This window comes from Acinetobacter sp. F16 (genome assembly GCF_052712855.1).
Genome location: NZ_JBRATK010000017.1, coordinates 1 through 57,671 on the forward strand (window position 1 = coordinate 1; position 57,671 = coordinate 57,671).

The window sequence follows — 57,671 nt, forward strand, 5'->3', positions numbered from 1 at the left end:
AGAATTGATCCACCCAATCGCAATGGACCCAGGTCTACGTTTTGCGATCCGTGAAGGTGGTCGTACAGTTGGTGCTGGTGTTGTTGCTAAAGTAACTGCATAAGTATTAATTGTGTGAAAAAGAGCGCTCCTTTGGAGCGCTTTTTTTATGCATGATGATTTTTATAGAGGATTTCTTGTGTCGTAAGATGATTTTAATCATTTTTCTTTTCTCTTGCGTCAAAATAAAGTAGTACTTTATTCCCTTGCGTCGAAAAAATAATTTCACTTATCATTATTTTTCCTCCTCATGTCCTTAACTGATATTTTCCTGACCTTATCTGCACTTATCGCAATTTTTTAAATACGTAATATAAGAATGAAGAAAAACAAACATAAGTGTATTAAGCAAAATCATTTTGCTAAATAGGAGTAAGCGTCATGAATGCAAAGGTCAATATTACTAACCGTGCGGGTGCAAGCTTTCCGGTACGACGTATGAATTTTGATTTTGATCACGTGCCTGAATATTGGATGAATGGTTCTGCAGGTCTAACTCATTTTATGACTGCATTATCTGCCTTGTTCCCAGCCGGTGAAAAATTCTTTATTGATAGCGTACGTGCCGTGCGTCAACATCCAGACATTAAAGACAATGAAGCTTTGCAAAAAGAGATCTCTGCATTTATTGGTCAAGAAGCCATGCATACGCATGAGCATGTCGGTTTTAATGCGTCTGCGCAAAAATATGGACATGATGTCGATACACTGGATCGTTATACCGATAAAGTCATTCAAACCACACGTAAGTTTATGGCAAAAGTAGCTAAGCCCGTCGGCATTACCCAAGAAATGGTCGATTTGACTGCAACAACTGCACTTGAACATTTCACTGCGACCATCGCTTCAGAATTACTACGGAATCCGCATATTCAGGCACTCATGACTGACCAGACGATGGCAACCATGTGGGCATGGCATGCGATTGAAGAAAATGAACATAAAGCGGTAGCTTATGATGTTTTTGAAGGTGTATTTGGTCGGGGTTATAAAGCTTATGCTTTGCGAACTGGTTCTTTAACCATGGCAATGGTGATCCTGTTTATTACCCAATCTTATTTTCTTGCACGTTTGCTCAAAGAGGACAAACAGTTAAATCTAGAGTCTTTAAAAGAAATTTATGCTTATGCCTATAGTCCATCGAAAGGCATTATTACGGGTATGGGCAAGGAAATGTTGGCTTATTTTAAACCCGGTTTTCATCCGAACGATTTGGATACCGTTGGTTTATTGACGACCTGGAAAGCTAAATTAGGTTTTTAAGACGTGTTAATGCTTGGGGCAATTGATATTGCCCTTTTTTTTACTCGATTTTTTATCTAAAGTTCCTATAATGCCAAGCTCCTGTTATTTAAAAGATGAACGAAGATGATTCGTTTAATGCAAAAAGCGGATGTCAGCCGCATTACACAAATTGAGCAATTGGTACAAAGCCATCCGTGGACCGCAAAACAGTTTGAAGAATCAATGGATTCTTATATTTGTACCGTGATTGAGCAGCAGGGGCAGGTGGTCGGTTTTTGTATCCTGCAACCAGTGCTGGATGAAGCCAATTTATTACTGATGGCTATTCATCCGAGTCAGCAAGGCAAAGGGTTAGGCTTTCAATTACTTGAAGCTTCAATTGCGCAGTTGAAAAATAATCCGCTGCAAATTTTTCTGGAAGTGCGGGAAAGTAATCAGGCAGCGATCGCACTGTATGAAAAAGCCGGTTTTCATCAAATTGATTTACGTAAAAACTATTATCCAAAACCAGACGGCTCTCGCGAGCATGCCATTATTATGGTGAAATCATGTAGTGATGATTTTTCCCAACTTTTTAAATCATAAATAATGTTATTTGATAATTGGGTTATTCCATCCAGAGGGCAAGGTGGTCATCAGGGAGTTTCCCAATTGTTGAATTTCTTCTGCATTGAGCAAGCGGTTTAAACGTCGCCATTGCCCATCAATCAATAGCTCTAAAGGCACATATTGAGATTTATAGTTCATTTTACTGGAGTGTGGCACCCAGTAGCCCAAATAAACATAGGGCAAGCCTAAAGCTTTGGCATGTTCAATTTGTTTAAGTACTGCAAATACGCCGAGTGAACGTCGATTTTCATCAGGATCAAAAAACGTATAGACCGCAGAAACCCCATCATCTAAGGGATCACAACTCGAAACACTAATCAGCTTGTCGTCTTTCCAGAATTCTAGGAAAAAACTGTCCGTGCAGCTATGCACTAAAAATTTTTCGAATTGATCTAAGCTGGGTGGGAACATATCGCCATCGGCATGACGTTCATTAATATAGCGTTCATACAAAGCATAGTGAATTTCAGATGCATCCGCAGTGCGCGTGATTTTAACCGTCAGGTCTTGATTGCGTTTCCATGCCTTTTTCTGCGTACTGTTCATGTGAAATTCAGTGACAGGAACACGACTGGACAGGCATTGGCGGCATAAGTGACATTCTGGACGATAGACAAAATCGCCACTACGGCGAAATCCCAAACGGGAAAGTTCAGATAGACTGACCACATCAATTCGATGTGCAGGATCTAAAAAGACCATCCGCGCTGATTTATTTTCCAGGTAGCTGCAGCTATGCGGTGGCGTAATATAATACTGTAAATCATTCAATAGGGATTTTGGGTGATACGAATTCATGGCAATCCCTCTGTTATTTTCATTCAATTAATCGCGCGTGTTGCGCTATTGTTTTACTTGAAAATACACCCTCTTGATATTTTTTCCAATCTATAGATGGCTTTTTAACAACATCTTGTAACGAATTAAGATACGCTTGGCGAGAAATTGTACAAGCACCCAGGCTTAAAAGATGATCATTGACCAGTTGGCAGTCAATCCAGGGCAGATGATTTTCCTGACCCAGCAGCATTAATGTATAAAAAGCCATTTTTGAAACATCAGTTTGGGTGCTAAACATCGACTCACCAAAACAGCCATGCCCAATGGTCACGCCATACAGACCACCGACAATTTTGCCTTCATCCCAAACTTCAATGCTATAGCCATAACCGGCATCAAATAGCTGGCAATATCCATCAATAATATCTTCAGAAATCCAGGTATCTTCTGCATAACTCCGAGGTAGGGAGCAGGAGCGAATCACCTGTTCAAAAGCATGATTAATCGTGATTTTATAATCAAACTTTTTCATGTTGCGGACTAAAGATTTACTCGGATGGTAATCGTTGGGGCGAATAATGCAACGTGGTTCAGGGCTCCACCAGCAAATCGGTTCACCCTCGCTAAACCATGGAAACAGACCATGGGTATAAGCTTCAAAAAGCGTAGCAGGGGAGAGGTCGGCACCTATGCAAATAAGTCCTTGATCATCGGGATCAGCTTCGATGGGATCGGGGAAAATGAATTCTGAGGGTGCTAATGGATGCATGGGATTTGGCCTGAACGAGAACAGTAACGTGCAATAAGCATTTATGATTTTTATCATACAAAAAAAACCGCCCAAAGAAGGACGGTTTTTTTTGTTTAGTGGAATTAATTTACTTGAATCATTCACCTAAAGCATCAAGATATTTTTCAGCATCAAGAGCTGCCATACAGCCTGAACCTGCTGAGGTAATCGCTTGGCGGTAAACGCTGTCTGCGATATCACCCGCAGCAAATACACCCGGAATAGATGCCGCAGTTGCATTGCCGGCAGTGCCACTTTGAACCTGAATATAGCCATCACGCAGGTTCAACTGACCTTCAAACATGCTGCTATTCGGTTTGTGGCCAATGGCAACAAATAAGCCGGTGACTTCTACATCTTGTTTAGAGCCATCTTGGGTTGATTGCAGACGAACTGCAGTGACACCTGACTTGCTGTCACCGAGGACTTCATCCACCTGATGATTCCAGATGATGCTGATTTTGCCTTCTTTCTCTTTTTCAAAAAGATGATCTTGAAGAATTTTTTCTGAACGCAAAGAGTCACGACGGTGAACCAAGGTCACGTGTGAAGCAATGTTTGAAAGATAAAGCGCTTCTTCAACCGCAGTATTACCACCACCCACAACCATCACTTTCTGGTTTTTGTAAAAGAAACCGTCACAGGTCGCACAGGCACTTACACCTTTACCCATAAATGCAGCTTCAGACTCAAGGCCTAAATATTGCGCTGTAGCACCCGTTGCAATAATCAGAGCATCACAAGTGAACTCTTCCATGTCGCCTTTTAAAACGAATGGACGAACGCTTAAATCAACTTCATTGATATGGTCATAGACAATGTCCGTACCAAAGCGTTCGGCATGCGCTTGCATACGTTCCATGAGTGCAGGACCTGTTAGACCTTCAGGGTCACCCGGCCAGTTGTCGACTTCAGTGGTCGTAGTCAATTGACCACCCAATTGTAAGCCTGCAATTAGCGTTGGCTTCAAGTTGGCACGTGCAGCATATACAGCTGCGCTATAACCAGCAGGGCCTGAACCTAGAATAATCAAACGTGAGTGACGAGCGCTCATTCGCGGCATCCTTTTTTTATTTAGAAATTTGTGAAATTATACGTGAAACTCGATAACAGTTGTGTGCGTTCGATGTCGATATTATTGATCATTGAAATCGATTTGAGCTATATACAACAGGAACGCTGTGCTAGATACTTAATTCATAGGATGTGTATCAACAGCCTCTACATAATATTGCATCTTTTTCCTTGGAACAGGTGCATAATATCGAGTTTAATTGCGAAACTATTTTGTCTTAGTTTCTTACAAAAAACATGAATGAAAAATTGGTTACAGGACAGTATATGACTGCGGTGTCGAGTGCTTATGCACAGCGCTTAATAATGACATTATTTTTGGTCTCTTTTGGAATTTATTTATTCCTTGCAACAGTGACTTATACGCCTTTTGATCCAGGCTGGATGCATATTTCCAGTGATACACAGCAGGTGTCGAATGCCAGCGGTGTGGCAGGTGCCTGGATCGCAGATTTACTGTTCGGTTTCTTGGGCTGGGCAAGTTTACTGATTCCGATCTTTTTATTCGTCGAGGCGATTCAGGTCTGGTGGCCGTATAGCTTTTTGAATAAACCTTTTCGGTATTCTGCACAGTTCTTTATTTTACTGGCGACCGCAAGTTTATTGTATTTGTATTGGCAAGTGCCTGCCGACACTTTAGACAATTCATCCGGCGGGATCATCGGTTATGAACTGGGTGAAAGCTTGTCGCAAATTTTAACCATATATGGTGCAACCATTTTTCTTGTGGTGTTTTGGGTGGTTTTATTTACCCTGTCATTTGGCGTGAAATGGAATAAAACCTGGGTCACGCTCAAAGCCACACCTGCTTATTTACAAGATCTGTTTTATAAGAATGTTCCGGAAACCGAGTCTGCATTTGACCGCACCACGCCTGAAGTTAAAAAATCAGTGGCGATTGCCAAGCAAAAAACTGCAGTAGAGAGTGTCACGCCTGCTCCAGAACATCGTGAAGTCCAGGAAACATCCCCTATGGTGCGTGATCAGGCTGCAGAGCGCCTGTTCAATGACATGGTGGAAAAAGAACACTATGCACAGCAACAGCTGATCGATGCCGAGGATGAAGCTGAACTTGAACAAGTTCTGGAAAAAGCCCATCGTCTGGAAGAAAATACACGACGAGTCGTTGCGACGGGCGAAGTTTGGCGTGCATTAAACTCAGATGAAAACCAAAAACATAAACAAGATATTGACGCTTTATTAAAGGCAGCTGAAGAATCTGAACTGCATACTCCGCATGAGCATTTTAAAGCCTTTGTTGATGAGCAACCTGTAGTAACGACACCCCAGACATCTAAACAAAATCTGGATTGGGATGATGACGAAATCTTTGATGAACTGCTTGCCGCAGTTCCAAATGGCAAAACAGCGACAGATGTGCATACACCGTTTAATCATGTAGAAACTGAACAAGCACCATCAGCTGTTGAAGAAAAAATTGTAATCACCTCATCTCCAGTGATAGCTTCACCTTCAATACATAAGACACCTAAGAATTCGGCTTTAAATGACGAGTTTGATGGACTCGATGATTTGCTGGTGGATGACTTGTTAATTGATGAGGTTGAAGAGCCTGCTCCCGTGCGTACAACCAGCAGCTATGCACAATCATCCGCATTTGTTAGTGGCGCAATAAAAACCCAGATTCAGCAACCGATCATTTCAGAAGATGAAAAAGCTTTAATTTCATCAAATAAAGATGTGTTTCGTGAAGTTTGGCAGGAAACTGCAGGCAAACCTGTCGAAGAAGACGAGTTTGATTTTGATGCTCCGTTAACCGATGCCTCAGGTCGTCCGATGTCCCTTGCAATGCAGGTAGCGGCACGCCGAAAAGATTTGTCCCCGCTACCGGGACTGGATTTACTGGATAAAGTCGATCCGAATAAAAAAGTCAATTTTACTGCTGAACAGTTAGCGCGTTTATCTGAGCTACTTGAAATTAAACTGCAAGAGTTTAATGTCAAAGCAAAAGTGGTTGAGGCACAGCCGGGGCCGGTGGTGACGCGTTTTGAATTGGATTTGGCACCGGGTGTGAAAGCGTCTAAAGTGACCAATATTTCACGTGACTTGGCGCGTTCCATGTCGATGGCATCGGTGCGTGTGGTCGAAGTCATTCCAGGTAAACCTTATATCGGCATTGAAGTACCGAATAGCACACGTGAAATGGTACGTCTGATCGAGTTGTTGACCATTCCTGCCTTTACCGATCCAAACAGCATTCTTTCGATGGCGATGGGTAAAGATATTTCAGGTAATCCAGTCATTGCCGATTTGGGTAAAGCGCCACATATGCTGGTCGCAGGGACAACTGGTTCAGGTAAATCGGTGGCAGTGAACTCGATGATTTTATCGATGCTGTTGAAATATACACCGGATCAATTGCGTTTAATCCTGATTGACCCGAAACAGCTGGAGCTTGCCAACTATAACGATATTCCACATCTGCTTACGCCAGTTGTGACTGACATGAAAGATGCAGTGAATGCATTGAACTGGTGTGTTAATGAAATGGAACGTCGCTATAAGCTGATGTCTTATTTGAAAATCCGTAAATTAAGTGACTATAACCGCAAGGTCGATGAAGCAATTGCCAATGGTGAAGACCTGATTGATCCAACATGGAAAGCGAGTGACTCGGTTGTAGGCGAGCGGGCGCCACGTTTAACGCCATTACCATCCATTGTGATCGTTGCCGACGAATTTGCCGACATGATTATGCAGGTGGGTAAAAAAGCTGAAGAAATGATTACCCGTTTGGCACAAAAATCACGTGCTGCGGGTATTCATTTACTGCTTGCGACACAACGTCCATCGGTTGACGTGATTACCGGTTTGATCAAAGCCAATATTCCAACCCGCGTGGCTTTACGTGTAAACAGTAAAATTGACTCGCGTACCATTTTGGATGCCGGTGGCGCAGAAGACCTGTTGGGTCATGGTGACATGCTGTTCCTTGGGCCAGGTAAAATTGAGCCGGAACGTGTGCATGGTGCTTTTATTTCCGATGATGAAGTGAACAATATTTGTGATGCATGGCGTGAACGTGCTGCTCCAAATTATGTCGATGAAATTCTAACGCCTTATGATGAAGAACCCACTTCGCGTGGTTTTGAAGATGGGGATGGGGCCTCGGATCGTGATGCCCTGTATGACCAATGTGTGTCCTTTGTTCTGGAAACACGTAAGGCTTCCACCTCGTCGTTACAGCGTAAGTTTAGTCTCGGTTATAACCGTGCAGCACGTATCATTGACCAAATGGAAGAAAACGGGATTGTCAGTGGCATGGGTGCCAACGGTAAACGTGACATTTTGGTCTAAATTTCCATACTGAGTTCAAGGCCTGCATAAGCAGGCCTTTTTCTGGACATTAAAAATGATCAAGATTATTCACGTCATAGAGCGGAAATATAATTTAGGGATGAAGGGTAGAGAATGAATGTTGTGATGGCGTTGTTTCCATTAATTATGTTAATTGCCATGGGTTATATATTTAAACGGACACAGTTTCTAACAGATGAATTTTGGCGTGGCGCTGAAAAACTGAATTATTTGATTTTATTTCCGGTATTACTTTTTAATAATCTCGCTTATATAAAACTGGAACTCGCAACGATTACTCAGGTGTTATTGGCCCTGTTTATCATCATCATAATTACTGCGCTCACGTTGTGGGTGGCAAAGGCATTTTTTCATATTCCGATCGCGCGTTTTGGCGTATATGTGCAAAGCCAGATTCGTTTCAATACCTATATTGGTTTATCCATTATGTCTTTGCTGTTTGGCGCTCAGGGCATGCAAATGTTTGCCATGATGATTGCACTGGCGATTCCTTTGGTAAATGTAATTTCAGTACTGGCTTTTTCACAAGGGCAGGGTTTAAAACCGGCTCAGATTCTATTTTCTCTGATCAAAAATCCCTTGATCTTGGGCTGTCTGGTTGGAATCATTTTTAATCTGCTACAGCTCTCGTTATTTTCCGGTTTGGAACAACTGTTTAAAATTTTAGCCAGTATGAGTCTGCCATTGGGATTGATTTGCGTCGGGGCGGCTTTGCAGTTTGCAGACCTGAAACATGACTATTCACGATTATTGTTGAATACTGTGGGGCGTTTAATTGTGGTGCCAGGTTTGGCTTATCTGATTTGTTATGCGCTGAATTTGAATCAGTTTGAAACGATTGTTTTAGTCGTGTTCTTTGCCTTACCTACGGCATCGGCATCCTATATTTTAACGCGTTATTTTAATGGTGATAGCCAACTCATGGCAGGGATAATTAGCTTGCAAACACTATGCTTTGCAGTGACTTTTCCTGTACTGATGTTGCTGCTGTCTTAATGTGATTGTTTAGCCTCAGCATAAAAAAAGCCTGCCCGTTTTATTTAAACGGGCAGGCTTTTTTATAGAAACTCGATTAAGCAAACTTAGCCAAAACTTCCAAGAACCCTTCGCTTTGACGAGGATATTCAGCAATCACATCATGAATGCGTTGGCCTTCAGGATTGGTTGCATTGACATCACGACCACCGGCAACGAATTGTGTCAACAAGCGTTCATAGTCATTTGGACGCATATGTTTGAATGCATGATAAAGCACGTGAAAATCGGCATTCACGCCTGCAGGAGGAAGCTGTGTTAAATAGGCAAATACACGCTCGTCTGACCATTCTTCATTGAACGTTGCTGGCTGAGATAATGCCATCGCAAACTCCTTGGTATACTGGATAAAATAAAAAAAGGCAAAATATGAAGGACAAGCGAAAGCAGTGCTTTGCTTGACCCCGCCAACTCAAAGCACTGCTTCTCATCTTGCGGCTGGGCAAAGCCTTAAAGCAGCGCTTTAAGTTTGCTGATCCAGCCAACTCAAAGCATAGCTTCTCATCTTGCGACTGGGCAAAGCAGTGCTTTGCTGATCCAGTCTCATATTTTGCCTTGATTCAATTTGCTTGACTAATCAGAATTCAGATTATCGCTCTTCAGGCAAATTGATATTCATTTCTAACATTTCAATGTTTGCTTCAGAACGAACCGACATTTGAATATGCTGCTCATCCACACCACGAACATAACGGTTGACCACCTGCATGATTTCTTTTTTCATTTGGTCAATTTTGTCTTGGCTTAAGCGTTTACCTAAACCTTGCTCAGAGGCAACAATTACTTTTAAGCGGTCTTTAGCAGTTTGTGCGCTTGAAGGTTTATCATCGTTGCTGAATAATTTACTCCAGAATCCTGCCATTTGTTAAGCTCCAAATAATCGTGCTAACCAACCTTTAGGTTTTACCGAGATATGACGGTAAGGACGTTCTTCACCCAAGAAGCGTGCTACAAGGTCATCATAAGCCTGACCTGCTGCATCTTCAGTAAAGAGAATTACCGGCTTCCCTTCGTTTGATGCTTGTAAAACACTTGGACACTCTGGAATTACACCGAGTGTAGGTACACGTAAAATATCTTTAGAAATGTCGTCAATCGTTAACATTTCCTGTTTATCAGCACGTTCTGGATTGAATCGTGTAATACACAGATGTTTACGGATACGACCTTCGTTTTGTTCTACTTTTTTGGTTTTGCTGTCAAGCATGCCAATAATACGGTCAGAGTCACGTACTGAAGAAATTTCAGGATTGGTCACAATAATCGCTTCATCAGCATGGTACATTGCCATAATTGCACCGCGCTCGATTCCCGCAGGCGAATCACAGATAATGTAATCGAATTCTTGCGAAAGTTCATCCATTACACGTGCTACGCCTTCATCGGTCAAGGCGTCTTTATCACGGGTTTGTGATGCAGGAAGGATATATAGGTTTTCAATATCTTTATCGCGAATAAGCGCTTGTTGAAGTCGAGCTTCGTTATTTAATACATTCACAAAATCATAAACAACGCGACGTTCACAGCCCATGATTAAATCTAGGTTACGTAAACCCACGTCAAAATCGATCACAACAGTTTTGTGACCGCGAAGGGCTAAACCTGTTGCAAAAGATGCACTAGTCGTAGTTTTACCTACGCCACCTTTGCCTGATGTTACGACAACAATTTTCGCCACCGAATCCACTCCTGTTATGGTTCAAATCCCCTTTTAGATATGGGGCTTTTGGTGTTTATTTATACATTAAAATTCGAGAACTTCAAAGACAAGTTCTTGTTGATCATTCAAGTAAATATGTACAGCTTTTTTGAGGACATGCTGTGGGATGTCATCTGCTACACAATATGTACCTGCAATCGAGACCAGTTCTGCTTCTAGGGAATGGCAGAAAATACGTGCTGCACCGTTCCCGCCTACGCCGGCGATGACTCTACCACGCGCGCTACCATAAATATGTATATTTCCTGAAGCAATGACTTCAGAACCACTGTTAATTCCGGCATTGAGAATAATATCGCCATGATTTTGTACCAGGCATTGACCGGTGCGCAAAATTTCATCGTGATAAGAAGTCACATGATGAATCACTGGTGCTGGAATGTCTTCCGCTACCGTTTCTGCTGCAGGGGCGGCTTGTTCTTTTGCAGGGGCAAGTTTGCTTTCAACAACCTGTTCTTTTGTCGGTTTGACTTGCTGCATTGGACGGTCTGCAGGAATCACCGGGAATTGAATTGCGCGAGCCTGATCCGCAAGTAGACCCTCAGTCACAGCCATAGGTTGTACTTCTAGGCTGATCAATAATTGAATTAAGGCAATAAGTTCTTGTTCAACTGAACTTTCAATCACAACTAATGTACCCGGTGGAAATGCTTTTTGGAGCATTGGCGCGAGTTGCTGGCGGATTGCATCATGATCATTGGTGTCTAAGCTAATGCGAATCGCATTGACCATTCTGCCTTTTATCCGTATATCAGCCATAATTATTCCTTAATACTTCTGACTCATTCATTTTATGTCGAAGTGATGTTGTAAATAGAGCAAATCCTAGAACAAATTGAATGATTTCTCTAGCGACGTTTTAAATATTTTTATCTGATGATCATTCTTTAACTTGATCATGTTGTTCCAGCATTTGTTGCCATTGTTTTACTTTGACCTGTTGGCGAATCGCTTCTAGGCTTTCAAAAACCGCAGACTCCACCAGTTTTTCAACATGGCTATTATTTTCAAATTGTATTTGACTGATTTTATTTGAAATTTCTAAATAAGCCAGATTTTCTTTATTTTTATTACTCTGAGCGAACGGTTCAATCAGACCTTGGGTAATATTTTCACCCAAACGTTGCCCAATACTTTGGATCTGTTGTTCGATACGTCCACCGACAATCGGAATTAAACGTAATAATTGAGTGAGTTCGGGCGTATCTTCAATCGCTTGATTGACAATACTTCCCACATTTTTTGCAATGGTGACTCTTTGTGCCTGCAACTCTTTGCCCAAAGATTCTTGCAATATATCGGCCAGGGCAGTGGCAAACATTTCACGGTGATGCGCAACTAAATCTTCAATCAGTTTTTTATGCGTGGTACTGGTGGAAAGTTCGTGCTTGATACTGTCTAAAACGGTAATCACAATACGGCTGGTGAGTTCTTCGAGCACCAGATGATAATAAAATTTGGCGCGCTTATACCAGCTGTCCGGAATCACTTTATAGCCATGTTCATGCAGGTTGTAGGCGATTGAACCGGCACGTAATAAACGCAAAAAACGCAGTTGCGGAATAATCGACAGAATTTCATACCAATGAATAAAAGGAAAGAAAAACCAGCGTTTATGATGTTGTCCGAGGATGGCAATTCCCCAGCGGATCAGCAGTTCAATCACTAAAAAACTGGTAAACCAGCTTTCTGTAATAATCACCCAAGGACGTAATTCTGTCCGATAAAACTGCAACAGTTCAGGAAGATGAATGAAGCCAAATAACCAGCCACCAAAATCACTCATCAGGATGGCATTGGCACTTAAGCACAACAGGTTAATGATGATCAGAACCATCATAAAAATGTCATAGCCCAGTGCAACTTTCCAACCCCAAGAGTCTTTCTTCACGAAATGAAAGGTGGGCTTGGCTATTGTGTCATCTTGCTTCATTGTCTTCCTTAAAGGTTATTTATGCTTTTGCAGCCAAGTCTTGTTTCATGCGCTCAATCAGTTGGTCTTTCTCAGTCCATAATTCATGAACCCATTGCTGAAAATGTTCACGATATTCAGCATCATCTTCATAATTACCGCCGAGTACCCAACTTGGAATCTCTATTTTACGCAGATTGACCGCAATACGATTAACATCACCCAACCAAAAATCACCATAACCCGGCGCGCCATCCGGATAAACGATGGTCATATCTACCAAGGCATCAATTTTATCCCCTAAAATATTCAGGGCCAAAGCTAAACCACCCGCTTTAGGTTTGAGCAGATTTTTATACGGTGATTGCTGTGCTGCATGTTTCTCTGGGGTGAAGCGCGTACCTTCCAAATAGTTTAGCAAGGTAAAAGGCTGGCTTAATAACTGTTCACAGGCTTTGCGTGATTCTTCCATATCACGTTTTTTAAGCTCTGGATTTTTAGCAATCTGTTCCTTGCTATGACGTTTCATCATGGGAAAGCCTAAAATTTTAAAGGCTTGTCCAACGAATGGAATAAAGATCAGTTCCCATTTGGTAAAGAAACGGGTCAGGGGCATACGGGTCAAGCCAAAATATTGATTTACAGTGGTATCGACCCAGCTTTGATGATTACAGGTCATCAGGTAACGACCCTGCATGCTCAAGTCTAAATCGTCATCAATACTGATATCCCATTTTAAATGGGGTAACACATGATCAATCAGCCAATTATTGACACTGAGCCAACTGTTGGTAATCTGAATATTCGTTTCATCAATTTTACGTGATTTTTTGACTAGTTTGGTCAACCCCAATGCCAGAACGGGTGGACCATGAAAAAAAGTACTTCCGGTAATGACCGAGCCTACAGTTAGTCCGCGAGATAATTTTTTTAATATAGGTTGCTTCTTGATTTGCGATGACATAGTTAAGAACAGTCCTAAGATGAAGTCGTCTAATGTTTTTTTTCAGCATTTAATATAATTGTAGAATTTGAAATAAAAAAGTCTATTCATGCAACTATGTAGAAATTGTGTCCAAGATAGCTTGCTCATCAGCATTAAGTATTACAAAATGTAACTAAAGCTTTAATTATTTACAAAAAATCAATGGTATGCCCATTTTTTTTAATCCATCATTCCACTATACAACAAAACACAAGAAGGAGGCATGCGATGCGTGCACTAGTAATTACAGCTGTAGTTGGGGCTTTGGCACTTTCGGGCTGTCAAAATATGGAATATGACAAAGCCGCAATTGGTACCGGTCTAGGTGCTTTATTGGGTGCTGGTATTGCATACTCTAACGCTGACAAAGATAAAATGGGTCAAGCTGCAGCAATTGGCGCGGTTGTTGGCGGTGGTGCAGGTCTACTTCTTGATAAGAAAGAAAAACGTCTTCGTCAAGAATTGGCAGGTACTGGTGTAGATGTAGGCCGTAATGCAGATGGTTCAATTAATCTTGTTATGCCAAGCGTAACATTTGCGACCAATTCTTCTACTATTCAATCACAGTTCCAATCAGCGTTAAATGACGTTGCTAAAGTTCTTCGTGAAGATGGTACTGCAAGCAAATTAGCCTTGGTTATTCATGGTCACACCGACAATACCGGTACTGATGCAATCAATAACCCATTGTCTCAAAACCGTGCGAACTCTGTGAAAAACTACTTGGCTTCACAAGGTATTTCAAGCTCGCGTATGACATCGAAAGGTTATGGTTCAACTTCTCCAATTGCTGACAATTCAACAGCTGCGGGTCGTGAACAAAACCGTCGTGTAGAAATTTCTGTTTACGAAACTAAATAAGTTTAGTTTTGTCATAAAAAAGCCACCTTCGGGTGGTTTTTTTATGAATGTCAAATCTGTATTTTAGGTTATGCAAGTTTGGCTTTGGCGACTATAATCTAGCTCGAATCAAAATGAGGAAATACTATGTCGTCGGCAAGTCAACTCAATGACAAGCAACTTGAAGCCATGAAATACACTCAAGGACCCTTGTTAGTACTTGCAGGGGCAGGTTCAGGTAAAACGTCCGTTATTACGCGAAAAGTCGCACATTTGGTGCAGAACTGCGGGATTCCTGCACATCGTATTACGGCCATGACCTTTACCAATAAAGCTGCACGTGAAATGAAAGAGCGTGTCGGAAAACTATTATCTCGTGAAGAGGCCAAAGGCCTTTCTGTTTCAACTTTCCATACCTTTGGTTTGAATTTACTTCGTTTAGAAATCAAACATACCCCATTAAAAAATAATTTTTCAATTTTAGATGCCGATGATTGTAAGCGCATTCTGATGGACTTAATGCATCGTGATAATTTGTCCGGTGCAGAAAGTAAAGAGCTGATTGCCAAAGCCATGAAAATGATTTCGGACTGGAAAAATGACCTGATTCCACCCGAGCAAGCACATACCACCTGTGAAACCGCAGAAGACGTGCAGTTTGCGCATTTGTATCAGTTGTATGAGCGCAACTTGCGTGCCTATAACGCCGTGGATTTCGATGACTTGATCGTGATGCCAACCCGTTTATTACAGGAAAATGCCGAAGTCCGCGATAAATGGCAGAACCGTGTCCGTTATCTATTGGTCGATGAATATCAGGATACCAATACTGCGCAGTATATTTTGGTGAAACTGCTGGTCGGGGTGATGGGACAATTCACCGCAGTGGGTGATGATGACCAGTCGATTTATGCATGGCGTGGTGCAAAGCCGGAAAATATGGCCTTGTTGAAAGAAGATTTTCCGAATTTAAAAGTGATTAAACTCGAGCAGAATTATCGTTCGACCAGTCGTATTTTGAAAGCGGCTAATACCGTGATTGGTAACAATCCGCATATTTTTGATAAAAAGCTCTGGTCAGATAAAGGTCATGGTGACGTGATTCGGGTCATTACCTGCCGTAATGATGATGACGAAGCTGAACGCGTGGTAAAAGACGTGATCACGCATAAACTGATGAACGGAAAAAACTGGAAAGATTATGCGATTTTATATCGCGGTAATTTCCAGGCACGGGTTTTAGAAACCCAGCTGCGTCAAATGCAAATTCCGTATAAATTGTCGGGTGGTCAGTCGTTCTTTGGACGTGCTGAAATCAAGGACATCATGAGTTATTTGCGTATCATCATTAATCCAGAAGATGACAGTGCATTCCTACGGATTATTAATACGCCTAAACGTGCGATTGGTCCGGTGACTTTGGAAAAGCTGGGACTGTTCGCACAAGAGAACCATCTGTCGTTATTAACCGCGGCCGGTGATCAGCGCTTGACCATGGTGATGCCGAAAAAGGCCACCACACAACTGGCAGAATTTGCCGATTTTATTGCTAACTTTACCCGTAACCTGCTTGAAGATGACGAGCCTGTGCCGATCATTCGTCAGATGATGCTTGAAGCCGGGTATATCGATTACATCAAAGAGCAAGCAGCAACACCTGCGCAAGAAAAAACCAAGATCGATAACATTGAAATCTTGTACAGCAGCATTCAAAGTCTGATTAACCGCGCTGAAGATGTCGATGAGAAAAATATTGAAAGCGTGATCCGTAAAATGGTGTTGCTGGATATGCTCGAGCAGCAGAAGGAAGAAGAAGATACTGACAAGGTCAATTTATTAACTTTGCATGCCTCAAAAGGTCTTGAATTTCCTTATGTTTATTTGATTGGCCTGGAAGAAGAATTATTGCCGCATAAAAACTCGATTGCGTCAGAAACCGTTGAGGAAGAGCGCCGTTTAATGTACGTAGGAATCACACGCGCACGTCAAGGTTTAACTATTACCTTGGCTGAGCAGCGTAAAAATGGCGGTCAAATGAAGCAAATGATCCCAAGTCGCTTCCTCGATGAATTGCCGCAAGATGATTTGGACTGGCTCGGTCGCAAGAAAAAATTGGCCGGCAATATTGATCCAAAATTGCAGGCGCAGCATTATCTCGAAAATTTACGTGCGCTGATTAAGCGTTAATCCACCATTTAAACCATGCAATTAGGAAAGAACAGATGAAAGTTCAAGTGAAAGTACTCGATACACGTTTAGGCACGCAATGGCCTATGCCAACCTATGCGACTTCAGGTTCAGCAGGTTTAGACTTACGTGCTTGTGTAGAAGAAGCGACTGTCATTGAACCCGGTCAAACTGTATTGGTTAAAACAGGTTTGGCGATTTATATTGAAGATACAAATTTTGCCGGTCTAATTTTACCGCGTTCTGGTCTAGGCCATAAACACGGGATTGTGCTTGGCAACCTTGTCGGTTTAATCGATTCAGATTACCAGGGCGAATTGATGGTATCGGTCTGGAACCGTAGCCAAACCGCATTTACTTTAGAGCCGGGTGAACGTTTGGCTCAATATGTACTTGTTCCTGTTGTGCATGCTGAATTTGAACAAGTGGAAGAGTTTGTGGCTACAGAACGTGGTGCAGGCGGTTTTGGCCATACTGGCAAAGGCTAAACTCTAGATTTAGTTTAAAGAATTTAAAACCTGATAAAGAAGCAGCAATCACTGTTTTTTGTCAGGTTTTATTTTTTATTTTACTGCCTTTTTAATTAAGATATTCATAAACAAGGATTTACAGCATTAGAATGAGCACCACTATTTTAAGGTATTCTTAAATCTCTGGGTGTTTTTTGTTTTTGTTTTGTAAATTATTGTTTTTTAGGTAAAAATCTTATTGCTAAGTTGGGTTGTTAAATGGAATAAATGCTCTGTTTTTCAATTGTGTATTGTATCTCTTAAAAAATACTTGTAAGACTTTTTACCATTGATTAAAAATATGAAATGCTTTTAAAATGCTCATCTTCTCCCTTAAGATGATATACGGCTTATGAAATCTAGCCTAATCAAGCATTCCCTAAAATTTTCACTTTATGGGTTACTTTAACTAGAAGAAATCATCATGAATTTTAAGAATAAAAAATTCCCGGCACAAATTTTTCGTGCTTATGATATTCGTGGGAAAATATCATTTTTAACTCCTGAAATTGTAAAAGCGATTGCCTATGGATTGGTTGCCCAATATCAGAAGGTTGGACAGACTCAACTTGCCATTGGTTATGATGCACGTTTAACCAGTCCAGAATATGCAGAAATTATTAGACAGGTATGTGAAGAGAAAGGCGTGAGTGCGGCCATTATCGGTTGCTGTTCAACCCCATTATTATATTTTATTGCCCGTCAGTTTGATGGTAACGGGATCATGCTCACGGCAAGTCATAATCCAAAAACCGATAATGGAATTAAATGGATTGTTCAGGGCGAGCCTCCTTGTCCAGACATGATTCAACAAGTTGGTATAAGTGCAAGTAGCACTTTTGATCCATCAGAAAAAGTCGTGATCAAACCCGTTCAGCATGAGGTTGTCGTTGAATATTGTCTCGAATATCAGCAAGCACTTTTAAAAGATATCCAGTTAAAGCGTCCTTTCAAAGTGGTTCTCGATGGTTTAAATGGTTCGGCAGGGCGCTGTGCTGCATTGGTGTTAAAAAAGTTAGGCTGTGAGATCACAACTATTCGCTGTGAGGCGAATGGCAATTTTCCCGATCATGCACCCGATCCTTCACAAGAAAAACATCTTGTTGAATTACGAAAAACTGTCCTTGAACAGCAAGCCGATATGGGGATTGCACTGGATGGCGATGGTGATCGACTGGTATTAATTGATGAAAATGGCACGACTATTTCAGCAGATCGATTACTGGCCTTATTTTCTGAGATGTGCTTGAAAACGCATCCCGGGCATGAAGTGGTTTACGATGTAAAATGTTCGACCATGGTGAGAAATACAGTTCATCACCTGGGTGGACAGGCGAAAATGATTCGTACAGGCAGTTCTTTTTTGCGCACGTATATGTTGCAGTCTAAAGGAAAAGCAGTCTTTGGCGGAGAATACGCAGGTCATTATGTGTTTAATGACGGGCGTGGTTTTGGCTATGATGATGGTTTGTATGCGGCCTTGCGTGTACTCGAATATTTGGATCAAAAACCGGGTTTAACCCTATCCAAAGCATTGCTGGCTTATCCTGAGCGCAGTTGTACTGAAGATCTTTACATTAGTACTCATAGTGAAGAACCGATAGCGGTATTACATGATGTTGAAATTAAAAGTCATGATTTAGGCGCACAATTAAGTAAAATTGATGGGGTACGACTTGATTTTAAAGATGGATTTGGCATTATTCGAGCATCGAATACCGGTGAATACTTTACAGTGCGCTTTGATGCAGACAATCCTGTAAGATTAAACGCGATTCGACACACATTTGTTTCCATGTTAAGTGAACGATATCCTAAAATCGCACAAGACATTTTAGATGCTCAATAAGGAGAGGCGAATGCCACATCAGCATACTGGCATCGACAAAGCACAAATTTTGACTGAAGCTTTGCCGTACATTCAACATTTTGCGGGTAAGACGCTAGTAGTGAAATATGGTGGCAACGCAATGACCGATCCAGAGCTGGAAAGCTCGTTCGCACGTGACATTGTATTGTTAAAAACTGTCGGTTTAAACCCAATTGTAGTGCATGGTGGCGGTCCTCAAGTAGACTCATTCCTGAAGCAACTCGGCCGTGAATCTGACCGTATTGATGGCATGCGTGTAACTGATCCTGCAACCATGGAAGTGGTTGAAATGGTTTTGGGCGGCAGCGTGAACAAATCTATCGTTAACCTCATTAACCAGCATGGCGGTCGTGCCATTGGTTTAACCGGTAAGGATGGCAATTTGCTGCGTGCACAAAAGCTGTTGATGGAAAAGACCGCTGAAGATGGCACAGTACAACAGATTGATCTTGGCTTGGTCGGTGAAGTTGTTGGTGTGAAGACTGACGTATTGGAAATGTTCACCAACAGTGATTTCATTCCTGTGATTGCACCGCTTGGCGTAGATGACGAAGGTAATACTTACAATATCAATGCTGATTTAGTCGCTGGTAAAGTGGCTGAAGCCTTGGGTGCAGAAAAGCTTATTCTGCTGACCAATATTTCTGGCGTTCTGGATGAAAATAAAAACTTGCTCACAGGTTTAACTACTCAAGAAGTCGACCGTTTGATTGAAACCGGCGTGATTTATGGTGGCATGATTCCTAAAGTGGGCTGTGCACTGGATGCAGTGAAAGGCGGTGTAGTGAGTGCGCATATCGTGGATGGTCGTGTTCCACATGCAACCTTGTTGGAAATCTTTACCGATCATGGGGTAGGGACTTTAATTACCAACCGTGCCAAGCATTAAATCAGTCATTTAAAAAAAGCCTCCTTGTGAGGCTTTTTTATTGCCTTGTTTGGATTGGCTTAACTGAATTTTTAATAAAATGAAGTATTTGACTGGCATTACTGAGCTAATGCATAAAATAGTGGACGCTATGCTAAATTGAGATTTGCAACGCTTTCCCCAGTCATGCAAAATAGAAAAATCCTGTATTTGCTGTTTGATCAAGACTATGTGCCAGTTGCTCGGAATGAATTGTGCTACGCCAACGGATGTGACTTTCTCATTTCGTGGTTTTTCTCAACGCGCGGGCATTACATCCGACCATTGTGACGGTTTTGGCATTGCTTTTTTTGAAGATAAAGCCTGCCGACTGTTTGTCGATAATCAATCTGCAGTTGAGTCTCCGATTGCCGAACTGGTTCGTAACTATCCCATCAAATCACGCAATGTGATTGCCCATATTCGTAAAGCGACCCAAGGTAAAATTACTCTGGAAAACTCGCATCCATTTAGTCGTGAACTTTGGGGACGGCAGTGGATTTTTGCCCATAATGGCGATTTACATGGTTTTAATCCCACCTTATCCGGTCGTTTTACCCCTGTGGGAAATACTGATAGTGAACGGGCATTTTGTTACTTGCTGGATCAGCTGGTGCTTAAGTTTGGTTATCATGAACCGAAGCTGGATCAAATTTTTGATCTGTTGGCTGAAGTCTCGCCCAAAATTGCCGAACATGGCACCTTTAATTTTTGCTTATCCAATGGGCAGGCTCTGTTTACTTATGCTATTACCAAACTGCATTGGCTGGTACGGGAATACCCATTTAAACCGGCGCAATTGATTGATCTTGATGTCGAAGTTGATTTCAGTCAGGTGACGACACCTGAAGATCGAGTTGCCGTGATTACGACAGAGCCTTTAACGCAAAATGAAGTGTGGACCGCGTTTGCGCCTGGAGAGATGATTTTATTTCAGGATGGACGTCCAATTCGAAAGCAACTGACCCAGATCGAACGTCTTGAGCGTGAAAGATTAAATCCGGAATTAAAAAGAATAACCCGAGCAGATCAATATTGATCCATAAAAGACTGATCCATAAAAGATTAGTCCATAAAAGTTAAATAGAGGTAAATCTATAAAGGTGTGGCATCAAGTGTCTTTATAGGTTTTTTTATGATTGTAATATTTTAAAAATATTAATTTCTTTAACTCATATGATAATAAAATCTTTTATTTTATATTTTGGGTCATGCTAACAAATTAATCGTTTTATTCTTAATAAAAAATATATTTAGTCGTCTGAATTAAATTATATTTCTATAAATTAGCTTATTTTTTACTCATACTTTTATCTGAAAATTTAATTTAAGTATTTTATTTTTAATCATTTAATGAGGTTTAAAGTAATATTTTTATTCTTATTAATCACCTTGGGTAATTATATTGGTTAAAAAATACTTTATTCTTTTGGTTGGTCTTTATAATTAAATCATTACATATCATTGGGTTATATTGTTTTATAGGGGTTTTGGTTTAAAACCAACTGTTTTGGTTTATTTTTATTTGTTAAAAATCAATATATTATGAATTTATGTGATGAATCATATATATTTTATAGGTGGTCGTAATGAAAATGAAATGGGTTCCGGAATATAATACTGGTATCGATGTGATTGACGATCAACACAAACGAATTCTTGATTATATCAATGAAATTGATGATGTGGCAGAACATACGGATCGTGCCCGTATTAAACAAATTCTTGAAAATATTATTGATTATACGCAATCGCATTTTACCTTTGAAGAATCTTTACAAGAAGAAGCCGGTTATAAATACCGCGTTCCGCATAAACGTGTCCATGATTTATTTATTAAAAAAATTGAATCTTACCGTGACCGTTTTGAAATGGGTCAAGCAATTGAAAGTGAATTACATGAAGTACTTTCAAAATGGCTGATTAATCATATTCAGCACGATGATGCGGATTATGTGGGTGCCGTAAAAGAAAATATGATGGGCATCATTAAGGAAAAAGAAAAGAAAACAGGTAAAAACTGGTTTGCTCGTTTCTTTTCATAAAGAAAAATAAACCTGATAATAACAAATACAAGTCATAATAATCTTGCGCAGCAAATCATTAGGCATGATGGTTTGCTTTTTTCTTTTTGATTTTCCCTCATGACAAAGGCAAAATAGCCAAAGACTTTTTTAAGGAACGCATCATGCAGGACAATGCTATGTCACGATGGCTATCACCGCTGATGGCATTTTGTTTATCTTTTATCATCATTGCCACATTAGCACCGATAGTCGGGATTCAAGTTGAGCGTCAACTTGATTTTTGGTTGTTATGGTTAGGTACTATGCTTATTTTGGCATTACCGATCTGTTATTTAGAAATTGCCTTGGCGAAACGCTCAAAAACCACAGCGTTAAATGCATTGTCTAGTTTGACACGTGATGCAGATGCATCGCAAAAATGGCGCGTAGTCGGTTGGTTAGCAGTTGTCTTTATTCCTTTCTTGGCAGGCGGCATGCTGTCTAATGCAAGCCAGTTATTGGGTCATTTTGCTTTTAATGGAATTGCACCAAATCTGTTGTTCGTTGGCTTGGCGATTGTTGCAATTGCACTTTCATTTGCACCGCGAAAGATGATTGTCATCCTCAGTGTGGTCGGTGTTTTAGCTTCCTTAATTCTGGCCAATGTGATGGGAACGGCTTTGCCTGCTTGGCAAGTCACGCCGGTTGAATTTAGTGAGTGGGGCAGTGCGACCGTATTGGCACTCGTGGCGAGCGGTTTGGGCATGGGCTTATACTGGCAAAGCAGTTTGCCTGCGGTTAAACAACAAGATGTTGCCACCAAAACAGCATTACCCATCTGGATTGCGCAATTATTGGCAGTGGTTACTTTTGGCTTCTTTGCTGCCAATGCCCAAATTCCAGGTTTTGCATTCGTGGTTGCTGTAGTCAGTGCATCTGCACTTTTACTCAATCTAGCGCGTGAACAATTATTACAACGTCAACTGAATATTGCGATTCAATGGTTGGTGATTTTGGTTGCTGTACTGGTTTGGGCTATTCCTGCCATGAGTCCAATTTTTAATACCATACTCATGCTGTGGGGCTTAGTGATTTGCTTGATCTATGCCATTTTTGCCGGATGGATCATGAAAATTAGCCATTTACGTAAATCCATGAATTTTAGCAATGAGCTATTTTATAACTTGTGGCGTATTGCAGTGCGTGTGGTATTGCCTGTATCGATCATTGTGGCGATGATTGCCATCATTGGACAATTGGTCTAATGAACGAGATACAACAGGTTTGGGTGGCGTATGCGGCTCAGGATCGACAGTTTCATCTGGCGGTTCCTTTTCATCCAGGCATGACTGCTTTAGATGCGATTGAGCAAAGTGGTATTCGGGCACAAATTGCTTTACCCGAACCACTTTCATTGGGAATTTTTGGGATGCGGTTGCAAGATCCGAATCAAATATTACAAGTCGGTGATCGTGTCGAGATTTATCGTGCATTAACGATCAATCCGAAGGATATTCGCCGGAAACGTGCTGCAGAAAATCCGGTCGGACTTTATTGTCGCGGAAATCGCTTTAAACAATTGAAGTGATAAGAAAAACCCCTCATTGAGGGGTTTATTTTTATTTCAAAGCGGCTATAGTGGTGGCGCATTTAGAATCGCTTCTTTTGATCCTGGCAAGCCGGGTTGAGATTCTGGAATGGTTTCCAGACCTTCAATCTTGATGACAGTCCCTGTTTGATCGAAGTAAATTCTTAAATGTTGACCCTGAGCAGCTGGGATTTTGGCTTTTTTAGCGTAAGTTCCTGGTGTATAGTTGTAGATGTAGTCCCAACGTAAAGGATTCATTGGATCTGAAACTGTAGGGCTTCCCAGCAAGAATCGGACTTGTTGGTGACTCATACCGACTTGAATTTTTGAAGCTTGTGCTTGAGTTAATGGCGTCCCTTGCGGAATATCAACTTTATAAACGCCCAAGGTCGAACAGCCTGCGAGCAGTGAAGTGACGAACAACGTCAACATGATTTTTTGCATTTTGCTACACTATCCCAAATTAATTATGATGCATTTGATCCACGGATAGATCATACTGCATCTAAACTTTGTTGCATATTCCAACTTTAAATTTGTTGAGAGACCTTTTTACATGCCTATTTCAAATCAAGATTTACGCAAAGCTGGACTTAAAGTTACGCTTCCACGAATAAAAATATTGGAATTACTAGAAAATTCAAGACAACACCATTTAAGCGCAGAAGACATTTATAAAACTTTACTTGAACAAGGTGAAGATGTCGGTTTAGCAACTGTGTATCGCGTGTTAACACAATTTGAAGCTGCGGGGATTATTCAACGTCATCATTTTGAAAATAATCATTCCGTTTTCGAAATTATGCAAGAAGATCACCATGATCATATTGTGTGCCTGAATTGCAGCAAAGTCGTTGAATTTACAAATGATGTAATTGAAACTCAGCAACATGAAGTGGCTGAAAAATATGGCTTTACTTTGACTGGTCACTCTTTAAATCTTTATGGTTATTGTGATGCAGCTGAATGCCAAGAAGCATTACGCAAAAAATAATACTGACTTAGAATCAGTCAAAAAACAGGCTTCTTTTGAAGCCTGTTTTTTTTCATTTAAATCTGAACGTTAAGCCTGACCATCAAAGGTGATGTTGCTGCTTGCATGCAATAAGCGATCGCCACCTTCTTCGGACAACTTGATTTGCAAACGAAGATCGTTAGGTGAGTCTGCATGTTTCAAGGCATCTTTATAGGTAATCTGTTTGGCTTTATACAAGTCAAACAAGGCCTGGTCAAAGGTTTGCATCCCCAGTTCACGTGAACGTTTCATCAACTCTTTAATTTCATGTACATCACCTTTACGGATCATGTCTGCAATTAACGGCGAGTTGATCAAAATTTCAATTGCTGCACGACGAGACTGCCCATCCACAGAAGGAATAAGTTGTTGCGCAACCACTGCTTTTAAGTTGAGTGACAAGTCCATAAACAATTGGTTATGACGGTCAGCATCAAAGAAGTGAATAATACGGTCAATCGCCTGATTGGCATTGTTGGCGTGCAGCGTGGCAAATACCAAGTGACCCGTTTCAGCAAAGGCAATCGCGTAATCCATGGTTTCGCGTGAACGAATCTCACCAATCAAGATGACGTCGGGTGCCTGACGCAGGGTGTTTTTCAAGGCAATTTCAAAAGAGTCGGTATCAATGCCCACTTCACGCTGGGTAATGATACAGCCCGCATGTTCATGAATAAATTCAATCGGGTCTTCAATGGTAATGATATGACCTTTTGAATTTTGGTTACGATAGCCAATAATGGATGCTAAAGAGGTCGATTTACCCGTACCTGTTGCACCCACAAACATAATGATGCCGCGCTTGGTCATCGCCAATTCTTTTAAAATAGGCGGTAACTTTAGCTCTTCCATCGTTGGAATAATGGTTTCGATACGACGCAATACCATACCGGGTTCATCGCGTTGTTGAAATGCACTGACACGGAAACGGGCAGTCTTGTCGCGGTTACTGATAGCGAAGTTACATTCGCGCGTTTCAGCAAATTCTTTACGCTGCTTTTCACTCATAATCGAGTTTAAAAGTTGCCCGACAATTTCGCCAGTCAGCTTGGTCTTTGCAATTGGAACAATCTGGCCATTAATTTTCATGGACGGTTCAACATCGGCAGTAATAAACAAGTCGGATGCCTGCTGTTGAATCATCAAATTCAGTAAGTCGTTAAAATCCATAATAAGATCCTAAATCCGTTTAAACTTATAAGAATGATTCTGGTTGTTTTGCCATGGTGCGCGCAGTTTGCGGGCTGATAATGCCTTTAGCGACCAGCGTTTTCAGGCTTTGATCCAGCGTAGTCATACCGTAGTTGGCACCGGTTTGAATGGCAGAATACATTTGAGCCACTTTGTTTTCACGGATCAGGTTACGGATGGCAGGAATACCGATCATGATTTCATGTGCTGCGACACGACCGCCACCATTTTTCTTCAATAATGTTTGAGAAATTACAGCTTGTAATGATTCAGACAACATGGCACGAACCATGTCTTTTTCTTCTGCCGGGAATACGTCAATCACACGGTCAATGGTTTTTGCCGCAGAGGTGGTATGTAGTGTACCGAAGACCAAGTGACCCGTTTCCGCAGCAGTCAATGCCAAACGGATGGTTTCAAGGTCACGCATCTCACCGACCAGAATGATGTCAGGGTCTTCACGCAGCGCTGAACGTAATGCTTCGTTAAAGCCATGCGTGTCACGATGCACTTCACGTTGGTTAATCAAACATTTTTTCGATTCGTGTACAAATTCGATTGGATCTTCGACCGTCAAAATATGGTCATAACGGTTATCGTTAATATAGTCGATCATTGCAGCAAGCGTGGTCGATTTACCCGAACCTGTAGGTCCAGTCACTAACACGATCCCGCGTGGGAAATTACAAATATCCTTGAAAATTTGGCCCATGCCCAGGTCTTCAATAGTCAGTACTTTTGAGGGAATGGTACGGAATACTGCACCTGCACCGCGGTTCTGGTTAAATGCGTTGACACGGAAACGCGCCACACCCGGTACTTCAAAAGAAAAGTCAGTTTCAAGTTTTTCTTCAAAATCACGACGCTGTTTATCGTTCATGATGTCATACACAAGTTTGTGTACTTCTTTATGTTCTAAAGCGGGTAAGTTGATACGACGGACTTCGCCATCGACACGGATGAGTGGTGGCATACCTGCCGATAAGTGTAAGTCTGACGCCCCATTTTTAGCTGAAAAGGCTAAAAGTTCAGTGATGTCCATAATTTCCCCGAGATCATTTAAATGTTATTTATTTTGTTAGAATAATAAGGCTTTCCCAGAGCTTAACCAACAGTTAGTTTAAAGGGAAAGTAAAAAAAGATGAATGAAAGTGAGAACCTTGTCAATGAATAGTCTTCAAGCGTCACGAAATAAAGTTTTACAGCAAATTGAAGATGCCTGTAAACAGGCCCAGCGTGAGCCGGAAAGCGTACAGTTACTGGCTGTTTCGAAGACTCATCCAAGTGAGTCCTTACGCGAAATGTACCAAACCGGGCAGCGTGCATTTGGTGAAAATTATTTGCAAGAGGCCTTGGATAAAATTGAAAATTTAAATGATTTGGATATCGAATGGCATTTTATTGGCCATGTTCAGCGCAATAAAACCAAGCATTTGGCTGCAAGTTTTGCCTGGGTGCATGGGGTAGATCGTTTAATTATTGCCGAGCGTTTATCCAGTCAGCGCGAAGCATCTCAAGTACCGCTAAATATCTGTTTACAAGTCAATATTGATGCACAGGACAGCAAAGATGGATGTCAGCCGAATGAAGTGGCGGAATTGGTGAAAAGTATTAGCCAGTTGCCACAGCTAAAATTGCGTGGCTTGATGGTGATTCCAGCACCGAATAATACCCAAGCTTTTAGCGATGCCAAGAAGTTATTTGAAACAGTGAAATCTGAACATGCGCATCCTGAAGACTGGGATACTTTAAGCATGGGCATGTCAGGGGACATGACCGAGGCGATTGCTGCAGGTTCAACCATGGTGCGGGTGGGAACAGCCTTGTTCGGCGCGCGGGATTATTCCAATTAAACCATATTCAGCTCCATTTTTTATTGTTTTGAAAACTGAACTTTAGGGTTCAGTTTTTGTTTTAAAAATTGAACTTTCCACTAAAGTTGAGTACAAGAAGAAGCAGCTAAAGGAATAATCTGTATAAAAACCATTGATTCGACCAAGGAAATAGGCAAGTTTATGGCGGCATATTATCAACTCATCGGGCGAGATACCGATACCACCGGAAAAGTCACGGCGCATTATCAATCAACAATACTGGCCCAAGGTGCATGGAATGAACATGAACAGCATATGGCACCGGCGACCGGAATTATCTGTGCGGAATTGGAACGGTTTTCACCACGTAGTGATATGCGCATTGGCCGGGTCAGTTTGGATATTTTAGGTCTGATTCCTGCAGGTGAGTTTAGTATCAACACCCAAGTGATTCGCCCGGGCAAGACCATTGAGCTGATTGAATCAGAAATGATGGCTGGGGGTAAAACCTGTGTGGTCGCAAGAACCTGGCGCATGATGACCCAAAATAGCCAGTTGATAAAAGGTCTGGAAGATGCTGATGCTGCTGGCCCTGAAAATGCCCCGATCTGGGAAGGGATTCGTCAGTGGCCGGGTGGATATATTCAGTCCATCGAAGCAAGAAGTCATGAGCGTTGTGCAGGTAAGGGGATTGTCTGGTTGCGAACACCGCATGACATGATTGAAGGTGAACCGACCAGCGATTTTGTTCGCTTGATGGGTATGGTGGATACGGCCAATGGTATTGTGCCACGTCAAGACTGGCCATTTAGCTGGGGCTTTCCTAATCTGGATTTGCAGATCCATATGCACCGTTTACCGCAAGGTCAGTGGCTGGGTTTGGAAACCGTACAGCAGTATGGGGACGACGGCATTGGCCTGACCAGTTCTGTGTTGCATGATATTTGTGGGCCATTCGGGCGCAGTGAGCAGATTTTGACCCTGCGTCCTATGACATAAATCATAGATTGTTTGCTAATAAAAAAGCCTAGGGGCATTTTTCTAGGCTTTTTTATTAAGTCTGGATTTTTAATTAACCCACCACCTGAATGGTACTGGCACCTGCACCCAACGGTTTCACCTGAATTTGTACCGGAATACGTTCGTGCATTTCCTGAATATGAGAGATCAGCACTACTTTGCGCCCTTGGCTTTGTAATTGATCCAAGGCATTCATCACCATATATAAAGAAGATGCATCTAAAGTTCCAAAACCTTCATCAATAAATAGCGATTCGATTTTCATTGAACCTGACGCCATATTGGCAATGGCCAAAGACAAGGCCAGGGCAGTCAGGAAGGATTCACCGCCAGAAAGAGAGGAGACTGAACGGGTTTCACCATCCATGTCATGATCAACAATCGCGAGGCTTAACGAGTGATCCAGACGCTTGAGGGTATAACGCTGCGACAATAGGGTAAGTTGCTGATTGGCATGTTCAACCAGAATATCGAGATTGTATTGCTGTGCATAATCACGGAAATCTTTGCCTTTTGCATCGCCAATCAGGCCTGAAATTTTGCCCCAGCGATGTTCCTGTTGCTGAATGTTTTGAATCTGATCGGCATATTTTTGTAGTTTGTGTACATTTTGCTGATGCACTTCAAGTTTTAAATTGAGCTGGTCATACACATCTCGTTGGGCTTTTAATACCGCGAGATGCTGCTCTAATCGCTGTTGTAATACGGTGAAATCGCAGTCAGGCTGTAATTTTAAATGTTCAGCAAGTTGTCCATGCATGGTTTTTAAAGCCGATGATGCTTCATTCAGCATGCGTTCGGCTTGCTGGAGTTGCTGACGAATCTGGTGCTCTTGGATGCTATCAATGAGCAATAACTGGGTTAACTGATCCGCTTCAAAATCTGGATGCAGCGTTAACCATTGCTGAATTTCAATATCCGATTTTTCTTTGCTATCTATATGCTGTTGTTGCTGGACTTTAAGCTGGTTTAACTGATTCTTCTGCGTTTCAAAATTTTGACGTAATTGTTCAAACTGTTGTTTCAATTGAGCATAAGTGACTTGCTGTTGCTGGCGCTTTTGATCATGCGCTTTGAGCCATTCATTCGGCTTGTCTTGCTGTGTTCCGGTCATATCAAAAATAAGCGAACAGGCAATTTTACTATTCTGTTGTCCTTTTTCAGAAAGTTCAGTTACGGCATTTTGAGTTTCTTCAAGCTGCTTCAAAAGATAGCCAAGATCGGACTGCGCTTTTTGCAGTCCCTGTTGTTGTGCGCTTAAATCTGTATCGAGCTGTTGCAACTGTTGCAACTGTTTAAAGCGTTGCTGCAAATCCTGTTGAATTTGCTGCGCCGTATGCACAGTATGCTGTTGCCATGCCTGTTGTTGGGCTGAATTTAGGCAAGAGAAAACATCATTCACTTGAGTTTGCAAGGTCTGGGCAGACTCAAGCAAATGCTGTTGTTCCTGAATCTGATTAGATAATGACTGTTGATCTTTAGAGGCTTGAAGCAAGTTTGAAATCTGCTGTTCAGCCTGCTTTAAAGTCAGTTTGATTTGTGTTTGCGCTGCCAAAAATTCTTCATTCAGACGTTGCTGCGGCTGCTCTAAATCAAGCTGTAATGCAGCAAGTTTAAACAGCTGTTCTAATGCAATTTTTGTTGTTTCAAGTTTTGTTGCTAATTGCGTAATCGTCGTTTCAGTCTGGGTATATTTCGTCTGTAATTGGGTCAAACGAAGTTGCTGCTGTTGCCATATTTTAAATGTCGCTTGCTCAAGTTCAATAGCCTGTTGTTCTTGTTGCTGCTGTAGATTAAACAGGGTTTTAGAAATAACGCTTTGCTCTTCTTTATAAGGATGATGGGTGCTGCCACAGACCAGACACGCTTCACCAGACTGCAAGTTATCACGCAGCTGTTCAATATTTTCAGTATGCAACAAACGCTGTTGTTGTAAAAACTGTTGCAGTTTTTTACGCTCTAATTTTGCCGTTTGATAGTCTAGTTCTGCCTGCTGGGACTGATTTTGCTGTTGTTGCAAGCTGATGCTTAAAGTGTCTAACTGTGATTGAGCTGCGGTTTTTTCATGCTGCTCTGAAAACCATTGAGCCAGTCGTTGCTCGATCAAACTGAACTGATTGAGTTGTGCCAGTTGCTGTTCACGTTGCTGACGGATTGCTGCTAACTGTTGCTCTAATGCTGCAACATTTCCAAACTGTGAAATATGCTGCTCAAGCTGCTGTTGTTGCTGTGCAAAATTTTGTCGGGCAGTTGCAAGATTACCTAAACTATTTTCAATGTTTTGATAGTGCTGAATAAAGCGTTGCAGTTGCCCTAAGTGAACATCTAGACCGTGGTCTAAAGCTGAAAACTGGTGGCTATGTTGCAGTTGTTGCGTAATTGCAGCTTGCTTGTGTTCAAGCTGTTGAGCCTGTTGCACGCTTGCATTGAGTTGCTGTTCTAGGGGCTGCTTTTGAAGTTTCAGCTCATCCAGTTTGGCATTGGCTTTACGAAAGTCTTGTCCAATAAATTCACGTTCCAGAATACAGTGACGAACCTGCTGTAAGGCAGGGTCATGTTGCTGTTCAAATTCCTGGGTCATTTTGAGGGCAGTTTCAGCCTCTAGATAAATCTCTTTTTGGGCTTCGAATTGTGTTTCAAGCACTGAAAATTGCTGTTCAGACTGGGAGATTTTCGGGGCAAGTTGCTGTTGTGCCTGAATGCACTGCTGCTGCTGGAATACTACAGGACGGATACTGGAAAATATTTCCAAGCGTTGTAACTGCTCACGTTCTTTTGAGAGCTGCTGATGACTCAACTGCTGTGCATCAAAATGCTGTTGTTTAACGGCAATCTCTTGCTCAAGTTTATGTTTATGTTCAAACCATTGCTGTTGTAATTCAAGTCGGGTTTTTTCTTGCTCAAGTTGGGTGAGCTGTTTTTTTATTTGCAGATGTTGCTGTTGTAAGTCAACGAGTTCTTGATCCGAAATAAGATCAATATGACCTAACATTTCTTCGAGTTTTTTACGTTCTTTTTCAATATCTGCGGTTTTACGAAAAGCAATTTCACCAATTTTGGCAAAGATATTGGAGTTGGTTAAATATTCAAGTAAAGCGCCACGTTCATTGTCACGTGCTTTTAAAAATGCGGTCACTTCAGATTGAGCCAGTAAAACTGCCCGGGTAAATTGCTCAAAACTGAGCTGGGTGATTTTATGAATACTGGCATCCACTGCCTTGGCTTTATCCGCGATCACCACACCATCGGTTAAGCATTTTAAATGGCGTTGTACACTTTGTAATTTACCTGTGGCACTTTCACGTGCACGTTTAATTTCCCAACGCGCGAGATAATGTTTCTGATCCTGTGCCACAAAAACAAGTTCGGCAAAACCATGTCCGGTACCACGGCGAAGCACGGTTAAAGGGGAGTTAGTCAGCAATTCTGAACCATCCACATCGATCAGTTTGCCATCACTGCCTTTGAGCCGCGGCACCTGGTTAAACAGTGCCAGACACATGGCATCTAGAATTGTGGATTTGCCTGCACCAGTTTTGCCAATAATCGCAATTAACCCGGCATTGGCCAAAGGTTCACTTTCAAAATCAATAAAATGTTCACCAGCAAGAGATGCCAGATTTTTTATACGTATAGATAAAATTTTCATGGCACATCCCTAAAGCGTATTTTTATTTTCAAGTGAATGATGGGCTTCTTGAACCAGCGTTTGAAAATCTTTTAATACCGCATCATCTTGCACATAACCTTTATTCTGCCAAATTTGTTCAAACAGTTTCTCTGGCGTTGGCGGTTCTAGCTGAATTTTTGTCGCATTATTTTGTATTGCAAGATTTTTGTATTGACGTGAAATTTTTACCAGACGATAGCGGTTTTTAGGCAAGGCATCTTCAAATTTTTGTCTTAAATTAGGTAGTGGAGGCGTGTCGGTATGATATTCAATATCGATGTATTCACGTTGATCAATATTGGTAATTTCACCGCTGGCGAGCGCTTTGAGCTGTGCAAATACTTCATTCAATTCACCCCGAATCCGGTGCAGTTGAATACTGCGTGGAATGGGTAATGCTTCAAATTGAAAAGCAGTTTGATCAGCTTTGGAAGGCTCAATTTTGACTTCAACCACTTGGTGCTTGTAATTAATTTCACTGAAAGATAAAGGAATTGGTGAGCCGCTATAGCGAATATGCGGATGCTGAACTTTTTGTGGTTTATGCAAATGTCCAAGCGCCACATAATCAATCACATCATCAAATAACGCGGTAGACAGCGCTTCTTCATTGCCAATAATAATCGGACGTTCAGAATCGGAAGTTTCACCGCCTTGCATATGCGCATGCGACATTAAAATCAGCGCTTGATCATCCGTTTTACGTTTTTTGGCTTCGCTAATCAGTTGCTGGTGCAAATAGGCAATCGCATTTTGGCTATTGGTGGTGTGCTCATTAAAACCGGTAATTTCCGCAGCACGTAAAAAGGGCAGGCTTAAACACCACGCTACAATATTTTTATCAAGGTCATAAATCGGCAGCAGTAAACGGTCGAGATCTAAAGTCTTATCTTCCTTCCAGCGCACCACACCAACCGTTCTGGCATTGTATTTTTCCAGTAAGGGTTCGACCTGTTCAATGCGATAACCTGAATCATGATTACCTGCAATCATCAGCGTTTGCATATGCGGGGCAAGTTCATGCGCATCGGCTAAAAATTGGTAAAGCTGTTTTTGTGCGGCAGATGCAGGATTGATCACATCAAAAATATCGCCTGCAATCAGTAGGGCATTCGGTTGTTTTTGTTTGATTTGTTCAAGCAACCAGCTTAGAAACTGTTCATGTTCATACTGGCGTGAATGGTTGTAAAAAAATTGTCCCAAATGCCAATCTGATGTATGAAAAAAATGAACAGCCATATCGATGTACAATCCCTAAAATTTGCCCCGCATATACTATAGGCAAAACAGCAGCTTAATTACAGCGGAGTTTGCAAAACTTCTTTTTCATATTCTGCTATTTAAACCCAAATATACTGCAAGTAATTTATCTGTTATCAGTTGGATAAACTGAAAATCAATATCCATAAAAAAGCCCCGCTGAACTCAGACAGGGCGGTTAGGTGTTTACTTTTACATCAATCTTTAAAATGCACCGGAATCCACTGATAGCTCTTACCGTCTTTAGAGTAAATATGTCCAATGCCCGGGAAAGGTAAATGCGGTGCAGCGACAGTCTGTCCATTTCTAGCCAATCGTGCAAACTGCGCTAAACGTGTTTGCACCGCTTTTTTCGGATCTACATCAAAATCAATGGCAGTTTCAGGTTGATCAAACTGAATGCTATGTGAATGCACAATATCACCGACAAATACGATTTCTTCATTGCCAGACTTGAATGCAAAACTGAAATGTCCCGGTGTATGACCTGCCGTACTGATGACTTCAAAACCTTTAATTTTGTCACCTAATTTAAAGGTCTTAAAATGTTTTTTGGCTTGGTAGGGTTGAACAGCTTGCTGAATTTTCTCAACAGTTTGTTTGAATCTGGCCTGTTTATCTTGCGGTAATTTTACTGCCTGTTTGGGATCTAGCCAATAGTTTGCTTCCGCATCGGCAACATAGACCGTTGCATTTGGAAAGCTGGCGACACCTTTAGCACTGATGCCGCAAACATGATCCGGATGTAAATGGGTCAGTAAAATGGTATCGACTTGCTCTGGTTTATAACCCGCAGCAATAAGGTTTTTATGTACCGAGCCAAAATCTGGACCGTTACAACTGGATGCACCACTATCCACTAATACCAAGCTTGAGCCGGTATTGACCAGAAAAGCATTCACCGAGGTTTGCACACCTTTGGCCTGATCAGCATGATATTTCTTTAAGATTTGCGTCACTTCAGTTGCTGGAATGCCTTTAAACATAGATGGGTTTAAGTAGTTTGTGCCATCGAGTAGGGCAGTGATTTGGGTATTGCCCAATTGATGCTGATAAAAGCCAGCGACTTGTTTTTGTGGGGTGATGGTGGGTTCAGCAGCTTGAGTGGTGATGGCTACTGTGCTTAAGGTAAGAGCGAGGAAAAGTGGTTTTAGAGTTTTCATGGGATATTTATAAGTTTTGAAGGATGTATCTTTTTATCATATTTATACATGGTTTTTAAAAGTTTGATTGTAAGCTCCTTCTCCCTTTGGGAGAAGGTTGGGATGAGGGTGTTTTCCTTGTGATCATCAGAGATATTAGCCTTACTTTTGTCGGGGCAAAAGTAACAAAACCCTTCTGTTCGTTAGAGGGCACATCCGTGTACCCCTAACGAACGAGCGACATCCATGTCGCTGGGCATGTAAATTTATAACAGTTAATTTGAAGATTTAGCTCTACGCTCTAATCTTCTTCTACTTGCTTCATTAATTTGTGCAGGTAATGTATAAGTTTCAGTAAGTAATGCTTCAGTAAAATCTAAACAGTCTAAAGCTTCATCCTCCCCTGTAGTTCCATCATGAGCTGAATCATTGCCATCATGACGAATACAATGTGCTAGATCTTTTAATCGTTTTGGAATTTTGTCTTGATCAATTAAAAAATCAATTCGATTAGCTAATTTATTTCTTTGTTCTTTATTCGGTTGTTGCTCAGAGGTTTGATTTTCTTCTAACCATTTTTCTAATAAATCTTTAGTGACAAGGTCTAGGCATAATCTAAACATAGAGCCACTCGCAACAAAACAACTCATTGCAAGACATTTAGTAGCTTCATCAAATATATTTTTTATATTTGTAGGTATGATGTGTGCTGAGAAAACAGGAGGTTTTAACTTGGTAAACTATAGACACTCATCAGGAGTTTACCATGAGCAAGAAACAGAAGACTTACACCGCAGAATTTAAAGTTGAAGCAATAAAATTGATTGAAGCCAATCAAGGCAATGTATCGGAAACAGCCAGACAACTTGGCATTTCAATGCAAACTCTTTCAAATTGGAATAATAAAGCAAAGACTGGCACCTTAGCAGGCACTAAACAATATTCACCTGATCTAAATGCCTTACTCGAAGAAAATAAAAAGCTCAAACAACAGCTCAAAACAGCTGAAATGGAACGTGAATTTCTAAAAAAGGCAGCAGCGTACTTTGCGAAAGAAAGTCAGTAAGGTACGCCTATATGAAACAGCAAAGACATTTATTCCCGATTAGCTTTATGGCTAGATTACTTCACGTTTCAGTGTCACAATTTTATGATTGGCTAAAACGAGGCATGAATAAAAGATTGGTTCAGCGAAATCAACAGACAATTTTGGTCAAAATAGCTCATGAGGAAACTAAACAAAGCTATGGCTATATTCGATTAACTAAGCATTTACAAGCGCAAGGTATCAAAATCAGTACGTATGCTGTACGTCAAATAAAAAAGCTCAACCAGCTGTATTGTAAGCGTCATAAGCGTTTCAAAAGAACTACGAAGAGTGATCATAATCGAGTGATCTACACAAATTTACTAGAGCAACAGTTTTCAATGACTAAGCCCAATCTTGCATGGTCAAGCGATATTACATACATTTGGACTGCTGAAGGTTGGTTATACTTGGCAGCAGTAAAAGACCTGTACACGAAACAAGTGGTTGGCTATAGCTTAAATGAGCGTATGACCGCACAACTTGTTTGCAATGCACTGACTATGGCGATTCGTAATCAAAAACCAACGAAAGGCTTAATTGTTCATTCGGACAGAGGCAGCCAATATTGCAGCCATGAATATCGAAAGATACTGGAAAAATGTGATTTTCAAGGTTCAATGAGCAAACGTGGGGACTGTTACGATAATGCACCGATTGAAAGTTTCTGGGGCATACTCAAGAATGAATTAGTGCATCATTGCAACTATAAAACCAGAGATGAAGCTAAAGCAGATATTACAAAATACATTGTGTTATTTTATAATCAGCGAAGAATTCAAAAGAGTTTGGATTTTAAAACGCCAAATCAAATAGCAGAGAACTTTTATCGGTTAGCTGCCTAGCATATCCCAAGTGAAAGTCTCCTGCTAATTCAGCACATATCATAAAAGTTAAAGTAATAAAAAAAGCCCCTACATCAGTAGAGGCTTTTTTATCTAAGATTTTTAAATCTTAAGAAACTTTATCGCCCGGTTTAGCACCAGATTCAGGTGAAATCATCCAAACACCTTCGCCATTACCAGCTGCAAGCACCATACCGTTAGAAATGCCAAAACGCATTTTACGCGGCGCAAGGTTTGCAACCATCACCACCAATTTACCTTTTAGGTCTTGAGGCTCATAGAACTCACGGATCCCACTGAATACATTACGTGGTTCAGCTTCACCGACATTTAAAGTCAATTGAAGCAGTTTGTCAGAACCTTCAACGTGAGCCGCTTCTAAAACCTCAGCAACACGTAAGTCAACTTTTACAAAGTCATCAATCGTTATGATTTCAGCTTCACCGACTTTCGGTTCAGCTTTCTTCTCTTTGGCTTTCTCTTTTTTCTTCTCGGCTTTTGCAGGTTCTGCAGCAGGGGCAGCTAGAGAGTCTTTGGATGCATCGACCATTGCAGCAACAGCTTTAGGGTCTACACGTTGCATGAGTGGTTGGAACAATGCAATTTCATGACCCACTAGAATTGTTTCGCGAGAAGAAAAATCGAAGCTTTCAAGTTGCAAGAAATCTTGAACCTGTTGAGCCAAAGTTGGCAATACAGGCGCTAAATACACTGCTAATTGACGGAACAGGTTGATTCCCACAGAACATACATCATGAACCTGTTGTTCCTGACCTTCCTGTTTCGCAAGTGCCCAAGGCTTTTTCTCATCGATGTACTGGTTGGCTTTATCTGCAAGCGCCATGATTTCACGAATCGCAGCAGAGAATTCACGTGCTTCATAAGCCTGAGCAATTGAGCTACCGGCATCAATAAAGCTTTGTACCAATTCAGGTTCAGTACATGTCACACTTAACTTGTTATCAAATTTGGTGTTGATGAATTTTGCACAGCGACTGGCAATATTCACGACTTTACCGACTAGGTCTGAATTCACTTTTTGTACAAAGTCATCCAGATTTAAGTCTGAATCTTCAACTTTGTCAGAAAGTTTCGACGCGAAGTAATAGCGTAGATATTCAGGATTTAAATGCTCTAAATAGGTTTCAGCTTTAATGAAGGTACCGCGAGATTTCGACATCTTCTGACCGTTTACAGTCAAGAAACCATTCACGAACAAGCCAGATGGCGTACGGTAGTTTGCGCCTTCAAGCATTGCCGGCCAGAACAATGCGTGGAAATATACGATGTCTTTACCAATGAAGTGATACACCTCATTTTTAGAATCTTTTTTCCAGTAATCATCAAAGCTGAGTTCTGGACGCTTGGTTTTAATATAATTCTCAAAACTAGACATATAACCAATTGGCGCATCTACCCAAACGTAAAAGTATTTGTTTGGCGCATCTGGAATTTCAAAACCGAAATATGGCGCATCACGAGAGATATCCCAGTCATTTAAGCCGGCTTCAAACCATTCATCCAGTTTGTTCGCGATAGATACAGGCAAACGACCTTCATCACGGGTCCATTTTTGCAGGTATTCAGCAAAATTTGGCAGTTTAAAGAAGTAATGGTCTGATGATTTTTCAACAGGCGCAGCACCACTTAAAGTCGATTTTGGATTCAGCAATTCTGTTGCATTATAGGTTGCGCCGCAAACTTCACATGAGTCGCCGTATTGATCTTCCGCTTTACATTTCGGGCAGGTGCCTTTAATGAAACGATCTGACAAGAACATGCCTTTTTCAGGATCGAATAACTGTTTTACAGGACGCACTGCAATGTTATTTGCTTCACGGTTTTTGATGTAAATCTCAGACGAGCGATTTTTATTTTCTTCGCTGTTGGTTGAATCATAATGGTCAAAGTGAACACCGAAACCATCAAAGTCACGGATATGTTCTTTTTGCACATTGGCAATCTGTTGTTCCGGTGCAATACCATTGGCTTCAGCACGCAGCATGATGGCTGTGCCGTGAGCATCATCCGCACAGACATAAGTCACGTCATGACCCATTGCACGCATGGCACGAACCCAGATATCTGCCTGGATATAACCGAGTAAGTGACCCATATGGATTGGGCCATTGGCGTAAGGAAGGGCATTGGTGACTAGGATTTTACGCACGGATTCACTCTCTCATTCGTATTCATTATGCAATGGGCCATAATTTTACATGATGCAGAGGGGATTACAAAGAAATGCTTTAGCTGAAGCGCATCCAATCAAGCGACCGGAATATTCAAATACAGAATTCGATCTCATCCAATGAGCGACGATTAAACAATTGATTGAGTTACCTTAGCGCTACTTTGTGCCATCAATAGCAACAACATGTACAGGCTTTGTTGCAGTTTGCTTAATTCGCCCGCTTATTTAAATGCTTTGTGCTAAAAAATTGTCTGATAATTCTTATATACCTCAGGGAGGGTACTCATGAATCAGAATAACCAGACTAGTATTTCGAAGCAGAACCAAGATAAAGAACAACAGGCACGTGAACTGCATGACAAGATTGAAACAGAGCAAAAGCAGAACGAGATCGATAAACAGCACAAGCAAGAATATCAGGAAATACTAGAAGCCCAGAAGAACCATACTGATGAAAATTCTGACGCCAAGCAAAGCGCTCAGCCAAATGGCAAAGATGCAGACCAGCAAGACAATTCTGATCATACTCATTCTGATCATGCTCAAGAAGCTCAGTCAGGCAAGTCAGATCAAAAAACTGAAACCATCAAGATGGATGACTTAAAAGCCAAGGCAATCGCCATTGGTGAAGAACTGCTGAAAAAAGGCGAAAAGATTCTGAATGAGCTAAAAAATAGCAACTCAAACAGTCAGCAAAATGCTGGGCAGGGTTCAGATTCGAAAAATGCCAAATCTGATCAGGATAAATCGGGACAGTCAGATAAACACAATTCTAAACAGGGGCAGAATGGCCAGCAGGACCTTATGGCAAATTTAAAAGATGAGGCGCTGCATAAGTTTGAAGATACCAAACAGAAGATTACTGAGTTAGTGAGTGAAGCCAGTGTCAAACTCGGTGAACTTAGACAGATGGCGGCTGACACAATGAGCAAAATGAAGAAAGATGATCAAGCTCAGTCAGATGAATCAAAAAAGGATGATCAAAATGCTTCGTCGAAGGACAAGGACTCAGATCAAACTCATCAGAAAGATGATTCCAACAAGGATCATGATAAAAATGCTCAGTCTGAGCAACACAAGTCTGAGCAAAATAAAAATCATAAATAATGGTTTTAACTAAAAGGCCCCTTCAATCAGGACATGATTGAAGGGGCTAGAAAGTCCGAAAAATTCAAGATCGTTCCGATACCATCAAAACATGGTTCATCTGCATATCAGGCAATGTCTAAATCAAACGAACTGTTATTTAGTGGATATGACGTTGATTGAATCTCGCTTGGGATTCAATCGTTTGTTTTAGTATTTATTTGTGCTGTATTGAATACCTGTGATAATAGCCGCTTAAAGCAATATGCCAAGAGTGAAACCATGATTGATGAAGACGATTTTGATTACGACCAGCCGGTAACCCGAATTCCACAAAATCAGAATGCTCAGAACAAACTCGGGAAAGGCATTTTGCAAAACGCCGAGCAATATCTTCAGGAAATGTCTGCCGGTGAACATACCCATTTAATGCAAGCATTACATCAATATGCTCAAGTAGAAGCTTATTTTGATGTGCTTGCTGATGATCTGGATCAACCAGTCGATGCAAAATTTGCCAATGATGCCTTAAACCTGATTCATATCTGGAGCTTGATCAATCAACATGAAGACGATGTGGCAAGCTTCGATCTTTTAGATGTGATCAATACCTGTTATTTCCAGACTGAACTGTTTGAAGCCTTTGATGCTTTAGAGATTGATGCCGAAAATAAAGCGCAGCGCCGTCTGGTGATTCAAGAAGCGTTTAAACTGTATCAGATGCAGTGTTTTGCAGGCTGCATCCCGCTTTTGTATGCTCAACTGGAAGGTCTATTGACTGATGTCCTGATTGAACGTGGTTTCTTGAAACAGAACCAGACCAAATTTGTCGATGTTTATAAAATTGTGCCAGGTTTAAAAGGGCATGAAATAAAGAGCTTATGGCATAAGAGTAAAATTGCCTGTGAAATGAATATTTATTTTGCAGAATTGGCCGCTTATAAAATGGATAGCAGCTCAACCGTGACCATGACCCGTCATAATATTTTGCATGGTACAGATGTCAGCCATTTCAGCAAAGAACGCAATTTTATCTTATTTATCTGGCTGTTTTCGGTCGTGAGCTTTATGAGCACGCTTAGAAAATAATAAAATAAAGATCATTAAGTTGAATTTTGCTGATTTGAAATTTAACGAAGCAAAGCTCTGCAATGACCAACCCAATACACCATCCAAACACAGGATGGTGTATTTTTCTGGATGCACATTTTTCCTAAAGAAATGTTTAATGCACTCTATTTATGGGTATAGAGTTGTGGATATAGAGGAAATTAAAAGCACAACCAGTGAAAGGGAAGCTAACTAAATAGAAAGATGTGATGAGTTCAAATTCTCTACGAATGAATGAAATATAGAATCACTAGATTGGGGAGTTTTAAATAAGCAGAGAATAGAAACTTAAAAATAAAAGAACTTGCTCAGCAGAGCAGATGATTTAGTGCTGCTGAAAATGGCAGCACCAGAACATATGGGATTTATTCTAATACATTGAAAATTGTATGATCTAGTATCGGGATTGGGGGAATTGCACTCAAATTTAGATCATACAAGACAGCTTTTTAAATCTGGAAGGTTTGGATCGAATTTTATAGTTCGCGCCATACTTCATTTTTATCATTTAAAGAAACGGTGAAATTAAAGTTTGAATCATCCGATACAAGCAGACCAGTAGGCGTATGCATTACTACTTTTAAAATAGTCCCTTGTTCAAAAACCAAAGGATTGCAATTTTCTTTTTTTAGAACGACTGGTTTTAATAATTCGATGACTGAATTGTCCATTTTGCTTCCCCGAGCGTTTCACTAAGCTAATGAAATACTAGCATGATTTGATAGATGTTTAACTAATTTTATCAGCATTGAGAATTAAATCAAAAAAAATCAGATGGAAGTTTTATGTGATATGCACATTAAATAAAAATGATGAATGTATTAAAGTTATTCGCTGAGCAATAAAGTAAAACTCATGAGCGCATTGGATGGTTTTTCTAATATTGTTTTAATATTGGTTTAATGAATGAAGATTAGCTTAGTCAGTTATCTAGTGGATCGGTCTGGCTTAGCTTTGCAATGCTACTTTGATTCCATTACAAGAGATGAGAAAAACTGATTTCCTTTGCGCTGTGTATCCCTAATGAAGTGAAATGATGAAAATATCAGCGCTGGGTTAATTTAAAAGTACATATTGTTTATTGAAATGTCGGGTTGCTGAAGCTGACTCACGCGAAAAAACATTTCCCAAACAGTGAATAAGTTGTTACAAAGATGCAAATACTAGAATAATGGCGGATTCATCCATGGGAGCTAAAATATGTTTAGTTTGCGTGGATGGCTTAGGTTGTACATTAAAAAATAAAGGAATATCCATACGCAATGTTTAGATCTTTTTTTCCGAACCCGAAGTGGTTCTTTTTGTCGTTGGTGCTTTGGTTTTTAATCAATGTGGCTTTGTGGTATTCAGGTGGAAGTGGTTGGGGAACATTTTTAGGTTTTGCACCCGGTTATCATGAGGCGGAATTGCCTATTGGCGTAAGTCGTTTCTGGACACCCTCATTTTTATGGTTTTATCTGTGGTTCCTAGTTTCGACGGTTATTTTTGCCCTGTTCTGGAGATTTAAATCCAGTAATCCATGGCAAGGATGGTCAGTCTGGGGTTCTGCCTTTATTCTGTTTAATATCTGGTTTTCAGTGCAGGTCAATGTCGTGGTGAATGCGTGGTACAGCCCGTTTTACGACCTGATTCAGAAAATGCTCGGCAGTGGCGGTGGAGATGTCAATTTACTCTACGGTGAAACTATGACTTTCCTGTATGTCGCGATGGTTTATGTCACGATTGCGGTATTTAACCTGTTCTTTGTCAGTCATTATATTTTTCGCTGGCGTACAGCCATGAATGACTATTACACCGCACATTGGGAACAGTTACGTCATATTGAAGGGGCTTCGCAGCGTATTCAGGAAGATACCATGCGCTTTGCCAAAACCACCGAGAGTCTGGGGGTGAGTTTCATTCAAGCCTTGATGACTTTAATGGCATTCTTGCCGGTGTTATTGCAGTTGTCATCGCATGTGAAACAACTGCCTGTGATTGGTGAAATTCCCTATGCACTGGTTTGGGCAGCCATTAGCTGGGCGGTCTTTGGTACAGTCGTGCTGATGGTGGTCGGTTATAAATTGCCGGGTTTAGAGTTTAATAACCAAAAGGTGGAAGCCGCATACCGTAAAGAACTGGTGTATGGGGAAGATTATGCAGAGCGTGCCGATCCGCTGACTTTAAAAGAACTGTTTAGCCGCGTACGTTTTAACTATTTCCGTTTATATTTCCATTATGCCTATTTCAATATGGTGCGTATCTGGTATATGCAGCTGGACAATCTGTACGGTTTATTTGTGCTGTTCCCGAGTATTGCCGCAGGTGCAATCACGCTAGGCCTGATGATGCAGATTGCCAATGTATTTGGCAAGGTGCGTGAATCATTCCAGTATTTGATTGAGTCATGGCCCACGATTATTGAACTGCTTTCGATTTATAAACGTTTAAGAGCGTTTGAGTCGACCTTGCATAAGTAATTTGAATTGAAATAAAAGCCCGCATCGTGCGTAATGCTGATCAGTTAAGGAGTTTGACCATAAACTCCTTAACTTTTGGGTTATTCACAGCGGATTTTTATCTTATAAAATCAAATATTTGGATTCATTAGCTCTTTTGTTTAGCCAAATGAGAAGCGAAGCTTCGCAAGAAAAGCATCTTACAAAGACTTTAAATAATTTATTTAAAGTCCTTTCATCGCAAAACTCGTCCACTAGCACCGAGTAGAAAATCCATCGCAGAAACAGTAACTTCTTTAATGTAATTCTGCCTCAAACAGTTGCGAATGACGTATTCGCGTATCAAATAACATGATTAATTCAAAGTAGAAAATGCCAGCCAATTTCTTAACTGACTTGCATTCCGTATCTCACGAGTTTTTTTAAATAGGCTGCGTAGAGCAGGGAGATGACTCAGGTCGGATGGGTACTTGAAAGGTATAAATAACAGCATTTTGAAATGATTCAGCAACATTGAAATCATCATTAAGCGGTATATTGATAAAAAAGGCTGGGATAGGAAAAGATGAACATTTTCTACAGTTTGATTTCACTTATTTGTTTAACCGCGCTGAGTCCATTCACTGTGGCCCAAAATATTCAAGGCCAGTCTTTTTCTTATCGGGATTGGGAAGTTCATTGTAGCAATACCGGAACGTGCCGTGCGGCAGGGTATCAGCCGGATAGTGCGCAAATGATGCCGGCTTCAATATTGCTGACTCGTCAGGCCGGAGCAAAACAGGCAGTTCAGGCAAAAGTTGCCTTATCTAGTGATGACCAGACTTTAGACAATAAAAAACTTAAAAATATTCACTTTTATCTAAATGGCAGAGATTTTGGTGCAGTCAATGTAAATACTTCGACTGAGCCTTTAATCGGAACACTGAATACCCAGCAAACCCATGGATTACTGCAGTATACCCAGAAAAACGTAAAAATCGTATTTAAAAATAACCATTATAGCTGGCAGGTTTCAGATGCAGGCATGACGGCGACTTTATTGAAAATGGATGATTTCCAGAAGCGTACTGGCACAACCGGCGCATTGGTGAAAAAGGGTACAGCAAATGAATCCAGAGTGTTGGCTGCGCAGCCCAAGCCTGTGGTTAAGAAGGTTAATACAACTGCAAGACCTTATTTGACCCTGCAGCCAAATACTGAACAGTACCAAGCCGTACATACGCTTCTTATGGCTGCCCAACCCGCGCTTCAGGATGCACATGCATTTTGTGAAGGTATTCCTGAAGATACTGTGGCAAAACCTCAAGCCATAGCACTCTATAAACTCACAAATCATAAAGTCCTGGCAACAACACTATGCTGGCGTGGTGCCTATAATGAAGGCTATGGCGCGTGGGTGCTGGATGAATCTTTAAAAGGTAAAGCGACCTTTGTGACCGAATTCGCCTCAGATTTTGCACCCGGTGAAATCCGCAGTGCACAAAAGGGCCGTGGTCTGGGAGATTGCTGGGCAATGAGTCAATGGATCTGGAACGGCCAAACTTTTGTCAAAACGATGGATCGCTGGACAGGCATGTGTAACGGTTTCCCGGGTGGAATTTGGGATCTGTACCTGATTGAAGCGGTGGTGAGGTGATTCATTTTACAAATAGAAAAGAGGGAATGAATATCCGGCTGGAGCATCTGCTGCTCATGACGTGATTATTGAAAAAAAATGTGTCAGTGATATAGTCAATAAGATGAAAAATCCTTGGATTAAAAAGATAGAAACTGGTCAGCTCAGCATTAAAATTGTCGAATAATTGCGGGGAAAATTTTCCCTCAACCCATGATAAAAATCTTGAAAATGAGATTGAACTGTTATGCAGTTCAAATTTTAAGCATAAAGCATTTAAGGATTGGCAGTTTTTAGCCAGTTTTGAATAAGAAATTCGAAAAACAGTTCAGTAAAATCAATAATAAAATCAAAGTTATGAGTTTGTTATTTTTTGTATTTTCATATATTTTCATTTATACGGCATAATTGAGAGTTGATACGTGAATTTCAGAACATTCATCTTGATGGGTGGAGTGGGCATCGCTTTACATGGCTGTACCAGTATTGACAGTTTTAACTCGGATTCAGTTAAAAATTTTAACTCACCTCAGGAACTCATTGTTCAGAAGAATATTAATGCTGCAAATGGTCGGGCGAAAGAATATGTCTATTCTTGGGGACCCAAGCAAAGCAATAAAGACCCTCAATCCTTATATCCAAGAAAACATTTAAATAGTTACTGTTCTGCCAAGGGTGGCAAGTTTTCTCTATTACATAAAAGTTCAATGAGTTTGTTAAAGAATCAATGGGATAAAAAACTGCTTTCTACCTATAGCAGTGTCAAGCAAGGTATAGGCGCATATAAGTGTGTGCAAAGTGATGGGCAAAGCTGGATTGTATCGATTGAACCTGTGGCTGAACGCAAGCTGGATGATGGCAGTGAAGCACATATGGTGGCGCTTCAAACTAAAATAATGACGGCTATAGACGCCCAAAAATTTTATTCAAATGCCAACTCTGCAAATAATAGTGCTGCAAAAAAAACCACGGTAAATAATCAAAGCACTAAAAATTTAAAAAATAAAGCGGTTACATCCAAAGAAGTGGAAGCTAAAAAAGAGCTTGAAACTAAAAAAGAACCCAAGCCTACGCCTGAATTACCAGTAAAACAGTCTGCACAAGTTGCGGAAACATTACAGCAGCAACAGCTTAAATCTTATGTTGTGGCACGCCGTGATTTGAATAGTGGTAAAAATCAGGTTGCTGCCTGTAATAATGCACAACGTGCTTATAACTACGGCAAGCTACAAGGAACCGACGGAACCAAAGTTTATACTGAATCCGGAATGCTGGTCGCGCGCTGTTTAACCAATGTACCAAGTTATAGCAGCCGTTTTGCTAATTCGAAAGGGCAGGCAGTTAAGATATTGCAGAATTTAGCTAATAATTATAATCATGCTGGTGCGAAGAATATGTTGAGGCAGATCAAGTAATTTGACGTTATTAATTGGTATTTTAAGCGATTTCTCCAGTCAGTTGGGTGATCCCCGTGATTGGATAAAGGCTGATCTCTAAACCATAGCCCAGATAATTTTTATTTTGTCTGATTCAATATTTTCTTGAATAGCAAACATCATTTTTTAATTTTTAATTTTTAATTCAGTTTTCAGTGAGTTCAATTTACAGAGTCATAACAGGTAAAAACCTCAGCGTTATGATACAAAGAGAATGATTTTTACTGGAGTTCGCCTTATGTCTCACAAAGTTTTAACCATTGCTCGTCACAGCATGCCACGTATAGGCTTCTCAGCTTTAATGGCAGTTGCATTGTTGGGTTCCGCGCAACTGGCGACAGCAGGGCCAACAGTCGATCAATTAAGTGATTGTCTGGTGAAATCGACAACCGAGACGGATAAGAAAACTGTACTGCAATGGACCTTTGTGGCTTTATCGACTCATCCGGATTTAAAAAGTTTTAGTCAGGTGACTGATGTTCAGAAAGAGCAACTAGATAAAAGCCTTGCGACCGTTTTACAGCGCATCTTGGTGGAGCAGTGCTCGAGTCAAACCAAAGCCGTAATTCAAGCAGAAGGCTTGCAAGCCGTAGGTGATAGTTTTCAGGAGTTAGGTCGTACTACGGGTGAAGCCATTGTGAAAAATCCTGAGGTGAACAAGCAGTTAAAAGGTGTATTGCGTTATGTCGACCTGAATAAGATGGTAATGACATTTTTAACGCCTGATGTGTGGAATAAGTTGGGTGTTATACGTTAAATGCGAGCCTATTTTAGAATGGCTGCAATGATTCTAAAAAGCCAAACAATGGGATAAGCGATCATTTCACCAATATGCAACAGTTGTGAGCCTTTTGAGTCTTTAGTTTCTTCAGGATGCATGGAGAATAAGTATCTTCTCGACTTGGGGTGGATGAGGAGCACAACAATCGTGATGGTAAATATTCCAATGGCAGTTTGAATCATGAGGAGTAACAGTTCAGGCGTCATTTTTATTTTTCTTTGATATTTATTTAATTATATAACACATAAAATAATCCTCTCCCTAGCCCTCTCCTTTAAAAAAGGAGAGGGAACACCGCGTATCAAATTAATCACATGTCAAAGTCTCCCTTTTCTAAAGGGAGATTTAGAGAGATTACAATAAATCCGGATAAAACTTCTCAAATTCTTTGTTCACCGCGTCACCTCGCAGCAAATAGCCTTTCGGCTGAATATAGCTATAAATTTCTCGTGCAGGCTGTTCATGCCAGCCAATATTAAAAGCGCATAATTTTGGGAAAAATGTTAGATGACTGTAATTCAAATGGTTATGAATCCAGTAGGCAAGTTGTTGCCAATTCGCTTGGTCTTTTTCATAAAGTTCTAAAAAAGATGGAATCACGATACACGCCGTTGCACCATAGCCCTTTGCATCGGGATAGTCCCAAATATGACTGGCAAAGTTTTTCTCATTACTTGCGCAGTTATGACCTTTTTCATTACCGAGTTGGTTCACGCTTGGTGAGCGGTAAGCTGAGCGAATGGCAATGCGTCCAAACTTGTCTTGTAATGGTTCGAGCAGTTCTTCACAAAGTTTTGTACCTGTTCGGATGGCAATGTCAGGATGGTCGGGAAAGTTAGGAACACCGTACCAACTGGCGATTTCGCTATAGAGGAAGTCGCGCATAAAAAAGGACTTCGAAAGTTGAACGCGTCCTAAGTCTTCGAGCTTGGCGATGGAAGATACTTTTTTGATGGTCATGTTGTTTTTGGTTTGAAGTGTTTGGGGTGATTGTATGTTTAAAATGATGAAATTTAAATAATAATCCTCTCCCTTGCGCACTCAGAATATATTCTGAGGATGCTCATCTCCTAAAAGGAGAGGGAACATCCAATACTAAATTTATGATGTCATGTGCTTCACAATGAAAGCTCCTTCTCCCACTGGGAGAAGGCGGGGGATGAGGGCGATTAGAAGTTATATATAAAATGGACTTTGAAAGCTGAACAAATTTTAAAATATCAGTTCTTTTGATGGAGTTGATATATCTGATAAAATAAAAAAATTATTTTAAAATTAATTGGTTGTCTTGCTAAATATGAATAAAGGAAACTTTGGAATTGGAATTCTTTTCTAACAAGTATTCATATTATTTTATATGCTTAATTGCTGATTTTATCTACTTAATATGGTTGATGTGGTATATGTTTTATCCTAAGAAAATTTTACAAAAAATAGTAATCTTTATTTTGGTTTATATCTTTTTAACATTGGCTTTAACAATTTTCTATTTTTATCTAGGAGATTCATATCCTAAAGAATTGGGGTTAAATACATCCAATTCTGCACAATGGTCAAGATATGATTTAATTTCGATTTTTTCAGGAGTAGGTGTATTTTTAGCTCCAATTGCTGTTTTATTTGGATTTAATATTTGGAAAGAGCAACAATTTGAAAGTTCAAAAATTAAGGCTATAGAATCCATAAAATCTATTTTGTCTGACCAGGAAAGTATTACGTGGAAATTTAGATTAAATGCTAATGCATCTTTGATAAAAGACGGAAAATTCAAAGAATTTGATCAAAGAGAAAAGGAATGGTCAGATTCATTTGAAGCATTAAGACATAATATTATGAGTGTATTGATTAATTCAGGATTTTATTTTGAAAAAAGTATTTTAGATAACCTTTATAAGCTTAATAATGAAACTATAAAGTTAATTACAGAGCTTGAAAGCGCATCTTTTTTACTGAAAGGTTGTTGGTTTGGTTCGGGTAAAATACAGCCTGAAGAAGGTGAGCCAAATGATCAGAATATTTTAATACTTAAAAGAATTTATTTAATTGAACCTACTTATCTTGGGATAAAGTATCAATTAAAACGAAACAATGAATTAAAGTTAATGTGTGAAGAATTTGAAAAAGATAGGGTTTTAGATCCTTTAACTAATTATTTTAATTATTTAAATAAAATACTAGAAGAGTCTTATAAAAGTTAATTAAAGAAAACCCGCTCTAAAGCGGGTTTTTTATTCCAAAATTAATCAGATCAACCAATCAATTTCTTCATCAATTCATTTACTTGAGCAGGGTTGGCTTTGCCACGTGATGCTTTCATCACTTGACCTACAAGACCGTTAAAGGCTTTCTCTTTACCAGACTTGTATTCTTCAACCATCTTCTCGTTTGCAGCAAGCACTTCTTTAATGATCGCTTCAATCGCGCCAGTATCCGTTTCTTGTTTCAAGCCTTTTTCAGCAATAATTTCGTCCGCAGTTTTGCCTTCATCCCACATAAAGCCGAAGACTTGTTTTGCAATCTTACCGCTGATGGTGTTATCCACAATACGCGCAATCATGCCGCCAAGTTTTTCAGCAGATACAGGAGAATCAGCAAGATCTAAGCCTGCTTTGTTTAAAGCACCCGAGAATTCGCCCATCACCCAGTTTGCAGCAATCTTACCTTGCGCAGCGCCACCAGCAGCCTTAACCACTTCTTCATAGAACTCTGACATTTCACGTGTCAGGGTAAGAACGTGTGCATCATACTCAGTCACACCAAAGTCAGCTACGAAACGCTCACGACGTGCAGCAGGCAGCTCAGGCATGGTTGCTTTAATCGCTTCGATTTGCTCATCAGCAATCACCACAGGCAACAAGTCAGGGTCAGGGAAGTAGCGGTAATCGTTCGCTTCTTCTTTAGAACGCATTGAACGGGTTTCCATCTTCACAGGATCGAACAAACGCGTTTCCTGATCAATGGTGCCATCCCAGTCCAGTATTTCCATTTGACGTTCAATTTCAACATTGATCGCCTGCTCAATGAAACGGAATGAGTTGAGGTTTTTCAATTCACAACGTGTACCGAATGGTTGACCCGGACGACGTAACGACACGTTACAGTCACAACGGAATGAACCTTCCGCCATGTTACCGTCAGAAATGCCTAACCAACGCACTAAAGTGTGAATCGCTTTGATATAAGCAACGGCTTCTTCAACCGAGCGCATATCCGGTTCAGATACGATTTCAAGCAACGGTGTACCGGCACGGTTCAAGTCGATACCTGACATACCTTCAAACTGGTCATGGATCGATTTACCTGCATCTTCTTCAAGGTGTGCACGGGTCACGCCAATGCGTTTAACCGTACCATCTTCAAGCTGGATGTCGATATGACCCAAGCCCACAATCGGGTTATCCATCTGGCTAATTTGGTAACCTTTTGGAGAGTCAGGGTAAAAATAGTTTTTACGTGCAAATACAGATGCTTTATCAATATACGCGTCGATACCTAAACCAAAACGAATTGCTAAATCTACAACTGCTTTGTTCAGTACAGGCAATACACCCGGCATTGCTAAATCGACAAGGCTGGCTTGTGTGTTCGGATCGTTACCAAATACAGTCGAAGAGCCTGAGAAGATTTTTGAGTTGGTCGCAAGCTGAGTATGAATCTCGATACCAATAACGACTTCCCACCCATCAATCAAAAGAGATTTTGGTTTAGCTGTTTTTTGAGCTTGAGTCATTATGCATTCTCCTCAGCAATTGCCGCACGTTTGGTATGCCAATCGGTTGCTTGTTGATATTGATGCACAACAGACAATAATTGAGATTCTGACCAGTAGTTACCAATCAACTGTAAGCCAACGGGCAATTGATCTTTATCAAAACCAACAGGTGCATTGATGGCTGGTAAACCTGCTAGGTTCACTGCGATGGTGTAAATGTCGCCCAAGTACATTTCAACCGGGTCTAAAGACGCACCGATTTTATAAGCAGTGGTTGGTGCAGAAGGCGCAGCAATCACGTCAACAGATTCAAAGGCTTTCAAGAAATCTTGCTGGATGAGACGACGTACTTTTTGTGCTTTCACATAGTAAGCATCGTAATAACCGGCAGAAAGCGCGTAAGTACCAATCAAGATACGACGTTGCACTTCAGGACCAAAACCTTCTGAACGTGAACGCTTGTACAAATCGGTTAAATCCACCGGATTTTCACAGCGGTAGCCGTAACGAACACCATCAAAGCGTTGTAAGTTAGACGATGCTTCAGCAGGTGCAATCAGGTAATAGGTTGGAACATAAGCATCAGTCATGTTGAGGTCAATCTCAACCAGAGTCGCGCCCATGTCTTCCAGTTTTTTCAACGATTCTTCAACACGCGCTTTCACGTCAGCATCTAAGCCGGCAACGTTAAAGTACTGTTTTGGAATACCAATGCGTAAACCTTTCACCGAAGTACCGTTCAGATTAGCAACGTAGTCATCAGCATCAATGTTTACCGAAGTTGAGTCACGCTCATCATGACCTGCCATCACGTTCATGAGATAGGCACAGTCTTCAGCCGAACGCGCCATCGGGCCGCCTTGGTCCAAAGAAGATGCATAGGCGATCATGCCGAAACGAGACACACGGCCATAAGTCGGTTTAAGCCCTGTAAGACCACAGAAAGACGCAGGTTGGCGAATTGAACCACCAGTGTCAGTACCGGTTGCAAACGGTGCAAGGTCAGCCGCTACAGCCGCAGCAGAGCCACCTGAAGAACCACCCGGAACATGATCCAGTGCCCACGGGTTTTTGGTTGCGCCAAAGTAAGATGACTCCGAGGTCGAACCCATGGCGAATTCGTCCATGTTCACTTTACCTAAAGTCACCAAGCCTGCAACTTTGCCTTTCGCTACAACGGTTGCGTCGTAAGGAGAGATAAAGTTGTCCAGTATTTTAGAGCCGGCAGTGGTTTTAATGCCGTGGGTGCAGAAAATATCTTTGTGTGCAACGGGAACACCAGTCAACACATTGGCCATTCCTGATTTGCGCAGGGCATCGGCAGCATCTGCCTGAGCTAAAGCCTGTTCAGGGGTAACCGTGACATAGCTCTGTACTTGGGCATCGATTTTTGCAATGCGTTTTAAATAATGTTCGGTGAGTTCACGAGACGAGAATTTAGAGCCAGCTAAACCCTCAGAAAGTTCACGAATCGATAAGCGATGTAAATCTGTCATGAGAAATAATTCTTTACGTTTAATTTAACAAAAATGGTTTGACTGCTTGGAAATTATTCAATCACGCGTGGAACAAGGTACAAGCCATCTTGCGTTGCAGGTGCAACAGCTTGATATTCTTCACGATGATTTTCTTCAGAAACCACGTCTTCACGTAAGGGTTGTGGATGGTCAAATGGGCTTTTAAGCGGCTCGACACCTTCTGTGTCAATGCCTTTTAAGGTTTCCATCATGCCTAAAATTTTATTTAGACTTTGAGCATATTCAGCAGATTGCGTATCATCTAGCGACAATCGTGCAAGATTGGCGATTGCTGAAACTGTTTGTGCATTTAAATCTGCAGAATGCTGTGCATCCGTTGTAGACATAACATCACCTGATCAGTATTAAAAAAATTCAAAATATCGTGCGTTATAATAAGCGATTGACTTGTTCAAATCATCACATTTAGTTAAAGTTGCCACCTTGCGTCCATATAAAGTTTAATCGAGAACGTCTCCGTGATTCTAAAAAGACTAATTGGCTTGTTTTCGCCCGATCTAGCCATTGATTTAGGTACAGCAAATACACTTATTTATGCACCAGGACGAGGCATTATATTAAATGAACCGACGGTTGTGGCAATTCGTCACAGTGGTTCACAAAAAATTGTTGCCGCGGTAGGTCTTGATGCAAAGCAAATGCTTGGTCGTACTCCTGCGAATATTACCGCAATCCGTCCCATGAAAGATGGTGTGATTGCCGATTTTGAAGTGACTGAAACCATGCTGAACCAGTTTATTGGTAAAGTGCATGAAAGACGTTTATTTCCACCTGCACCGCGCGTTGTGGTGTGTGTTCCTTGCAAATCGACACTGGTAGAACGCCGTGCCATCCGTGAAGCGGTATTTAATGCCGGTGCGCGTGATGTTCGCTTAATTGAAGAGCCAATGGCTGCTGCAATTGGTGCGGGTATGCCGGTGGAGCAAGCATGTGGTTCAATGGTGGTGGATGTTGGTGGTGGTACCACTGAAATTGCGATCATCTCGCTGCAAGGCTGTGTCTATGCTGACTCGCTACGTATTGGTGGTGATGTATTTGATGAACAGATCATTAACTATGTACGTAAAGCACATGGTTGCGTGATTGGTGAAACCACGGCTGAAGTGATTAAAAAAGAAGTGGGGATGGCATTGCCGGATGAAGGTGCTAAACCACTGGAAATTGAAGTTCGTGGTCGTAACCTGGCAGAAGGTGTGCCTCGTGCCATTACTGTGACTTCTGATGAAATCACTCAAGCCATTTCTGATCCATTACAAAATATTGTCTCTGCGGTGAAATCTGCACTTGAACAAACCCCGCCTGAATTGTCGTCTGACATTGCAGAACGTGGCATTGTTTTAACAGGTGGCGGTGCATTACTTCGTAACCTCGATAAACTGCTTGCACAAGAAACAGGCTTGCCTGTGGTGGTTGCAGAAGATCCTTTAACTTGCGTGACCCGTGGTGGTGGTAAAGTCTTAGAATTCTTTGATAACCCAAATCATGACATGCTATTTGTAGGCTAAGTTAAGGACCAGGCGGGTGCAAACAAATCTGTTTTCCAGACAACCGCCATCTTTTCGCTCATTTATCATTGCGGTCATCACATGCTGGGTCGTGCTGTTTTTTAACTGGCGCATGCCGCATGTGATTCAGCCCGCACGTGATGTCTTGTATGCGGCATATAATCCTATTTATGCCTTGGCAAGTTATCCAGTGTTATCGCGAGAATGGCTAAATCAACAAACCAAGTCTGAAGCCCAGTTACGTCGTGAAAATACCGCGATGCAAGCCGAGCTTCTACAGGCGCAAGTTCGTCTGCAAAAATTATCTGAACTTTCTGCTGAAAATACCCGTTTAAGAGGTTTACTCGATACGCCACTGATTATTGATGGGCGTATGGAAATTGCAGAGGTGATTGGTACAGATGCAGATCCACTCAGACATATTATTGTGATTAACCGTGGTGCAAACAGTCAGCTCAAAGTCGGTCAAACGGTTTTGGATGACAAGGGCATTATGGGGCAAATTATCAATGTCTATCCACATAGCAGCCGGATCATGTTGCTGTCCGATAAAGAGCATTCGCTATCGGTACGTCTAGAACACACCGGAATGCGTGCCATTGTTAGCGGTACAGGTGATTTAGGTCATTTGAAGATGGAATATGTTCCAACCAGCGCCAACATCAAAGTTGGTGAAAAAGTATATAGCTCAGGTTTAGGCGAACATTTCCCTGCGGGTTATCTCGTGGGAACAGTGTCTAAAGTGAACCGACATAATTCGGGTGAATTTGCCAAAATTGAAGTCATTCCAGCCGCTCTATTGGCAGGTGGACATCATGTAGTGGTACTTTTTTCTGATTCTTTAGCGATGGAGCAACCGCATGCTGATCGCTAAATTACGCTCTGAGAATAAACGTGATCCGCTGATTGCCATTATTATTTCAGTTATTATCTGTTCAGTACTGCTCGTTTATCCCTTGTCCTATGCGGTTTCAGGTGCACGTCCATTATTCATGTTGCTTGTGATGCTCTTCTGGATCATGTGCCAGCCGACATGGTGCGGCATCTGGTTTGCCTTTGCGACCGGTATTTTTACCGATCTTTTGGTCGATGCACCTTTGGGAATGAATGCTTTAACCTTTGTGGTCATCACTTTCGTCGCCAGATTTTTAACCCGGGAACGACGCATTTTGACCTTTGCCAATTTATGGGTGATTAGCTTCCTGGCCGTGTTGGCACATTTGTTGATGATCGGGATGGCTCAAATTATGGGCGGTATGCAATTTTCGATTGCAAGACACTGGCAGCCTTTATTGAGCAGTGTTTTATTTTTCCCTGTTATTTATTTTTTCTTAAGAAAATGGCGCATTTAATTCTCGCTTCGAGTTCTCCGCGCCGTCGGGAACTGCTTCAGCAGCTGGGACTGGAATTTGAAATTTTTAGTCCCGATATTGATGAATCGGTTTTAGCAGGCGAGAGCGTTGCCGCCTATGTGCAACGTCTCGCTTGCAGCAAAGCTCAAGTCGTGCTGGATCAGTTTCCCGATGCTGTCGTTATCGCAGCAGATACCAGTTTAGGTGTCGACAATCAAATTTTAGGTAAACCTGAATCTAAACAACATGCTTTTGAAATGTGGCAATGCATTTCAGGTCGTAAACATGACGTTTTTTCAGGTGTTTGTGTACGTACAATCACAGAAAAATCAAGTATAGTGGTACGAACGCAGGTTGAGTTCCAACAATTAAGTCTCAATGATATGGAAAGTTATTGGGCAACAGGCGAACCTTTAGGTAAAGCGGGAGCTTATGCGATTCAGGGGATCGCAGCACGTTATATTCCTCGCATCGAAGGAAGTTATAGTAACGTTGTAGGCTTGCCTTTATATGAAACGGTACAGTTATTACAGTCGGTTAAGGCACTAAATTAACGGCTGAAAAAGAATTTTTATAATGTTTTGAGTTTTATTATGTCTGACGAGTTGTTGATTAACGTCACACCTATGGAATGTCGGGTGGCCTTAATCCAAAATGGTACGGTCAATGAATTATTTGTAGAACGCACGGTTAAACGTGGTCTGGTTGGAAATATTTATAAAGGCAAAGTTGTCCGCGTTTTGCCGGGCATGCAAGCCGCATTTGTAGATATTGGTTTATCACGTACCGCATTTTTGCATATTAACGATATGGTCTGGCCGCGCAATCAACCGACGCCCAATGTTTTTGAATTGCTGCAACCAGGTCAAATCCTCACTGTTCAAGTGATGAAAGACATGCTCGGAACCAAAGGTGCGCGTTTAAGTACCGACCTTTCCATTCCTTCGCGTTATCTTGTCCTCATGCCCTATGGTCATCATATTGGTGTGTCACAACGGATTGAATCTGAACAGGAACGTGATCGCTTACGCTCGATGATTGAGGGCATTCAGACTCAACATAAGCTACCGGGCAGTGTCATTGTGCGTACTGCTGCTGAAGGTATTCCAGAATCAGAAATTGCCCAGGATATGGCGTATCTGGCCAAGCTCTGGGAATTTATTCAGCGTAAGCAAACCAGTATTGCTGTACCTTCACTGATTTTTGAAGAGCTTCCGCTTCCGCAACGTGTAATTCGTGATTTAGCCAATGAAGATACCGCGAAGATTTCAGTCGATTCACGTGAAATTCATGCCAAGTTGCAAGAGTTTGTCGACGAATTTGTACCGAGTATGAAAGACAGGCTAATGCACTATCCCGGTGAGCGTCCTATTTTCGACTTGTACAATGTAGAAGAAGATATTCAAAAAGCGCTACAAACGCGTGTCGCACTCAAGTCTGGCGGATATTTGATGCTGGACCAGACAGAAGCGATGACCACGATTGATGTCAATACCGGTTCATATGTCGGTGGTCGGACACTGGAAGACACCGTCTTCAAAACCAATATGGAAGCGACGCAAGTGATTGCACGTCAGCTGCGTTTGCGTAATCTGGGTGGCATCATCATTATCGATTTCATTGATATGCAGGAAGCGCAGCATCGTGAAGAAGTGATGAGCCAGTTTGAGCGCATGCTTGAACGTGATCATGCCAAAACCAAAATCACTCAGGTTTCAGAACTGGGCTTGGTGGAAATGACCCGCAAACGTACTCGTGAATCTTTAGAGCACTTGTTATGTGAATCATGTTCGACCTGTCAGGGACGGGGCTATGTGAAAACTGCAGAGACGGTGTGTTACGAAATTTTTCGGGAAATTTTAAGATATGCGCGTGCTTTTGAATCAAAAAGTGAATTTACCGTAATTGCGCATCCTTTGGTGATTGACCGATTGTTAACAGCGGAAGCACCGGCAGTGGCCGATTTAGAGCACTTTATCGGGCGTATGATCAAGTTTCAGGTGGAAAATCTATATACGCAAGAGCAATACGATATCATTCTGAGCTGAAATTGTAACAGAATATCGTTAAACACTTGTTACATCTGAAATTTTACTTTCTCGGCGTAATTTCTAATACTAGTCATACACAGTAGCCAAAGCCAAATTCTCCCTTTTTGGCTTAGCAAAAAGAGGTATGACATGAGTATGAGCCAAGTCGTTATTAAAAAAAGTTTGAATGCATTAGATAATAAACCAACACGAAATGGTTATATCGTTGATGAACAGGGTAAAGAAGTTCAGATTACTGCTGCCATGATTCGTTCGGTTTGCCATCAATTATTAAACCAATGCCGTAGTATTAAAAATTAAGGGGCGAATAAAACGCCCCTTAATTACTTTATATTTATTTTTTAGAAACCGCGGTTAACTCACCGCCTGTAACT

55 protein-coding genes (1 of these 55 running past the window's edge) are annotated in these 57,671 nt (G+C 41.2%); 31 read left to right on the top strand and 24 right to left on the bottom strand.

What is annotated here, in order from left to right; genetic code table 11:
* The 3 genes from ACU0NF_RS10280 to rimI all read left to right on the top strand — a co-directional run.
* Positions 1-103, top strand: a 103-nt coding sequence (locus ACU0NF_RS10280) for an EF-Tu C-terminal domain-related protein (RefSeq protein ID WP_017284604.1), incomplete at its 5' end; no start/stop codon positions are given.
* A 317-nt stretch (positions 104-420) separates the two neighbouring features.
* Positions 421-1,302 (top strand): metal-dependent hydrolase, encoded by an 882-nt coding sequence (locus ACU0NF_RS10285; RefSeq protein ID WP_445661060.1) that lies wholly within the window; start codon positions 421-423, stop codon positions 1,300-1,302.
* Between the two features lie 105 nt (positions 1,303-1,407).
* On the top strand, positions 1,408-1,869 hold the full coding sequence (gene rimI / locus ACU0NF_RS10290) for a ribosomal protein S18-alanine N-acetyltransferase (protein WP_131384025.1): 462 nt from the start codon (positions 1,408-1,410) through the stop codon (positions 1,867-1,869).
* 6 nt (positions 1,870-1,875) lie between these two features.
* On the opposite strand, the gene ACU0NF_RS10295 is transcribed toward rimI, so the two are convergent.
* The 3 genes from ACU0NF_RS10295 to trxB form a co-directional block, all read right to left on the bottom strand.
* A complete protein-coding gene (locus tag ACU0NF_RS10295; protein WP_445661061.1) occupies positions 1,876-2,691 on the bottom strand; it encodes an arginyltransferase in 816 nt (271 codons plus the stop codon).
* A gap of 19 nt (positions 2,692-2,710) precedes the next feature.
* Positions 2,711-3,442 (bottom strand): leucyl/phenylalanyl-tRNA--protein transferase, encoded by a 732-nt coding sequence (aat, locus tag ACU0NF_RS10300; protein WP_445661062.1) that lies wholly within the window; start codon positions 3,440-3,442, stop codon positions 2,711-2,713.
* A 118-nt stretch (positions 3,443-3,560) separates the two neighbouring features.
* Positions 3,561-4,517 carry a thioredoxin-disulfide reductase gene (gene trxB, locus ACU0NF_RS10305; RefSeq protein ID WP_445661063.1) on the bottom strand — a complete coding sequence of 319 codons (957 nt, stop codon included), beginning with the start codon at positions 4,515-4,517 and terminating at the stop codon, positions 3,561-3,563.
* Between the two features lie 287 nt (positions 4,518-4,804).
* Here trxB and ACU0NF_RS10310 point away from each other — a divergent pair, with 287 nt between their 5' ends.
* Positions 4,805-7,855 carry a DNA translocase FtsK gene (locus tag ACU0NF_RS10310; protein ID WP_445661094.1) on the top strand — a complete coding sequence of 1,017 codons (3,051 nt, stop codon included), beginning with the start codon at positions 4,805-4,807 and terminating at the stop codon, positions 7,853-7,855.
* Between the two features lie 114 nt (positions 7,856-7,969).
* A complete protein-coding gene (locus ACU0NF_RS10315; RefSeq protein ID WP_445661064.1) occupies positions 7,970-8,872 on the top strand; it encodes an AEC family transporter in 903 nt (300 codons plus the stop codon).
* 76 nt (positions 8,873-8,948) lie between these two features.
* Here ACU0NF_RS10315 and ACU0NF_RS10320 read toward each other — a convergent pair whose 3' ends face one another.
* The 6 genes from ACU0NF_RS10320 to ACU0NF_RS10345 all read right to left on the bottom strand — a co-directional run bounded on the left by ACU0NF_RS10320 (position 8,949) and on the right by ACU0NF_RS10345 (position 13,507).
* Complete coding sequence (locus ACU0NF_RS10320) at positions 8,949-9,236, bottom strand: PA4642 family protein (RefSeq protein ID WP_445661065.1); 288 nt, start codon at positions 9,234-9,236, stop codon at positions 8,949-8,951.
* Between the two features lie 264 nt (positions 9,237-9,500).
* The gene (gene minE / locus ACU0NF_RS10325) at positions 9,501-9,773 is read right to left on the bottom strand and encodes a cell division topological specificity factor MinE (protein WP_004648029.1); all 273 of its coding nucleotides are present in this window, start codon (positions 9,771-9,773) and stop codon (positions 9,501-9,503) included.
* A gap of 3 nt (positions 9,774-9,776) precedes the next feature.
* Positions 9,777-10,589, bottom strand: a complete 813-nt coding sequence (minD, locus tag ACU0NF_RS10330) for a septum site-determining protein MinD (protein WP_067862937.1) — start codon at positions 10,587-10,589, stop codon at positions 9,777-9,779.
* Positions 10,590-10,655: 66 nt separating this feature from the next.
* Positions 10,656-11,390 carry a septum site-determining protein MinC gene (gene minC, locus ACU0NF_RS10335; protein WP_445661066.1) on the bottom strand — a complete coding sequence of 245 codons (735 nt, stop codon included), beginning with the start codon at positions 11,388-11,390 and terminating at the stop codon, positions 10,656-10,658.
* A gap of 121 nt (positions 11,391-11,511) precedes the next feature.
* Positions 11,512-12,564, bottom strand: coding sequence for a preprotein translocase subunit SecA (locus ACU0NF_RS10340; RefSeq protein ID WP_445661067.1), 1,053 nt, complete (start codon positions 12,562-12,564; stop codon positions 11,512-11,514).
* A gap of 19 nt (positions 12,565-12,583) precedes the next feature.
* The gene (locus tag ACU0NF_RS10345; RefSeq protein ID WP_445661068.1) at positions 12,584-13,507 is read right to left on the bottom strand and encodes an acyltransferase; all 924 of its coding nucleotides are present in this window, start codon (positions 13,505-13,507) and stop codon (positions 12,584-12,586) included.
* 249 nt (positions 13,508-13,756) lie between these two features.
* Here ACU0NF_RS10345 and ACU0NF_RS10350 point away from each other — a divergent pair, with 249 nt between their 5' ends.
* The 9 genes from ACU0NF_RS10350 (at position 13,757) to ACU0NF_RS10390 (ending at position 23,435) form a co-directional block, all read left to right on the top strand.
* A complete protein-coding gene (locus tag ACU0NF_RS10350) occupies positions 13,757-14,389 on the top strand; it encodes an OmpA family protein (protein WP_171539343.1) in 633 nt (210 codons plus the stop codon).
* A 126-nt stretch (positions 14,390-14,515) separates the two neighbouring features.
* Positions 14,516-16,555: a UvrD-helicase domain-containing protein gene (locus ACU0NF_RS10355; protein WP_445661069.1), complete on the top strand. Its 2,040-nt coding sequence runs from the start codon at positions 14,516-14,518 to the stop codon at positions 16,553-16,555.
* A gap of 35 nt (positions 16,556-16,590) precedes the next feature.
* Entirely contained in the window at positions 16,591-17,043 is a 453-nt protein-coding gene (gene dut, locus ACU0NF_RS10360) for a dUTP diphosphatase (protein WP_131268940.1), read from the top strand.
* A 445-nt stretch (positions 17,044-17,488) separates the two neighbouring features.
* Positions 17,489-18,913, top strand: coding sequence for a phosphomannomutase/phosphoglucomutase (locus ACU0NF_RS10365; protein WP_445661070.1), 1,425 nt, complete (start codon positions 17,489-17,491; stop codon positions 18,911-18,913).
* Between the two features lie 10 nt (positions 18,914-18,923).
* Positions 18,924-19,823 (top strand): acetylglutamate kinase, encoded by a 900-nt coding sequence (argB, locus tag ACU0NF_RS10370; RefSeq protein WP_445661071.1) that lies wholly within the window; start codon positions 18,924-18,926, stop codon positions 19,821-19,823.
* Positions 19,824-20,031: 208 nt separating this feature from the next.
* Positions 20,032-20,880, top strand: coding sequence for a class II glutamine amidotransferase (locus tag ACU0NF_RS10375; protein WP_445661072.1), 849 nt, complete (start codon positions 20,032-20,034; stop codon positions 20,878-20,880).
* 550 nt (positions 20,881-21,430) lie between these two features.
* Positions 21,431-21,886 (top strand): bacteriohemerythrin, encoded by a 456-nt coding sequence (locus ACU0NF_RS10380; RefSeq protein ID WP_131383991.1) that lies wholly within the window; start codon positions 21,431-21,433, stop codon positions 21,884-21,886.
* Between the two features lie 143 nt (positions 21,887-22,029).
* Positions 22,030-23,112, top strand: a complete 1,083-nt coding sequence (locus ACU0NF_RS10385) for a hypothetical protein (protein WP_445661073.1) — start codon at positions 22,030-22,032, stop codon at positions 23,110-23,112.
* A complete protein-coding gene (locus tag ACU0NF_RS10390; RefSeq protein WP_370984262.1) occupies positions 23,112-23,435 on the top strand; it encodes an RnfH family protein in 324 nt (107 codons plus the stop codon). The genes ACU0NF_RS10385 and ACU0NF_RS10390 overlap by 1 nt, the downstream gene beginning before the upstream one ends.
* A gap of 45 nt (positions 23,436-23,480) precedes the next feature.
* On the opposite strand, the gene ACU0NF_RS10395 is transcribed toward ACU0NF_RS10390, so the two are convergent.
* Entirely contained in the window at positions 23,481-23,879 is a 399-nt protein-coding gene (locus ACU0NF_RS10395; RefSeq protein WP_131383984.1) for an outer membrane protein assembly factor BamE, read from the bottom strand.
* 112 nt (positions 23,880-23,991) lie between these two features.
* On the opposite strand from ACU0NF_RS10395, the gene fur reads away from it, so the two are divergent.
* Positions 23,992-24,429, top strand: a complete 438-nt coding sequence (gene fur, locus ACU0NF_RS10400) for a ferric iron uptake transcriptional regulator (RefSeq protein WP_131383982.1) — start codon at positions 23,992-23,994, stop codon at positions 24,427-24,429.
* Positions 24,430-24,498: 69 nt separating this feature from the next.
* Here the strand turns inward: fur and ACU0NF_RS10405 are convergent, their stop codons facing one another.
* Together ACU0NF_RS10405 and ACU0NF_RS10410 are read right to left on the bottom strand one after the other, a co-directional pair.
* Positions 24,499-25,620: a PilT/PilU family type 4a pilus ATPase gene (locus ACU0NF_RS10405; protein ID WP_445661074.1), complete on the bottom strand. Its 1,122-nt coding sequence runs from the start codon at positions 25,618-25,620 to the stop codon at positions 24,499-24,501.
* 25 nt (positions 25,621-25,645) lie between these two features.
* On the bottom strand, positions 25,646-26,683 hold the full coding sequence (locus ACU0NF_RS10410) for a type IV pilus twitching motility protein PilT (protein WP_067723908.1): 1,038 nt from the start codon (positions 26,681-26,683) through the stop codon (positions 25,646-25,648).
* A 124-nt stretch (positions 26,684-26,807) separates the two neighbouring features.
* Between ACU0NF_RS10410 and ACU0NF_RS10415 the strand changes: the two genes are divergently transcribed.
* Positions 26,808-27,494: a YggS family pyridoxal phosphate-dependent enzyme gene (locus ACU0NF_RS10415; protein WP_445661075.1), complete on the top strand. Its 687-nt coding sequence runs from the start codon at positions 26,808-26,810 to the stop codon at positions 27,492-27,494.
* A 162-nt stretch (positions 27,495-27,656) separates the two neighbouring features.
* The gene (locus tag ACU0NF_RS10420) at positions 27,657-28,454 is read left to right on the top strand and encodes a thioesterase family protein (RefSeq protein WP_445661076.1); all 798 of its coding nucleotides are present in this window, start codon (positions 27,657-27,659) and stop codon (positions 28,452-28,454) included.
* Between the two features lie 73 nt (positions 28,455-28,527).
* Here the strand turns inward: ACU0NF_RS10420 and ACU0NF_RS10425 are convergent, their stop codons facing one another.
* From ACU0NF_RS10425 to ACU0NF_RS10440, 4 genes are all read right to left on the bottom strand, one after another.
* Positions 28,528-32,124 carry an AAA family ATPase gene (locus ACU0NF_RS10425; protein WP_445661077.1) on the bottom strand — a complete coding sequence of 1,199 codons (3,597 nt, stop codon included), beginning with the start codon at positions 32,122-32,124 and terminating at the stop codon, positions 28,528-28,530.
* Between the two features lie 9 nt (positions 32,125-32,133).
* Entirely contained in the window at positions 32,134-33,384 is a 1,251-nt protein-coding gene (locus ACU0NF_RS10430) for an exonuclease SbcCD subunit D C-terminal domain-containing protein (RefSeq protein WP_445661078.1), read from the bottom strand.
* Positions 33,385-33,602: 218 nt separating this feature from the next.
* Positions 33,603-34,568 carry an MBL fold metallo-hydrolase gene (locus ACU0NF_RS10435; RefSeq protein WP_445661079.1) on the bottom strand — a complete coding sequence of 322 codons (966 nt, stop codon included), beginning with the start codon at positions 34,566-34,568 and terminating at the stop codon, positions 33,603-33,605.
* A 254-nt stretch (positions 34,569-34,822) separates the two neighbouring features.
* Positions 34,823-35,251, bottom strand: coding sequence for a DUF4145 domain-containing protein (locus tag ACU0NF_RS10440; RefSeq protein ID WP_445661095.1), 429 nt, complete (start codon positions 35,249-35,251; stop codon positions 34,823-34,825).
* A 62-nt stretch (positions 35,252-35,313) separates the two neighbouring features.
* On the opposite strand from ACU0NF_RS10440, the gene ACU0NF_RS10445 reads away from it, so the two are divergent.
* Positions 35,314-36,479, top strand: a protein-coding gene (locus tag ACU0NF_RS10445; RefSeq protein WP_445661080.1) for an IS3-like element ISAba21 family transposase whose coding sequence is annotated in 2 segments (ribosomal slippage) — positions 35,314-35,572 and positions 35,572-36,479 — 1,167 coding nt in all. Because the reading frame shifts where the segments join, the coding sequence is not laid out codon by codon here.
* A gap of 109 nt (positions 36,480-36,588) precedes the next feature.
* Here the strand turns inward: ACU0NF_RS10445 and metG are convergent.
* On the bottom strand, positions 36,589-38,649 hold the full coding sequence (gene metG / locus ACU0NF_RS10450; RefSeq protein WP_445661081.1) for a methionine--tRNA ligase: 2,061 nt from the start codon (positions 38,647-38,649) through the stop codon (positions 36,589-36,591).
* 309 nt (positions 38,650-38,958) lie between these two features.
* On the opposite strand from metG, the gene ACU0NF_RS10455 reads away from it, so the two are divergent.
* Both ACU0NF_RS10455 and ACU0NF_RS10460 read left to right on the top strand, forming a co-directional pair.
* The gene (locus ACU0NF_RS10455; RefSeq protein WP_445661082.1) at positions 38,959-39,780 is read left to right on the top strand and encodes a hypothetical protein; all 822 of its coding nucleotides are present in this window, start codon (positions 38,959-38,961) and stop codon (positions 39,778-39,780) included.
* Positions 39,781-40,041: 261 nt separating this feature from the next.
* Positions 40,042-40,848 carry a hypothetical protein gene (locus ACU0NF_RS10460; RefSeq protein WP_445661096.1) on the top strand — a complete coding sequence of 269 codons (807 nt, stop codon included), beginning with the start codon at positions 40,042-40,044 and terminating at the stop codon, positions 40,846-40,848.
* Between the two features lie 497 nt (positions 40,849-41,345).
* Here ACU0NF_RS10460 and ACU0NF_RS10465 read toward each other — a convergent pair whose 3' ends face one another.
* Positions 41,346-41,540 (bottom strand): hypothetical protein, encoded by a 195-nt coding sequence (locus tag ACU0NF_RS10465; protein ID WP_131267005.1) that lies wholly within the window; start codon positions 41,538-41,540, stop codon positions 41,346-41,348.
* 591 nt (positions 41,541-42,131) lie between these two features.
* On the opposite strand from ACU0NF_RS10465, the gene sbmA reads away from it, so the two are divergent.
* From sbmA to ACU0NF_RS10485, 4 genes are all read left to right on the top strand, one after another.
* Entirely contained in the window at positions 42,132-43,328 is a 1,197-nt protein-coding gene (gene sbmA, locus ACU0NF_RS10470; RefSeq protein WP_445661083.1) for a peptide antibiotic transporter SbmA, read from the top strand.
* A 544-nt stretch (positions 43,329-43,872) separates the two neighbouring features.
* Positions 43,873-44,943, top strand: coding sequence for a DUF1176 domain-containing protein (locus ACU0NF_RS10475; protein ID WP_445661084.1), 1,071 nt, complete (start codon positions 43,873-43,875; stop codon positions 44,941-44,943).
* A 401-nt stretch (positions 44,944-45,344) separates the two neighbouring features.
* Positions 45,345-46,337 carry a hypothetical protein gene (locus ACU0NF_RS10480; RefSeq protein ID WP_445661085.1) on the top strand — a complete coding sequence of 331 codons (993 nt, stop codon included), beginning with the start codon at positions 45,345-45,347 and terminating at the stop codon, positions 46,335-46,337.
* A 295-nt stretch (positions 46,338-46,632) separates the two neighbouring features.
* On the top strand, positions 46,633-47,115 hold the full coding sequence (locus ACU0NF_RS10485) for a hypothetical protein (protein ID WP_445661097.1): 483 nt from the start codon (positions 46,633-46,635) through the stop codon (positions 47,113-47,115).
* An 8-nt stretch (positions 47,116-47,123) separates the two neighbouring features.
* On the opposite strand, the gene ACU0NF_RS10490 is transcribed toward ACU0NF_RS10485, so the two are convergent.
* On the bottom strand, positions 47,124-47,345 hold the full coding sequence (locus ACU0NF_RS10490; protein WP_131383959.1) for a hypothetical protein: 222 nt from the start codon (positions 47,343-47,345) through the stop codon (positions 47,124-47,126).
* 148 nt (positions 47,346-47,493) lie between these two features.
* Complete coding sequence (locus ACU0NF_RS10495) at positions 47,494-48,099, bottom strand: hypothetical protein (RefSeq protein ID WP_445661086.1); 606 nt, start codon at positions 48,097-48,099, stop codon at positions 47,494-47,496.
* Positions 48,100-48,542: 443 nt separating this feature from the next.
* Between ACU0NF_RS10495 and ACU0NF_RS10500 the strand changes: the two genes are divergently transcribed.
* Entirely contained in the window at positions 48,543-49,337 is a 795-nt protein-coding gene (locus ACU0NF_RS10500; RefSeq protein ID WP_445661087.1) for a hypothetical protein, read from the top strand.
* A 50-nt stretch (positions 49,338-49,387) separates the two neighbouring features.
* Here the strand turns inward: ACU0NF_RS10500 and gatB are convergent, their stop codons facing one another.
* Genes gatB through gatC form a run of 3 tightly spaced genes read right to left on the bottom strand, consistent with a single transcriptional unit; the run spans position 49,388 to position 52,715 of the window.
* A complete protein-coding gene (gene gatB / locus ACU0NF_RS10505) occupies positions 49,388-50,869 on the bottom strand; it encodes an Asp-tRNA(Asn)/Glu-tRNA(Gln) amidotransferase subunit GatB (RefSeq protein ID WP_445661088.1) in 1,482 nt (493 codons plus the stop codon).
* Positions 50,869-52,347 carry an Asp-tRNA(Asn)/Glu-tRNA(Gln) amidotransferase subunit GatA gene (gatA, locus tag ACU0NF_RS10510; RefSeq protein ID WP_445661089.1) on the bottom strand — a complete coding sequence of 493 codons (1,479 nt, stop codon included), beginning with the start codon at positions 52,345-52,347 and terminating at the stop codon, positions 50,869-50,871. The genes gatB and gatA overlap by 1 nt, the downstream gene beginning before the upstream one ends.
* A 53-nt stretch (positions 52,348-52,400) precedes the next feature.
* The gene (gatC, locus tag ACU0NF_RS10515) at positions 52,401-52,715 is read right to left on the bottom strand and encodes an Asp-tRNA(Asn)/Glu-tRNA(Gln) amidotransferase subunit GatC (protein WP_131266991.1); all 315 of its coding nucleotides are present in this window, start codon (positions 52,713-52,715) and stop codon (positions 52,401-52,403) included.
* Between the two features lie 132 nt (positions 52,716-52,847).
* On the opposite strand from gatC, the gene ACU0NF_RS10520 reads away from it, so the two are divergent.
* The 6 genes from ACU0NF_RS10520 to ACU0NF_RS10545 all read left to right on the top strand — a co-directional run bounded on the left by ACU0NF_RS10520 (position 52,848) and on the right by ACU0NF_RS10545 (position 57,597).
* Entirely contained in the window at positions 52,848-53,894 is a 1,047-nt protein-coding gene (locus ACU0NF_RS10520; protein WP_131319233.1) for a rod shape-determining protein, read from the top strand.
* Between the two features lie 16 nt (positions 53,895-53,910).
* Positions 53,911-54,768 carry a rod shape-determining protein MreC gene (gene mreC / locus ACU0NF_RS10525; RefSeq protein WP_131383947.1) on the top strand — a complete coding sequence of 286 codons (858 nt, stop codon included), beginning with the start codon at positions 53,911-53,913 and terminating at the stop codon, positions 54,766-54,768.
* Positions 54,755-55,246: a rod shape-determining protein MreD gene (gene mreD / locus ACU0NF_RS10530; RefSeq protein WP_445661090.1), complete on the top strand. Its 492-nt coding sequence runs from the start codon at positions 54,755-54,757 to the stop codon at positions 55,244-55,246. The genes mreC and mreD overlap by 14 nt, the downstream gene beginning before the upstream one ends.
* Complete coding sequence (locus ACU0NF_RS10535; protein ID WP_445661091.1) at positions 55,234-55,800, top strand: Maf-like protein; 567 nt, start codon at positions 55,234-55,236, stop codon at positions 55,798-55,800. Before mreD ends, ACU0NF_RS10535 begins: the two co-directional genes overlap by 13 nt.
* Positions 55,801-55,839: 39 nt before the next feature.
* A complete protein-coding gene (rng, locus tag ACU0NF_RS10540) occupies positions 55,840-57,294 on the top strand; it encodes a ribonuclease G (RefSeq protein ID WP_370984244.1) in 1,455 nt (484 codons plus the stop codon).
* A gap of 132 nt (positions 57,295-57,426) precedes the next feature.
* Positions 57,427-57,597, top strand: a complete 171-nt coding sequence (locus tag ACU0NF_RS10545; protein WP_165494446.1) for a PA1571 family protein — start codon at positions 57,427-57,429, stop codon at positions 57,595-57,597.
* Positions 57,598-57,651: 54 nt separating this feature from the next.
* On the opposite strand, the gene ACU0NF_RS10550 is transcribed toward ACU0NF_RS10545, so the two are convergent.
* A protein-coding gene (locus tag ACU0NF_RS10550; protein ID WP_131266979.1) for a WS/DGAT/MGAT family O-acyltransferase crosses the window boundary here: on the bottom strand, positions 57,652-57,671 show its final stretch. Its footprint extends 1,360 nt past the window's final position; the window shows 20 of its 1,380 coding nt (coding positions 1,361-1,380); the start codon falls outside the window, past its right edge; the stop codon is at positions 57,652-57,654.

Bases quoted from the DNA above. Each gene is read 5' to 3' on its own strand.
- rng (WP_370984244.1), top strand. From the start codon at position 55,840: ATGTCTGACGAGTTGTTGATTAACGTCACACCTATGGAATGTCGGGTG.
- gatC (WP_131266991.1), bottom strand. From the start codon at position 52,715: ATGTCTACAACGGATGCACAGCATTCTGCAGATTTAAATGCACAAACA.
- minE (WP_004648029.1), bottom strand. From the start codon at position 9,773: ATGGCAGGATTCTGGAGTAAATTATTCAGCAACGATGATAAACCTTCA.
- ACU0NF_RS10435 (WP_445661079.1), bottom strand. From the start codon at position 34,568: ATGAAAACTCTAAAACCACTTTTCCTCGCTCTTACCTTAAGCACAGTA.
- ACU0NF_RS10475 (WP_445661084.1), top strand. From the start codon at position 43,873: ATGAACATTTTCTACAGTTTGATTTCACTTATTTGTTTAACCGCGCTG.
- minC (WP_445661066.1), bottom strand. From the start codon at position 11,390: ATGGCTGATATACGGATAAAAGGCAGAATGGTCAATGCGATTCGCATT.
- ACU0NF_RS10535 (WP_445661091.1), top strand. From the start codon at position 55,234: ATGGCGCATTTAATTCTCGCTTCGAGTTCTCCGCGCCGTCGGGAACTG.
- rimI (WP_131384025.1), top strand. From the start codon at position 1,408: ATGATTCGTTTAATGCAAAAAGCGGATGTCAGCCGCATTACACAAATT.
- ACU0NF_RS10385 (WP_445661073.1), top strand. From the start codon at position 22,030: ATGCAGGACAATGCTATGTCACGATGGCTATCACCGCTGATGGCATTT.
- gatA (WP_445661089.1), bottom strand. From the start codon at position 52,347: ATGACAGATTTACATCGCTTATCGATTCGTGAACTTTCTGAGGGTTTA.
- ACU0NF_RS10380 (WP_131383991.1), top strand. From the start codon at position 21,431: ATGAAAATGAAATGGGTTCCGGAATATAATACTGGTATCGATGTGATT.
- trxB (WP_445661063.1), bottom strand. From the start codon at position 4,517: ATGAGCGCTCGTCACTCACGTTTGATTATTCTAGGTTCAGGCCCTGCT.
- ACU0NF_RS10350 (WP_171539343.1), top strand. From the start codon at position 13,757: ATGCGTGCACTAGTAATTACAGCTGTAGTTGGGGCTTTGGCACTTTCG.
- ACU0NF_RS10460 (WP_445661096.1), top strand. From the start codon at position 40,042: ATGATTGATGAAGACGATTTTGATTACGACCAGCCGGTAACCCGAATT.
- ACU0NF_RS10390 (WP_370984262.1), top strand. From the start codon at position 23,112: ATGAACGAGATACAACAGGTTTGGGTGGCGTATGCGGCTCAGGATCGA.
- mreD (WP_445661090.1), top strand. From the start codon at position 54,755: ATGCTGATCGCTAAATTACGCTCTGAGAATAAACGTGATCCGCTGATT.
- gatB (WP_445661088.1), bottom strand. From the start codon at position 50,869: ATGACTCAAGCTCAAAAAACAGCTAAACCAAAATCTCTTTTGATTGAT.
- dut (WP_131268940.1), top strand. From the start codon at position 16,591: ATGAAAGTTCAAGTGAAAGTACTCGATACACGTTTAGGCACGCAATGG.
- ACU0NF_RS10415 (WP_445661075.1), top strand. From the start codon at position 26,808: ATGAATAGTCTTCAAGCGTCACGAAATAAAGTTTTACAGCAAATTGAA.
- ACU0NF_RS10395 (WP_131383984.1), bottom strand. From the start codon at position 23,879: ATGCAAAAAATCATGTTGACGTTGTTCGTCACTTCACTGCTCGCAGGC.
- argB (WP_445661071.1), top strand. From the start codon at position 18,924: ATGCCACATCAGCATACTGGCATCGACAAAGCACAAATTTTGACTGAA.
- ACU0NF_RS10340 (WP_445661067.1), bottom strand. From the start codon at position 12,564: ATGAAGCAAGATGACACAATAGCCAAGCCCACCTTTCATTTCGTGAAG.
- ACU0NF_RS10315 (WP_445661064.1), top strand. From the start codon at position 7,970: ATGAATGTTGTGATGGCGTTGTTTCCATTAATTATGTTAATTGCCATG.
- ACU0NF_RS10465 (WP_131267005.1), bottom strand. From the start codon at position 41,540: ATGGACAATTCAGTCATCGAATTATTAAAACCAGTCGTTCTAAAAAAA.
- ACU0NF_RS10545 (WP_165494446.1), top strand. From the start codon at position 57,427: ATGAGTATGAGCCAAGTCGTTATTAAAAAAAGTTTGAATGCATTAGAT.
- ACU0NF_RS10310 (WP_445661094.1), top strand. From the start codon at position 4,805: ATGACTGCGGTGTCGAGTGCTTATGCACAGCGCTTAATAATGACATTA.
- ACU0NF_RS10410 (WP_067723908.1), bottom strand. From the start codon at position 26,683: ATGGACATCACTGAACTTTTAGCCTTTTCAGCTAAAAATGGGGCGTCA.
- aat (WP_445661062.1), bottom strand. From the start codon at position 3,442: ATGCATCCATTAGCACCCTCAGAATTCATTTTCCCCGATCCCATCGAA.
- ACU0NF_RS10420 (WP_445661076.1), top strand. From the start codon at position 27,657: ATGGCGGCATATTATCAACTCATCGGGCGAGATACCGATACCACCGGA.
- ACU0NF_RS10405 (WP_445661074.1), bottom strand. From the start codon at position 25,620: ATGGATTTTAACGACTTACTGAATTTGATGATTCAACAGCAGGCATCC.
- ACU0NF_RS10355 (WP_445661069.1), top strand. From the start codon at position 14,516: ATGTCGTCGGCAAGTCAACTCAATGACAAGCAACTTGAAGCCATGAAA.
- ACU0NF_RS10430 (WP_445661078.1), bottom strand. From the start codon at position 33,384: ATGGCTGTTCATTTTTTTCATACATCAGATTGGCATTTGGGACAATTT.
- fur (WP_131383982.1), top strand. From the start codon at position 23,992: ATGCCTATTTCAAATCAAGATTTACGCAAAGCTGGACTTAAAGTTACG.
- ACU0NF_RS10455 (WP_445661082.1), top strand. From the start codon at position 38,959: ATGAATCAGAATAACCAGACTAGTATTTCGAAGCAGAACCAAGATAAA.
- ACU0NF_RS10365 (WP_445661070.1), top strand. From the start codon at position 17,489: ATGAATTTTAAGAATAAAAAATTCCCGGCACAAATTTTTCGTGCTTAT.
- sbmA (WP_445661083.1), top strand. From the start codon at position 42,132: ATGTTTAGATCTTTTTTTCCGAACCCGAAGTGGTTCTTTTTGTCGTTG.
- ACU0NF_RS10345 (WP_445661068.1), bottom strand. From the start codon at position 13,507: ATGTCATCGCAAATCAAGAAGCAACCTATATTAAAAAAATTATCTCGC.
- ACU0NF_RS10285 (WP_445661060.1), top strand. From the start codon at position 421: ATGAATGCAAAGGTCAATATTACTAACCGTGCGGGTGCAAGCTTTCCG.
- ACU0NF_RS10295 (WP_445661061.1), bottom strand. From the start codon at position 2,691: ATGAATTCGTATCACCCAAAATCCCTATTGAATGATTTACAGTATTAT.
- ACU0NF_RS10375 (WP_445661072.1), top strand. From the start codon at position 20,032: ATGTGCCAGTTGCTCGGAATGAATTGTGCTACGCCAACGGATGTGACT.
- ACU0NF_RS10490 (WP_131383959.1), bottom strand. From the start codon at position 47,345: ATGACGCCTGAACTGTTACTCCTCATGATTCAAACTGCCATTGGAATA.
- ACU0NF_RS10320 (WP_445661065.1), bottom strand. From the start codon at position 9,236: ATGGCATTATCTCAGCCAGCAACGTTCAATGAAGAATGGTCAGACGAG.
- ACU0NF_RS10495 (WP_445661086.1), bottom strand. From the start codon at position 48,099: ATGACCATCAAAAAAGTATCTTCCATCGCCAAGCTCGAAGACTTAGGA.
- ACU0NF_RS10425 (WP_445661077.1), bottom strand. From the start codon at position 32,124: ATGAAAATTTTATCTATACGTATAAAAAATCTGGCATCTCTTGCTGGT.
- ACU0NF_RS10500 (WP_445661087.1), top strand. From the start codon at position 48,543: ATGTTTTATCCTAAGAAAATTTTACAAAAAATAGTAATCTTTATTTTG.
- ACU0NF_RS10485 (WP_445661097.1), top strand. From the start codon at position 46,633: ATGCCACGTATAGGCTTCTCAGCTTTAATGGCAGTTGCATTGTTGGGT.